General features: G+C 62.0%; 56 protein-coding genes (1 of these 56 running past the window's edge). 30 read left to right on the forward strand and 26 right to left on the reverse strand.

The features are described from left to right. Nucleotides 1–22: 22 nt before the first annotated feature. Entirely contained in the window at nucleotides 23–784 is a 762-nt protein-coding gene (locus GYK42_RS09780; RefSeq protein WP_166447349.1) for an alpha/beta fold hydrolase, read from the forward strand. 5 nt (nucleotides 785–789) lie between these two features. Here the strand turns inward: GYK42_RS09780 and GYK42_RS09785 are convergent, their stop codons facing one another. Together GYK42_RS09785 and GYK42_RS09790 are read right to left on the reverse strand one after the other, a co-directional pair. Next, nucleotides 790–1,431 carry a LysE family translocator gene (locus GYK42_RS09785; protein WP_034755914.1) on the reverse strand — a complete coding sequence of 214 codons (642 nt, stop codon included), beginning with the start codon at nucleotides 1,429–1,431 and terminating at the stop codon, nucleotides 790–792. A 105-nt stretch (nucleotides 1,432–1,536) separates the two neighbouring features. After that, nucleotides 1,537–2,613 (reverse strand): YeiH family protein, encoded by a 1,077-nt coding sequence (locus GYK42_RS09790; protein WP_240943533.1) that lies wholly within the window; start codon nucleotides 2,611–2,613, stop codon nucleotides 1,537–1,539. A gap of 107 nt (nucleotides 2,614–2,720) precedes the next feature. Here GYK42_RS09790 and GYK42_RS09795 point away from each other — a divergent pair, with 107 nt between their 5' ends. Next, a complete protein-coding gene (locus GYK42_RS09795) occupies nucleotides 2,721–3,623 on the forward strand; it encodes a LysR family transcriptional regulator (RefSeq protein ID WP_166447351.1) in 903 nt (300 codons plus the stop codon). A gap of 12 nt (nucleotides 3,624–3,635) precedes the next feature. Here GYK42_RS09795 and GYK42_RS09800 read toward each other — a convergent pair whose 3' ends face one another. Further along, nucleotides 3,636–4,724, reverse strand: coding sequence for a flavodoxin family protein (locus GYK42_RS09800; protein WP_166447352.1), 1,089 nt, complete (start codon nucleotides 4,722–4,724; stop codon nucleotides 3,636–3,638). A gap of 116 nt (nucleotides 4,725–4,840) precedes the next feature. Here GYK42_RS09800 and GYK42_RS09805 point away from each other — a divergent pair, with 116 nt between their 5' ends. The 4 genes from GYK42_RS09805 to GYK42_RS09820 all read left to right on the forward strand — a co-directional run bounded on the left by GYK42_RS09805 (nucleotide 4,841) and on the right by GYK42_RS09820 (nucleotide 6,748). After that, entirely contained in the window at nucleotides 4,841–5,413 is a 573-nt protein-coding gene (locus GYK42_RS09805) for a helix-turn-helix domain-containing protein (RefSeq protein ID WP_166447353.1), read from the forward strand. 7 nt (nucleotides 5,414–5,420) lie between these two features. Further along, nucleotides 5,421–5,951, forward strand: a complete 531-nt coding sequence (locus GYK42_RS09810; RefSeq protein ID WP_166447354.1) for a GNAT family N-acetyltransferase — start codon at nucleotides 5,421–5,423, stop codon at nucleotides 5,949–5,951. 170 nt (nucleotides 5,952–6,121) lie between these two features. Continuing rightward, on the forward strand, nucleotides 6,122–6,385 hold the full coding sequence (locus GYK42_RS09815; protein ID WP_051991725.1) for a DUF378 domain-containing protein: 264 nt from the start codon (nucleotides 6,122–6,124) through the stop codon (nucleotides 6,383–6,385). Nucleotides 6,386–6,397: 12 nt separating this feature from the next. Beyond that, entirely contained in the window at nucleotides 6,398–6,748 is a 351-nt protein-coding gene (locus tag GYK42_RS09820; RefSeq protein ID WP_046682818.1) for a hypothetical protein, read from the forward strand. Nucleotides 6,749–6,835: 87 nt separating this feature from the next. Here the strand turns inward: GYK42_RS09820 and GYK42_RS09825 are convergent, their stop codons facing one another. Beyond that, a complete protein-coding gene (locus GYK42_RS09825) occupies nucleotides 6,836–7,243 on the reverse strand; it encodes a c-type cytochrome (RefSeq protein ID WP_166447355.1) in 408 nt (135 codons plus the stop codon). Between the two features lie 130 nt (nucleotides 7,244–7,373). Then, nucleotides 7,374–8,252, reverse strand: coding sequence for an EamA family transporter (locus tag GYK42_RS09830; RefSeq protein WP_166447356.1), 879 nt, complete (start codon nucleotides 8,250–8,252; stop codon nucleotides 7,374–7,376). 213 nt (nucleotides 8,253–8,465) lie between these two features. Here GYK42_RS09830 and GYK42_RS09835 point away from each other — a divergent pair, with 213 nt between their 5' ends. Further along, nucleotides 8,466–8,951 (forward strand): hypothetical protein, encoded by a 486-nt coding sequence (locus tag GYK42_RS09835; protein ID WP_166447357.1) that lies wholly within the window; start codon nucleotides 8,466–8,468, stop codon nucleotides 8,949–8,951. 82 nt (nucleotides 8,952–9,033) lie between these two features. Next, nucleotides 9,034–9,450: a hypothetical protein gene (locus tag GYK42_RS09840; RefSeq protein WP_166447358.1), complete on the forward strand. Its 417-nt coding sequence runs from the start codon at nucleotides 9,034–9,036 to the stop codon at nucleotides 9,448–9,450. Nucleotides 9,451–9,510: 60 nt separating this feature from the next. Here GYK42_RS09840 and GYK42_RS09845 read toward each other — a convergent pair whose 3' ends face one another. Next, nucleotides 9,511–11,370 carry a phytase gene (locus GYK42_RS09845; protein WP_166447359.1) on the reverse strand — a complete coding sequence of 620 codons (1,860 nt, stop codon included), beginning with the start codon at nucleotides 11,368–11,370 and terminating at the stop codon, nucleotides 9,511–9,513. 17 nt (nucleotides 11,371–11,387) lie between these two features. Further along, complete coding sequence (locus GYK42_RS09850) at nucleotides 11,388–13,919, reverse strand: TonB-dependent receptor (RefSeq protein WP_166447360.1); 2,532 nt, start codon at nucleotides 13,917–13,919, stop codon at nucleotides 11,388–11,390. A 306-nt stretch (nucleotides 13,920–14,225) separates the two neighbouring features. Here GYK42_RS09850 and GYK42_RS09855 point away from each other — a divergent pair, with 306 nt between their 5' ends. The 7 genes from GYK42_RS09855 to GYK42_RS09885 all read left to right on the forward strand — a co-directional run bounded on the left by GYK42_RS09855 (nucleotide 14,226) and on the right by GYK42_RS09885 (nucleotide 21,752). After that, nucleotides 14,226–15,128: a GGDEF domain-containing protein gene (locus GYK42_RS09855; RefSeq protein WP_166447361.1), complete on the forward strand. Its 903-nt coding sequence runs from the start codon at nucleotides 14,226–14,228 to the stop codon at nucleotides 15,126–15,128. After that, entirely contained in the window at nucleotides 15,128–16,153 is a 1,026-nt protein-coding gene (locus GYK42_RS09860; RefSeq protein ID WP_166447362.1) for an AraC family transcriptional regulator, read from the forward strand. The genes GYK42_RS09855 and GYK42_RS09860 overlap by 1 nt, the downstream gene beginning before the upstream one ends. A 264-nt stretch (nucleotides 16,154–16,417) precedes the next feature. After that, nucleotides 16,418–17,812 carry a class I SAM-dependent methyltransferase gene (locus tag GYK42_RS09865; RefSeq protein ID WP_166447363.1) on the forward strand — a complete coding sequence of 465 codons (1,395 nt, stop codon included), beginning with the start codon at nucleotides 16,418–16,420 and terminating at the stop codon, nucleotides 17,810–17,812. After that, nucleotides 17,812–19,155 (forward strand): sensor histidine kinase, encoded by a 1,344-nt coding sequence (locus GYK42_RS09870; protein ID WP_166447364.1) that lies wholly within the window; start codon nucleotides 17,812–17,814, stop codon nucleotides 19,153–19,155. The genes GYK42_RS09865 and GYK42_RS09870 overlap by 1 nt, the downstream gene beginning before the upstream one ends. A gap of 1 nt (nucleotide 19,156) precedes the next feature. Beyond that, entirely contained in the window at nucleotides 19,157–20,254 is a 1,098-nt protein-coding gene (locus GYK42_RS09875; RefSeq protein WP_166447365.1) for a hybrid sensor histidine kinase/response regulator, read from the forward strand. Then, complete coding sequence (locus GYK42_RS09880; protein ID WP_166447366.1) at nucleotides 20,247–21,260, forward strand: response regulator; 1,014 nt, start codon at nucleotides 20,247–20,249, stop codon at nucleotides 21,258–21,260. The genes GYK42_RS09875 and GYK42_RS09880 overlap by 8 nt, the downstream gene beginning before the upstream one ends. Before the next feature lie 150 nt (nucleotides 21,261–21,410). Beyond that, the gene (locus tag GYK42_RS09885) at nucleotides 21,411–21,752 is read left to right on the forward strand and encodes a hypothetical protein (protein WP_166447367.1); all 342 of its coding nucleotides are present in this window, start codon (nucleotides 21,411–21,413) and stop codon (nucleotides 21,750–21,752) included. Between the two features lie 174 nt (nucleotides 21,753–21,926). Here GYK42_RS09885 and GYK42_RS09890 read toward each other — a convergent pair whose 3' ends face one another. After that, on the reverse strand, nucleotides 21,927–22,454 hold the full coding sequence (locus GYK42_RS09890; protein WP_166447368.1) for an SRPBCC family protein: 528 nt from the start codon (nucleotides 22,452–22,454) through the stop codon (nucleotides 21,927–21,929). Between the two features lie 204 nt (nucleotides 22,455–22,658). Here GYK42_RS09890 and GYK42_RS09895 point away from each other — a divergent pair, with 204 nt between their 5' ends. Further along, a complete protein-coding gene (locus GYK42_RS09895; protein ID WP_166447369.1) occupies nucleotides 22,659–23,444 on the forward strand; it encodes a DNA/RNA non-specific endonuclease in 786 nt (261 codons plus the stop codon). 20 nt (nucleotides 23,445–23,464) lie between these two features. Beyond that, a complete protein-coding gene (locus tag GYK42_RS09900; RefSeq protein WP_166447370.1) occupies nucleotides 23,465–23,719 on the forward strand; it encodes a hypothetical protein in 255 nt (84 codons plus the stop codon). A 52-nt stretch (nucleotides 23,720–23,771) separates the two neighbouring features. On the opposite strand, the gene GYK42_RS09905 is transcribed toward GYK42_RS09900, so the two are convergent. From GYK42_RS09905 to GYK42_RS09920, 4 genes are all read right to left on the reverse strand, one after another. Continuing rightward, a complete protein-coding gene (locus GYK42_RS09905) occupies nucleotides 23,772–26,621 on the reverse strand; it encodes a TonB-dependent receptor domain-containing protein (RefSeq protein ID WP_166447371.1) in 2,850 nt (949 codons plus the stop codon). Nucleotides 26,622–27,265: 644 nt separating this feature from the next. Further along, entirely contained in the window at nucleotides 27,266–30,142 is a 2,877-nt protein-coding gene (locus tag GYK42_RS09910; RefSeq protein ID WP_166447372.1) for an insulinase family protein, read from the reverse strand. A gap of 168 nt (nucleotides 30,143–30,310) precedes the next feature. After that, nucleotides 30,311–31,297 carry a sensor domain-containing diguanylate cyclase gene (locus GYK42_RS09915; RefSeq protein WP_240943535.1) on the reverse strand — a complete coding sequence of 329 codons (987 nt, stop codon included), beginning with the start codon at nucleotides 31,295–31,297 and terminating at the stop codon, nucleotides 30,311–30,313. Between the two features lie 90 nt (nucleotides 31,298–31,387). Next, a complete protein-coding gene (locus GYK42_RS09920) occupies nucleotides 31,388–32,287 on the reverse strand; it encodes a sensor histidine kinase (RefSeq protein WP_166447373.1) in 900 nt (299 codons plus the stop codon). 289 nt (nucleotides 32,288–32,576) lie between these two features. Between GYK42_RS09920 and queE the strand changes: the two genes are divergently transcribed. From queE to GYK42_RS09960, 8 genes are all read left to right on the forward strand, one after another. Then, the gene (gene queE / locus GYK42_RS09925; protein WP_034755996.1) at nucleotides 32,577–33,212 is read left to right on the forward strand and encodes a 7-carboxy-7-deazaguanine synthase; all 636 of its coding nucleotides are present in this window, start codon (nucleotides 32,577–32,579) and stop codon (nucleotides 33,210–33,212) included. 10 nt (nucleotides 33,213–33,222) lie between these two features. Beyond that, a complete protein-coding gene (gene queD, locus GYK42_RS09930) occupies nucleotides 33,223–33,669 on the forward strand; it encodes a 6-carboxytetrahydropterin synthase QueD (protein WP_034755997.1) in 447 nt (148 codons plus the stop codon). Beyond that, a complete protein-coding gene (gene tadA, locus GYK42_RS09935) occupies nucleotides 33,662–34,171 on the forward strand; it encodes a tRNA adenosine(34) deaminase TadA (protein ID WP_166447374.1) in 510 nt (169 codons plus the stop codon). The genes queD and tadA overlap by 8 nt, the downstream gene beginning before the upstream one ends. Before the next feature lie 202 nt (nucleotides 34,172–34,373). Beyond that, the gene (locus GYK42_RS09940; protein WP_166447375.1) at nucleotides 34,374–36,737 is read left to right on the forward strand and encodes a TonB-dependent hemoglobin/transferrin/lactoferrin family receptor; all 2,364 of its coding nucleotides are present in this window, start codon (nucleotides 34,374–34,376) and stop codon (nucleotides 36,735–36,737) included. A 61-nt stretch (nucleotides 36,738–36,798) separates the two neighbouring features. Then, complete coding sequence (locus GYK42_RS09945) at nucleotides 36,799–37,956, forward strand: hemin-degrading factor (RefSeq protein ID WP_166447376.1); 1,158 nt, start codon at nucleotides 36,799–36,801, stop codon at nucleotides 37,954–37,956. Between the two features lie 152 nt (nucleotides 37,957–38,108). Further along, nucleotides 38,109–39,026, forward strand: coding sequence for an alpha/beta fold hydrolase (locus GYK42_RS09950; RefSeq protein WP_166447377.1), 918 nt, complete (start codon nucleotides 38,109–38,111; stop codon nucleotides 39,024–39,026). A 32-nt stretch (nucleotides 39,027–39,058) separates the two neighbouring features. Next, entirely contained in the window at nucleotides 39,059–39,976 is a 918-nt protein-coding gene (ldcA, locus tag GYK42_RS09955; protein WP_166447378.1) for a muramoyltetrapeptide carboxypeptidase, read from the forward strand. 35 nt (nucleotides 39,977–40,011) lie between these two features. Next, the gene (locus tag GYK42_RS09960; protein WP_166447379.1) at nucleotides 40,012–41,169 is read left to right on the forward strand and encodes a DUF418 domain-containing protein; all 1,158 of its coding nucleotides are present in this window, start codon (nucleotides 40,012–40,014) and stop codon (nucleotides 41,167–41,169) included. Here GYK42_RS09960 and GYK42_RS09965 read toward each other — a convergent pair. Then, entirely contained in the window at nucleotides 41,166–41,879 is a 714-nt protein-coding gene (locus GYK42_RS09965) for an SOS response-associated peptidase (protein ID WP_166447380.1), read from the reverse strand. The genes GYK42_RS09960 and GYK42_RS09965 overlap by 4 nt on opposite strands. A gap of 142 nt (nucleotides 41,880–42,021) precedes the next feature. Between GYK42_RS09965 and GYK42_RS09970 the strand changes: the two genes are divergently transcribed. Beyond that, on the forward strand, nucleotides 42,022–42,243 hold the full coding sequence (locus GYK42_RS09970) for a hypothetical protein (protein ID WP_046682796.1): 222 nt from the start codon (nucleotides 42,022–42,024) through the stop codon (nucleotides 42,241–42,243). 7 nt (nucleotides 42,244–42,250) lie between these two features. On the opposite strand, the gene GYK42_RS09975 is transcribed toward GYK42_RS09970, so the two are convergent. The 10 genes from GYK42_RS09975 to GYK42_RS10020 form a co-directional block, all read right to left on the reverse strand. Beyond that, entirely contained in the window at nucleotides 42,251–42,496 is a 246-nt protein-coding gene (locus GYK42_RS09975) for a hypothetical protein (protein ID WP_166447381.1), read from the reverse strand. Nucleotides 42,497–42,569: 73 nt separating this feature from the next. Further along, a complete protein-coding gene (locus tag GYK42_RS09980) occupies nucleotides 42,570–42,875 on the reverse strand; it encodes a hypothetical protein (protein WP_166447382.1) in 306 nt (101 codons plus the stop codon). Between the two features lie 233 nt (nucleotides 42,876–43,108). Beyond that, on the reverse strand, nucleotides 43,109–43,315 hold the full coding sequence (locus GYK42_RS09985; protein ID WP_046682793.1) for a hypothetical protein: 207 nt from the start codon (nucleotides 43,313–43,315) through the stop codon (nucleotides 43,109–43,111). A 94-nt stretch (nucleotides 43,316–43,409) separates the two neighbouring features. After that, nucleotides 43,410–43,979 (reverse strand): manganese efflux pump MntP, encoded by a 570-nt coding sequence (mntP, locus tag GYK42_RS09990; RefSeq protein WP_166447383.1) that lies wholly within the window; start codon nucleotides 43,977–43,979, stop codon nucleotides 43,410–43,412. Nucleotides 43,980–44,039: 60 nt separating this feature from the next. Continuing rightward, nucleotides 44,040–44,894, reverse strand: coding sequence for an undecaprenyl-diphosphate phosphatase (locus GYK42_RS09995; protein WP_166447384.1), 855 nt, complete (start codon nucleotides 44,892–44,894; stop codon nucleotides 44,040–44,042). 94 nt (nucleotides 44,895–44,988) lie between these two features. Next, entirely contained in the window at nucleotides 44,989–45,840 is an 852-nt protein-coding gene (locus GYK42_RS10000) for an alpha/beta hydrolase (protein WP_166447385.1), read from the reverse strand. An 85-nt stretch (nucleotides 45,841–45,925) separates the two neighbouring features. Beyond that, nucleotides 45,926–46,567 carry a hypothetical protein gene (locus tag GYK42_RS10005; RefSeq protein WP_166447386.1) on the reverse strand — a complete coding sequence of 214 codons (642 nt, stop codon included), beginning with the start codon at nucleotides 46,565–46,567 and terminating at the stop codon, nucleotides 45,926–45,928. A gap of 90 nt (nucleotides 46,568–46,657) precedes the next feature. Next, nucleotides 46,658–46,984 carry a hypothetical protein gene (locus GYK42_RS10010; RefSeq protein ID WP_166447387.1) on the reverse strand — a complete coding sequence of 109 codons (327 nt, stop codon included), beginning with the start codon at nucleotides 46,982–46,984 and terminating at the stop codon, nucleotides 46,658–46,660. A 25-nt stretch (nucleotides 46,985–47,009) separates the two neighbouring features. Further along, the gene (locus tag GYK42_RS10015; protein ID WP_166447388.1) at nucleotides 47,010–47,690 is read right to left on the reverse strand and encodes a hypothetical protein; all 681 of its coding nucleotides are present in this window, start codon (nucleotides 47,688–47,690) and stop codon (nucleotides 47,010–47,012) included. Nucleotides 47,691–47,787: 97 nt separating this feature from the next. After that, a complete protein-coding gene (locus GYK42_RS10020) occupies nucleotides 47,788–49,458 on the reverse strand; it encodes a DUF6138 family protein (protein WP_166447389.1) in 1,671 nt (556 codons plus the stop codon). Between the two features lie 232 nt (nucleotides 49,459–49,690). On the opposite strand from GYK42_RS10020, the gene GYK42_RS10025 reads away from it, so the two are divergent. Then, nucleotides 49,691–49,948: a DUF1488 family protein gene (locus tag GYK42_RS10025; RefSeq protein ID WP_166447390.1), complete on the forward strand. Its 258-nt coding sequence runs from the start codon at nucleotides 49,691–49,693 to the stop codon at nucleotides 49,946–49,948. Between the two features lie 306 nt (nucleotides 49,949–50,254). Then, nucleotides 50,255–50,947, forward strand: a complete 693-nt coding sequence (locus GYK42_RS10030) for a DUF3334 family protein (RefSeq protein ID WP_034756036.1) — start codon at nucleotides 50,255–50,257, stop codon at nucleotides 50,945–50,947. Between the two features lie 59 nt (nucleotides 50,948–51,006). Here the strand turns inward: GYK42_RS10030 and GYK42_RS10035 are convergent, their stop codons facing one another. From GYK42_RS10035 to GYK42_RS10045, 3 genes are all read right to left on the reverse strand, one after another. Then, the gene (locus GYK42_RS10035) at nucleotides 51,007–51,453 is read right to left on the reverse strand and encodes a GNAT family N-acetyltransferase (protein WP_166447391.1); all 447 of its coding nucleotides are present in this window, start codon (nucleotides 51,451–51,453) and stop codon (nucleotides 51,007–51,009) included. 48 nt (nucleotides 51,454–51,501) lie between these two features. After that, the gene (locus tag GYK42_RS10040; RefSeq protein WP_166447392.1) at nucleotides 51,502–52,173 is read right to left on the reverse strand and encodes a hypothetical protein; all 672 of its coding nucleotides are present in this window, start codon (nucleotides 52,171–52,173) and stop codon (nucleotides 51,502–51,504) included. Between the two features lie 89 nt (nucleotides 52,174–52,262). Further along, nucleotides 52,263–52,811, reverse strand: coding sequence for a DUF2939 domain-containing protein (locus GYK42_RS10045; RefSeq protein WP_166447393.1), 549 nt, complete (start codon nucleotides 52,809–52,811; stop codon nucleotides 52,263–52,265). A gap of 209 nt (nucleotides 52,812–53,020) precedes the next feature. Between GYK42_RS10045 and GYK42_RS10050 the strand changes: the two genes are divergently transcribed. Both GYK42_RS10050 and nadA read left to right on the forward strand, forming a co-directional pair. Beyond that, nucleotides 53,021–54,619, forward strand: a complete 1,599-nt coding sequence (locus tag GYK42_RS10050) for an ABC-F family ATPase (RefSeq protein ID WP_034756044.1) — start codon at nucleotides 53,021–53,023, stop codon at nucleotides 54,617–54,619. 164 nt (nucleotides 54,620–54,783) lie between these two features. Further along, nucleotides 54,784–55,698 carry the 5' portion of a quinolinate synthase NadA gene (gene nadA, locus GYK42_RS10055; protein ID WP_034756048.1) on the forward strand. 219 nt of this gene lie beyond the right edge of the window, so only the first 915 of its 1,134 coding nucleotides appear in the window; it begins with the start codon at nucleotides 54,784–54,786; its stop codon lies beyond the right edge, outside the window.

A 55,698-nucleotide genomic window follows, 5' to 3' on the forward strand; every position in this document is an offset into this window, starting at 1 on the left:
ACACTCTTTTTCAGGAGTGAACATGCATAATACCTGTCATCGCGTGGGCCATGGTCCCCACGCCGTCATCGTCCTGCACGGCTGGTTTGGCGACGCGCACGCGTTCGCGCCGATGGAAGCGGCCCTTGATGGCGATGCTTTCACCTATGTCTTCATGGACAATCGCGGCTATGGCGGCATGCGCGGTGCGCAGGGCAGCTACTCGATGGACGAGGTTGCCCGCGACGCCCTGGCCCTGGCCGATGCGCTGGGCTTCGCCACCTTCAGCGTGGTGGGACACTCGATGGGCGGCATGGCGCTGGAACGGCTGGCCTTGCTGGCGCCCTTGCGTTTGCGCAAGCTCGTGGCCGTGGCGCCCGTGCCATGCTGTGGCGTGACGCTCGATGGGGCGGCGCGGCAACTGTTCCTCGACGCCAGCGGGAACGTCAATGCGCGGCGCGCCATCATCAACCGCAGCACGGGAGAACGCTTGCCTGCCGTCTGGCTGGACTGGAAGGCGCAATATTCGTGGGAAAGTGCGGATCCGGCCGCGTTCGCCGCCTATTTCCTCGCGTGGAGCGAAACGGATTTCAGCGAAGAAATCAAGGCAGCGCGTGTGGCACTGCCATTGCTGGCGCTGGTGGGGGAGCATGATCCCCGTTTCGATGCGGCGCTGATGCGCCGCACGTATCTGGCGTGGTACCCGCAAGCCCGGCTCGAGGTGCTGGGCAATACGGGACACTATCCGATGAATGAAACGCCGCTGGCCCTGGCGGCCAGCATCGAGGCGTTTTTATTGGCTTAGTGGCTTTACGCCGCCTTGCTGCGCAGGCGCAGCAGGCTCAGTCCCAGCAAGACGAAGGCGCCGCCCGTGATGCGGTTGAACAACTTGGCGCGGCCCGGCGTGGCCAGCTGGGTTTTCAGCAGGCGCGCCAGGTTGGCGTAGAACAAGTGGGCCAGCATGGCGCAGGCGACAAACGAGGTCGTCAGCACGGTGAACTGGATGGCCACGGGCTCGCCTGGCGTGATGAATTGCGGGAACAGTGCCGAGAAGAACAGGATGGCTTTCGGATTGGTCAGCGCCACCGTCAAGCCCTGGCGGAACAATTTCCAGAACGAATTCGGATTCGCCGCGCCGGCCACCACGGGCGCATCGGCCACGACGCTGGTCTTGCTGCGCCATTGCTTGATGCCCAGGTACACGAGGTACAGGGCGCCGGCCAGTTTCAGCAGCATGAAGGCCGTGGCCGAGGTGGCCAGCACGACGCCCATGCCGGCCATGGCCACGCCGGAAATGATGAACAGGCCAAAACCATTGCCCATGCTGCTGATCATCGCGCGGCGCGGGCCGACGGCGATGGCGTTCGAGATGGCCAGCAAGACGGCCGGGCCGGGAGAAAACGTGACGAGCAGGGCGACGCTGCAGAAAAGCAGCCAGTTCGAGAGGTGCATGGATGTTCCTGGGTGGGGCCGAAGCCGGTTTGAGAGTAAAAGCAGCTATATTGTACGAAGTTTTCGGCTCCCGCGTCAGCGGCCCCGGCGTAAAACTGCCCAGTTTCACGCAAACAGGCTGGCGACCACGTGGTTGATGGCGGCGCCACCGGCGATCAGCCAGCAGAACAGCAGGCCGGCCAGCAGCAGGGGCTTGATGCCGGCGCGGCGGATGGCCGACATGTGCGTCGTCAAGCCCAGGGCCGCCATGGCCATGGCCAGCAAGGCGGTGTCGAGTTCGGTAATGGTGGCCACGGTGCCCGCTGGCAGCAGGCCCAGCGAATTGAAGGCCACCACGGCAATGAAGATGAAGGCGAACCAGGGGATGGCCAGCTTGGCCGCCTTTTCCTTGCCACCGGCCTTCGCCTTGCCGTGCGCCAGCACGGCCGACAGGATGACGAGAAACGGCGCCAGCATCATCACGCGCACCATCTTGGCGATCACGGCCGCATTCGCCGCTTCCTGCCCGATCGACTTGCCGGCCGCCACCACTTGCGCCACTTCATGCACGGTCGAGCCGATATACACGCCAAAGGCGGCAGGCGTGGCGCCCAGCACATGCCAGCCCAGGTTCAGCCGATACAGCAAGGGATACAAAAAGATGGCGATGGTGCCGAACACAACAACGGTGGAGACGGCAACGGTCACATCCTCGCTGCGTCCCTTGACAACGGGTTCCGTCGCCATCACGGCCGCAGCGCCGCAGATCGAACTGCCCGCGCCGATCAGGATGGTGCTGTTGCGTTCCAGCTTGAACACTTTGGTGCCGAGGAACATAGCCAGGCCAAACGTTGACGCCAGCACCAGCGCGTCAATGGCGATGCCGGCCAGCCCGACTTGCCCGATATCCTGGAAGGTCAAACGGAAGCCGTACAGGATGATGCCGAGTCGCAATAAAGTCTGCTTGGAAAAGGCCACGCCCGCGCCGCAAGTGGGCGCGAGGCGGCCATACACGCTGTTGCCCAGCACGATGCCCAGCATGATGGCCAGGGTCAGTGCGCTCATGCCGTGGCTTTGCATCCATTCCAGCTTGCCCAACTGAATGGCGCCCCAGGCGATCAGGCCGCTCAGCAGCAGGCCTGGCAGAAGACGGCCATAGCGGTCGCTGAAACTTGTTGTGTTCGTTGTTGAGAGGGATGACATGCCGTACTCCATGGTTCTTGGTTCGTATGGCATGACTGTACAGTTCGCTGATTAAATGGTAAAACGGATTGTTTTTGTATGTTTAACCTATTCAGTGCGTATATGAGATGGCGTTGACCTTGCGGCAGTTGCAGATATTCCTCGCCGTGGCGGACACGGGCAGCACCAGCGCGGCTGGGGAGTTGATCGCTCTGTCGCAATCGGCCACCAGCGCGTCCCTGAACGAGCTGGAAGCCTTGCTGGGCGCGCAACTGTTTGACCGTGTGGGCAAGCGGTTGCTGCTCAACGACAATGGCCGCCTGCTGTTGCCGCAAGCGCGGCAGATGCGCGACGGGGCCGCCAGCATCGAACGCCAGTTCGCGGGCGCTGACCCGTCCGTGTCCGTCAGCCTGCAAATCGGCGCCAGCACCACCATCGGCATCTATTTGCTGCCGCAGATCCTGGCGCAGGCGGCGCAGCAATACGGGCGCAGCATTCCCCAGGTGACGATTGCCAACACGGCCGACATCGCGGCCGCCGTGGCCGAGTTCCGTGTCGATATCGGTCTGATCGAAGGGCCGTGCCATGAAGCGGGCTTGCTGGTCGAGCCATGGCTGACGGACCAGATGCTGATCGTGGCCGCGCCCACGCATCCGCTGGCGCAGCTGCGCCATCTGCTCAGTTTTACGGAGCTGAACCAGGCGGGCTGGCTGCTGCGTGAAGCGGGCTCGGGCACGCGCGAAGCCGTCGAGCAGGCGCTGGTGCCGTATCTGCACTATCTGCGCGCCGCAGGCGAATTCAGCAATTCGGAAGCCATCAAATATGGCGCGGCGGCGGGCCTAGGCATCGCCTGCCTGTCGCGCGTCGTCGTGGCCGATCTGCTGGCCAGCGGACAACTGGTGGAACTCGAGACCATGCTGCCACCGCTGGAGCGCAACTTTTATCTGATCCGCCAGTCCAAGAAGATACTCTCGCCGCGCCTGGCCGGTTTCCTGGAGCTGTGCCGTCACGCCTCGCGCATGGTGGGGTAGTAGTGCCGGGTTTCATTTTGGCCGGGGAGGCTGGAGTTCCGCATCCGGTGGCGCCAGCGTGCCTGCGCGCAGCCGCTTGACGGCCACGGCCACGGCGCGCGCCACGTTGCGCACTTCTTCCTGCAGATTGGTGTCATGGTCGAGGGCATCGTGGCTTTGCGCGTAACTGTCATAATAGCCGATGTAGCGGTCCAGCCGCGCCTTGGCGCCTGCGTCAACCAGGCCCATCCAGTCCAGCCAGTCGGACAGGCCCCGCCGCACGCCTTCGATGCCGGCCACATCACCGTGCACGACGAGGCCATACGCGCGCCCGGCCAGGTGTTTCGGGTAATTCCAGCCTTGCAATTCGAGTGCCTTCGCTTCCATGGCTTTCTTGCCGTGCGTGGACGTGGGATCGGGGTTGCCGCCATCGGCGCACACGAGCCGGTCTATCATCAGCTTGAGCACGCTGGGCGTCTGGTACCAGTACACGGGCGTGAGGAGGATGACGGCGTGCGCGGCCGTCCAGCGCTCGTAAATCTCCGCCATCCAGTCATTCGTCTGCCGTTCGCCATGGTTCGGGTAGCAACTGCATGGCCAGTGGCACAGGGGCATGGCCGTCGAGACACAGCCCTTGCACGGATGAATGTGCAAATCATACGAGGAGGTCAGCAGGCTCAGGTCCAGCACGTCCGTTTCGATTTTGTCGGCCTGCAGCACTTCCTTGGCCCATTGCGTCATGCGCCACGTTTTCGACATTTCGCCAGGGCAAGAACCGTCATTGCGCGCCGCACCGCAGACCAGCAGCACGCGCGACGCCGTGGCGGGGTCTTTCTGGCGCGCTTCGGCGGCCAGCAGACGGTCGCGCGTGGCTTTCCACTCCACGGACAAGTCGTAGTCGGGGTCTAGAAAACCGGGCCCAGCCTTCTGTGTCACGGGCGCCTTGCGGCCATCCTGGTAATTCTTCCACGCCACTTCCTCCACCTGCACCAGGGCGCCGCGCACGGCGTCGAACGCGGGATCGGCATACGAGCGAATGAACTGCAAATGGAATTCGACCCTGCCCAGCGGCGCGGGCGCCTGGCCCAGGCGTGGCTGGGGAGTCGCGGGAGTGGTAGCCATGGCTTCTCCTTGAAGTGATGGCGTATCGTGCCCGAGGTCCGGCCGCAGGTCCGTGCGCTGAGCAACTGTGCAGCAACTGCTTGCCAAGTTCTCTTATGTGGGATAAATTCCCGTATATGGAAAATTTAACATTGACTGATAACGACACGGAACAGCGGCTGGCGGCACGTTTAAAACAGTTGCGCGTGGAGCAGGGCTGGTCGCTGGACCAGCTTGCCAGCGCCAGCCAGGTCAGCCGCGCTACCCTGTCGCGCCTGGAAAATGGCGACGTCAGCCCGACGACTAGCGTGCTGGGCAAGCTGTGCGCCGCATACGGCCTGGCCATGTCGCGTCTGCTGCGCATGGTGGAAGACGATTTCCCGCCCCTGTTGCGGCGGGCCCAGCAAAGCATGTGGACGGACCCGGACACGGGTTTCCGGCGCCGTTCCGTCTCGCCGCCGTCGCGCGCGCTGGCTGGCGAAGCGCTCGAATGCGAACTCGATGCGGGCGTGACGATCACTTATGCCGCTTCGCCCCGGCCCGGCATGGAACACCATCTGTTGTTGCAGGAAGGCAAGCTGAACGTGACGGTCGATGGCCGCTCGCACAATTTGCTGGCCGGCGACTGCTTGCGCTATCAGCTGCATGGCGCCAGCGCGTTCGTGACGCCGCCAGACAGCGGCGCCCGCTATTTTCTTTTTCTTGTCTGAGGTCGCCATGCCCGCATCGCTACGCCATCTTTCCCCCGCCGATATTCGTGAACGCTTGCCGGAACTGGGTGCCTTGCTGCAAGACTGCGTGCACGACGGCGCCAGCATCGGTTTTATCTTGCCGTTTGATACGGCGGCCAGCCAGGCGTTCTGGACCGATAACGTGTTGCCGGCCGTGACGCGTGGCGTGCGCCTGTTGCTGGTGGCTGAAGTTGATGGCTGCGTGGCGGGCGCCGTGCAGCTGGACTGGGATACCAATCCCAACCAGGCGCACCGGGCCGAAGTGCGCAAGCTGTTGGTCGCCCCCGCTTTCCGTCGGCACGGCATCGCCCGCCAGCTGATGCAGGCGCTGGAAGCACAGGCGCGCCTCTTGCCACGCAGCCTGCTGACCCTGGACACGCGCAGCGGCGACCATGCGGAACCGTTGTACTTGTCGCTCGGCTATATGGTGGCGGGCAGCATCCCCGCCTATGCGCTGGCGCCGGACGGCAACCGCCTGGACGCCACCACCATCATGTACAAGCAACTGTGGCAATGAGTTTGCAGTTGTCCGATGCGCTTGGCGTTGTTGCCAGATAAAATCACCCGCTTGATTACAGAGTCTTCCTACTTCAATGCCCGGCATCGTCCGACTGGCGCGTGCCGGTGCCGCGCCTACACTGTTCCTTGATAGACCCGGCGGCGGGTCCTTTCTTACAGGAGGATGATATGGCGAATATCCAGGCAGGATCGGATGGTGCGGCAAAACAGGAAATGTCGGCAAAGCGCTTGAACGTAGTCGACTGGATCTCCATGATTCTGTTGATCGTGGGCGGCTTGAACTGGGCGCTGGTGGGCTTGTTCGATATCGATATTGTGGCCAGCATCCTCGGCGCCATGACGGCCGCTTCGCGCGGCGTGTATGTACTGGTGGGGCTGGCGGCGCTGTATTCCATTTATTTGTGCCTGCGCAAGTTGCCGGCCAAACCCTAGACGGGAGGACACATGCCTGTTGGTGCAAGCCCCAAGCGTGAACGCGAATTCAAGAAGCTGGAACGGGATTTCAAGCAGGAAGGACGCTATCCGGGCCGCGAGGAAGAAGTCGCGGCGCGCATCGTGAACAAGCAAAGGGCGCAATCAGGTGAAACGAAGGAAGCGCAGGGGCGGAAAAAAGCCGGCGGCGCTGCTTCGGATGCGTCACCGCCGGACTTGCCTATCGAAGGCTACCAGCAATTGACGGTGGCGCAGATCCGCGACAAGCTGGACGGCCTGTCCGCCGCTCAGCGCAAGCGGCTGCGTGCCTATGAAGCAGCGCACAAGAAGCGCAAGGGCGTGCTGCAAGCGCTGGAGGCTTGATCTGGCGTCATGAACTGGATGCGGTGCGAGTGCACGTCGGTAGTGGCGTGTTGTCTGCGCGGATGGCATGCGCAACCTAGGGCGCGTTTACTGCGTGCGCAGGTAGGCCAGCAAATCGGCCACCTGCTGCGCATTGCCGATGCCCCAGAAACGCATGTTATTGCCGGGAATGAAGTCGCTCGGTGCTTTCAGGAAGCTGGCCAGGTTTTGCTCGGTCCAGACGATATTCGCGTTTTTCATGGCCGCCGAATACTTGTAGTCGGTGGTGGCGCCGGCTTTGCGGCCGATCACGCCCGTCAGCTTGGGGCCGAAGCCGCCGCGCGCCGATGGCCCCACCTGGTGGCAGGAAGCGCACTTGCGAAACGCTGCCTTGCCCGCTTCGGCATTGCCTTTGAGGGCGGCCGGAGCGGCAGCCTGCGCGACGGCGGCTGGCGCCAACAGCAGGGTTGCCGTGGCCAGAGGAGAGAGCAAGCGAAAAAGAAATGTGGATGTCATCGGTGAGGCAGAGATGCATGATATGGCAAGCGATGACGCATTTTACAGGCGGGCATCGAAACCTGCCCGCCACTTGGGCAGCGATGCCAGGCAGTTATGCAGGAGCCGCTGCAGAATGCACTGAATACCGCTAGCGCTTGCCGCCTTGGGCACCCAGCGCCGCCATGGCCGACGCGAACACGATGCAGGCGATGGCCAGCCACTGGGTCAGGCTCAGCATTTCTCCCAGCACCACCATGGCGGCCAGCGCGCTGACGGCCGGCGCCGCGCTGCTGAACATGCCGAACACGCCTTGCGGCAAGCGGCGCAGGGCGAAGATTTCCAGCGAATATGGCAGGGCGCTGGACAGCATGGCGATGGCCAGGCCCATCAAGGCAATCGATGGCGCCAGCAGCGCCGTGCCCGAATATGCAACGCCGATGGGCACCGTCACCATGGCCGCCACCGTCATGCCCCAAGCCACGGCCTGGCCCCCCTGCAAGGTCGAGGCGCGCTTGCCGAAGATGATGTACAGCGCCCAGCACAGCGCCGCCCCCAGCGCGTACGCCACGCCGACGGGGTTCAGGCTGCCCGGACTGCCTTGCAGGGGCAGCAGCAGATATAAACCGAACACGGCGCAGGCGACGGCCAGCAAATCGCGCGGCCGGCGCGACGACAGCATGGCCACGGCCAGCGGCCCCGTTACTTCGATGGCGACCGCAATGCCGATCGGTATCAGTGCAAACGCCCGGTAAATCAGCAAGTTCATCAATCCCAGCACGGAACCATAGACCAGCAAATTGAGCACATCCTTGCGCGTCAGCCGGTAGCGCCACGGCCGGAAGATGGCCAGCAGGATCAGCGCTGAAAACCCCACCCTGTACGCCGTAATCCCCTCGACCCCGATGACAGGAAACAGATTCTTCGCAATCGCCGCCCCCAAATTGACGGAAATCTGCCCTCCCAATACGGCCAGGGAAGGGAGCAAGATGCTGTCGGGGAGGGAGGAGGTCGAGGCGGGGGAGGTCATGGGACGGTATTTTAATACGCCACAGGCCGCCAGTCGCTGGCAGATCAGCAAGCGACCGTAACTTATCCGTCTGCACGGGCATCGAATGTGAAGCGGATACAGTTGAGGCAGTGCAAGTATTTTCTGATAATGCTATTCTGCCTGCACACCCGGAACCGCCGGGTGCCACCCGATTCTTCGTCTCGATGGAGCCGTCCCATGAATTGCAGAAGCATGGCAGTGACAGTCGCTTTAGTGTTCGCCACCGGCATGGCGGGTGCGCAGGCCTTGCCGCCGCAGGCGCAATTGCCGGCCTGGGCGACGCAACAGCTCGATAGCCTGGCCAAACGCGAAGGCGTTGAAGTCAGCGCCCGTATTAATCCCTTCGTCTTGCGCGGCGACTTCGATGGCGATGGCAAGGGCGACCTGGCTGTCCTCGTCAAAAACAAGGACAGCAAGAAAGAGGGTATCGTCTTCCTGTTCAGACAGAAGACGGCGCCTCTGATCGTGGGTGCGGGACATGCCTTGTCCAACGGCGGTGATGATTTTGCCTGGCTGGAAATCTGGCAAGTGGAGGACAAGGGCTCGCTCCAGCACAGTTATCATGAAAAGTCGCTCAAGCTGAAAACGGACGGGATCGTGGTGGCGAAAGAGGGCTCTGCCAGTGCCTTGATCTATATCAAGGGTGGTAAGGCGGTTTGGCAACAGCAGGGCGATTGAGGCATGCCCGTGCAGTTCTGCTGGCTGACGCCAGCGGTCTGTCGGGCAGCAGATTCACGCGTCATTCAGGAGTAACAGCGTAATGCATGTATTCAATATCGGCGACACCAATTTCGAAGTGGATGTCGCGAAATCCCGGGTCAGCCTGGAGGCACGCGCCGATGGGATGCGGGAAATCAATATCAAGGTCGAAGCCGACGACGATGTGTTCATGCGGCTGACGGAAGACGACGATGCGCCCTGGTCATGGGCGCTGTATCCGCCGTCCTTCTCTTTGCAGGGCTTGCTCGTTGCGGGACCGGATGCCGCGCCCGTGCAAATGCTTGCCGTCGATGCAGGCAACACGCAGTGTGAATCCGCGCTCTACATGATGGAATACCGTGACGTAGCGGATCTGCGCCTGGTGGAATTGTCGGCGCAACGCCTGGCTGTGACAGGCAAGGTGGATTTTTTTGGCAAAAGCCTGCCTTTTGCCATCGATATGCCGCTTACAAGATAGCGGCAATTTTTAATATCGTTATCGGGCATGGGGCAGCCTTGACTGGCCGCCCCACGGTCATTACTCCAGCTTCAAGGCCTTCGCCACATCCCCCCACGCCACATACTTGAAGTTCTGCGGCCCATCGGGCAGGCGTTTGTAGCCGTCTTGTATCACCAGCATGCCTTGCGCATACGCGCCGCCCAGGTTGGCGGCCGTGACGTCCAGGCCATCCGTTTCCGAGGTGCCGTCGATGCCGGCCGCCAAGTTGAAGCCGACCTTGAAGCGCCCGCGCACCTTGTACGGTGCTTGTGCGTCGAGCACCACGTAGCTGCTGTCGCCCTGGCTGGAGACGACCAGGTAGCCAGAATCAGCCTTGCCGCCCGGTTTGCGGTAGATGGCCATGCCTTCCACGTCCGCCGTCAATTGCGCTCCCACGGGCAAGACCATGGTCAGGGCGTCCGGCTTGGCGGCGTTGGCCGAGGTGGTCCAGATGCCGCGTGTTTCCTCGCCGAGGAACAATCTGGCGTTGGCGTCGTCCGCCACGCAGCCTTCCGGTTGCGTGGCGACCTTGAAGCTGCGCAACAGAGTCGCGCTGAACTTGTTGCCGTTCATGCCGATGCTGTATTGCTGGAAGGTGCCATCCTTGTCGTTGATGAACGCTTGCACGCCGCCGCCGGCGGGCTGGTACAAGCACATGCCGTAGATGCTTTTCAGGCCCGTCGGGAAACGGCCCGCTTCCGCCACGACGCCATCGGCATCGATGGTGAACAGCATCATGCTGTTGTCGTCGCGCTGGGTGGCCACGGCCAGGTCGACCTTACCGCCGCCAAGGCTGATGTTTTGCCGCACGTCGATGTTGTTCAGGCGGCCCACTTCCAGCAGCTGGGTCTGCTTGCCTTGCAGGTTGTAGACGAGCAGCCCTTGCTTTTTGTTGGTGCCGAGGATGCGCGCGTCGGCAGGGTTGCTGGCCAGCCAGATGGCCGGGTCGTCGGCCGCGTCGCCCTGGCGCGCCATCGGTTCTGTCTGCGCTTGCGGGGCGATGATGGCGACAGGCGGCTGCGTTTCCGCCTTGCCATTCCATTTCAAGGGCCGCGCTTGCCAACCGTTCTTACCGCGCAGCATCAAGGAATGTCCGTCGAGCGCCAATTGGCTGTCACCCTTGCGCACGTTCAAGGCGATGGCTTGCGGCGGCTGGGCTGTCCACTGCCCGCCTTGATGGGCGTACAGGTGCAGCATGTCCGCCTTGCCGTCGAGCACGGCCACGCCGCCGGGCAGCACGGTCAGCGCGCCGGCGCCGCCGTCCAGCTGGCCGTAGGGCTTGCGCAGGGCCACCACTTCGCGCTTGCCCATGCCTTCCGAGTCGGCGTCATACGCCCACACGCCCATGTTAGCCTCGCTCACCAGCAGGCGCTGGGCGCCATCGTCGACCCGGCAATGCTTGGCATGCGGCGGCAAGGCGAGTTTGCGTACCAGGCTGCGCTGTTCGCCCTGCATTACCCACTGTTCCGCCTGCCCATCCTTGCCGATCAAAAACAGGTGATCGAGCTGCTGGGCGTCGCGGTACAGGCACGACGCTTCCACGGAAAACGTGGGAACGGGGAACGGTGCCAGGCGATTGAGCTTGCCGGCCTGCACGTCGACGGACACGGGCAGCGGGCGCTGCGTGTCCGCTTCCAGGAAGACGACCAGCACCTTGCCGCCATCGATGCGCGTGTCGAGCTGCTTGGCGCGCACGGCGATACGGTCCCGTTCCTGGCCGCTTGCGTCGAACAGGCGCAAGCCATGCTTGTCCAGGGTCAGCCAGCCGCCGCCGGGCAGGCGCGCCAGTTCATCCGCTTCCTGCGTTAAAGAAGGTAAAGCATTGGCAGGCGCGGCTTGCGCCGTGCCCGCGAGGTAAAAAGCAGCCAGCAAAGCGCTGCAGAGTAAGTTTTTTTTCATGTTAGTTGACATCATCATCAGAAGGCGCTGGCTTTCAGGCTCACCTTGAAAGTGCGGCCGTATTGTTCGTTCTGCACGTTGAATTGCTTCGTGCCCTGGTAAACATAGTATTTCTCGTTGTTCAGGTTGGCCGCTTCGAACACTACCTGGAACTGTTTGTTGATCTGGTACGACAGCGAGAAATCGAGCTGCTTCTGGCTGGCGACGATATGGTCCTGGCTTTGGTCGAGGATGTCGTTGCCCATTTCCAGCAGATACGGCGACTTGTAGTTGAGGGCCAGGCGTGCGCTCACCGGTCCCGTTTCATAGCCCAGCATCAAGTTCATCACCTGGTTTGACTGGCCCGGCAGCCGGATGTCGCGGTTGAGTTGCTTGTTCGTCGTCTTGTCGAAGCGGCCGATTTGCGCGCTTGACGTGCTCAGGGTGCCGTTCACGCCGACGAGGAATTTATTGAATGGCGCCGGCAGCATGCGCAGCGGCTGCATGTAGGCCAGTTCGATGCCTTTGACTTTGGCCGCGTCGCCATTCGCATACGAAGTTGCCGTCGTGTAGCCCGTCCATTGACCCGTGCCGGCCAAGTTGGTCGTGTACGTAAAATTCTTGATGTCCTTGTAGAAGCCGTACGCCGACATCACGCCGTCGTTTCCCAGCACCCGCTCGATGCCGAGGTCCAGGTTGTTCGCCTTCAGCGGTTTCAAGTCCGGGTTGCCGATCACGGCTTCCGTGTTGCTGGCCAGGCTGATGCCCGGTGCCAGCTGGCTGAAATTGGCGCGCACCACGGCCTGCGTCCAGGCGGCCCGCACGCTGGTCTTTTGGTCGACGTCATAACGGGTTTGCAGGTTCGGCAGCCAGTTGGTGTACGAACGTTCGCGTGTCAATGTCGTGGCAACGCCGGCGCTGTCCACTTGCGAGCCGGCCGCCTCGAAACTGGTACGTTCGGCGCGCACGCCGCCGAGGATGTGCCAGGCGTCGAAGTCATAGCTGTTCTGCACATACATGGCGTTGATGTCTTCATGCATGCGGTAATCGTTGATGATGGATTCCGTGGCCAGGCGCGCCTTGGCACGGTCCAGTCCCGCGACACGGGCGCGGATGAGGGCCGGGTCCAGCGCCACGCCGATGTTGCCCAGGTCGTAGTCGAGATTGTGGCCCTGCACGAAATTGCTCATTGACGTGGAGCCGGCGCCCCAGTAATTGCCGCTCGTGGCCTTGTTGCTGTTATACGCCCATTGATCCGTGTCATTGGTCTTTTCGCGGCGGCTGACTTTGGCGCCGAATTTCAGGGTGGCGATGTCGAACTTGCGCGCCAGATCGATGCGCGCATGGTGTTCATTGTCCTTCGAGTAGCGCTTTTGCAGGGTGATGGCGTTGAGCGCGTAGCTGGCCGGGTCGTACAGCGAGGCGGGGCCGCTCAGCTTGGGTTCTTGCGTATCCGTAAAGCTGATGCCGGCAAAATTGCCGAGGCCGCGGAAACGGCCGTCGTTCAGGGATTCCGGCGTGTCTTCCGTGGCGCGGCTTAGGCCGCCTTTCATGTCCAGGGTCCAGTCGCCCGATTTCTGTTGCGTGCCCAGGACTAGTGAGCGCACTTGCTGCGTGTATTTGCGCTGGCGGATGCGGCGCTCGGCGCGCGCGCTGGCAGTCTGGTCTTCGGCCAGGCTGCCGCCCGCGATATTGCTGATGGTCAGGCGGTCGCGCACCTCATTGTCGGAAAATTCGCTCACAAAAGAGCGCAAGAACCAGCTGTTGCCCGCTTCGGGACGGTAATCGAGGTTGATGGCCAGGGCGCCGCGCTTGCGCACGGGCAAGTAGTCGCGCAATTCCAGGCCCGACAATTTACCTTTGCTCCAGGCGCCGCCCGTTTCCACGTCGCTTGATCCAAACGAGCGCTTTTCCGCGCTCAGGCCCGCTGCCACGCCCAGCTTGCCGTCGAGGAAGCGCTGGGCCCACAGGGCGCCGCCGCTGGGGCTGGTCTTGCCCGTCTTTTCATCGTAGCTGGCGCCCACATTGGCCGACAGCAGCTTGCCCGGCAAGTCGAAGGCGGACAGCGATTTGACTTCGACCGTGGCGCCCAGCGAGTTGGCGTCCATTTCCGGCAGCAGGGTCTTCGAGACTTCCAAGGTGCGGATCAGGCCGGCAGGCAGGATGTCGAGCGCCACGGCGCGGCGGCCCGCTTCCGGCGACGGCACGAGGGCGCCGTTGATGGTGACGGCGTTCAGGTCCGGGCCCAGGCCGCGCACCGTGATGTAGCGGCCTTCGCCCTGGTCTCGCTGCACTGACACGCCCGGCAAGCGGGCCAGCGCCTCGGCCGCGTTTTTATCGGGCAAGCCGCCGATATCGTCGCTGCTGATGACGCTGATGATGTTGTCGGCTTTCTCTTGCGCGGCAATGGCGTTGCGCAGGCTGGCGCGCTGACCGCTGACGACCACGGTGGCGGCCGGCTGGCCGTCCGCATCTTGCGCATGGCTTTGACCGCTGAAGCCGGCCATGATGCCGAGGGCCAGGGCCGTGAGGCGCAGCGGGGAGGGGAACGAAGTGTGCATGGTTTTCATGAAGAGCTCGGTTAGAGGAAGGAACCGGGCGGATTCTAGGCAGCAAATATGACGGTTGCGTGACAGGCAAGGGCTTGCCACCTTGAAAACAACGGCCCATGACCGCTTTCCGGCCGGAAATGAACCGTGGTGAGCTGAAATGACCTGCCACGGCAGGGCGCATGGGCAATGGCTAGCCGGATTTGCATGGGAGGCCATGGTAATGCTGAGCCGTTTGCACCTGCCGCACGGGCGCGGGGCATGTCATCGTGCCGTCATGGGCGGGCGCTATCGTGGCGACAGCACCACTTTTAAAGGTTTTCCCACATGCTGCCATTGCACCGTAACAGCCTGATTGCCGCCGCACTGGCCTTGCCCCTGTTCTTGTTCCTGTACGCCACGTTAGGGCACCCTAAACCGATTGCTATCTGGAAGTGGATGGATATCGTCTGCGAAGGCGGCACGGCCGTCATGGCGGGCGTCTGGTTTTTGTTTACCCTCAGCAGCCGCCCGCGCGGGCTGGTGACGAGTCTGATCGCCGGCGGCCTGTGCGCCATCATGCTGGGCTCCTGGGCCGATTGCCTGGACGAATTCTTTGCCATCGACAAGAGCGCCGTGTGGGATAACTGGCTCGAAGGCTTGATTCCGTTTGGCATGCTGCTGGTGACGATTGGCATGTATTACTGGCGCCAGGAACAGTTTCGCCTGAACGAACACCTGCAAAAGCGCGAACGCCTGTTCCGCGACCACCGCGCCTTCGACCGCATCACGCAGCTGGCCGACGCCAGCTATCTGCGCACGCAGATGCGCCTGGAACAGGAACGTCGCCCCGGCCTTGATTGCGCGCTCGTCTTGCTCGATATCGACAGCTTTCACCTGATTAACCGCGAATACGGCCACCGCGAAGGCGACCGCGTGCTGCAAGCCGTGGGCCACATGCTGCTCTTGAACTTGCGCAATGACGATTTGTTGTGCCGCTATGCGGGTGACCGCTTCGCCGTGCTGATGCCGGGCGTGTCGCGCGAGGATGCGGCCGTGAAGGCGCGCCACCTGTGCGCGATGGTGGGACAGATGCGCCACCATGCCAACGACAACCGTGAAATCCGCTTGAGTCTGCGGCACGCGTGCTCGCTCACCGATGGCGTGCCGGAAGTGGTGTTGGCCGAGCTGAGCCGGGCCGTGGAGACGCCACGCTCCGGTGCCGGGATCAGTTCCGCTGCGCCTGCCTGATGCCGCTGAACCAGCAAGGCGACCCCAGCATCGCGGCCCATCACCAGCCGGCGCTGGTGCTCGATTACGCACGCAGCCGGGAGCTGGCCGTGACGCCGTTGCTCAAGGGCACGGGCCTCGATGGCGTCGCGCTGCCGTCCGCGGAAAGCCAGGTCAGCGCCGCGCAATACCTGCAATTGCTGGCCAACGTGGCGCGCGGCCTGGACAGCGCCGACACGAGCTTCATGCTGGGCCAGCAAATGCTGCCCGGCCATTACGGTGCCGCCAGCCATGCCTTGCTGCAGGCGCAGAATCTGCGCCAGGCCTTGACCATGCTATGCGACTTTCATACCTTGCTGTGTCCGCTGCTGCAACCGCGCTTGCGCGGGGCGGGCGACATGCACGTGCTGTACTGGGTCGACGCGTTCGGCGCGCCGAGCCAGCTGCCATTTCTCGTGGAAATGCACATGACGGCGCTGGCGGCCATGTGCCGCTGGCTGGCCGGAGAGTCCTTGCCTTGGCGCTTCTGCTTCAACCGCGCGCGGCCCCGCCACGTGGAGCAGCATGAGGTGCACCTGGGCCAGGCCCTGCGTTTTGATTGCCAGGTCGACGCCATGCTCATCGATTCCAGCTGGCTGGATAAACCCTGGCCGCGCGGCAATGCCACGGCGGCCGCGCTGGCCTTGCGCGCGGCGGCCCTGGCGCCCGTGCCGGCGGCCAGTCTGCTCGGCGCGCTGTACGACTATCTGCTGGCCAATATCCGCTGCGCGCCGACTCTGGAGCGCACGGCGCAGGAATTCGGCGTCAGTCCCGCCACCATGAAGCGTCACCTGGCGCGCCATGGCACGCATTTCCAGGCCGAGCTGGACCAGGTGCGCGCGCACAAGGCCATCTATCTGTTCCAGGCGCATGGCTACGACAACGACGCCGTGGCCGCCTACCTCGGCTTTCATGATGCCACCAACTTTCGCCGCTCGTTCAAGCGCTGGACGGGGCAAACGCCGCAGTTGCTGCGTCATGCGCTGGCCCTGTTCGTCGCGGGATGAGCGGCGGCGTTGCGCGCCAGCGCCACGGGCAGTTGTTCCTGAGGGAACAATTGCCCGTTCTGCTACATCCATAGTACACTCGATCAGAGAGCGAACAGACGCGCTTTGAGGCGCTCCGGCACGGCGTCGCGCGACGCCGCAATACCGCCATTGCGATGGCGGCGCCGGCGGCAAACGACTGGTGTGCCGTGCCTTAACCCAGCCTGGAATCTGGTGTCACCAGTGTGGTGCGCCGGAAACCGGGCAACTTGATAATGCTCAATCGTGTATTCACAATCGCAGATCGATCCAGTCGTCAGTTTCCGCAACACCCAAGGTGAGGCGGTGCGCGGCACGATTTTCAACTTGCAGCGCAATTCGCTCGTCATGGAAATCTACAATCCATACTCGATTGTGCAGGTCAGCGAGGTGCTCAATGACGTGACGGTGCGCATGGGGGCGAAGAACGCCTACGTGGGCAAGGCCGTCGTCATCAGCAGCGTCAACACGGGCCTGACCGCCATCGTTTCCGTGACCCTGATCGACGAGTGGCGCGAGCTGAGCGACGTGGTCGTCGTCAAGGGCGCCGTATTGAAAGAGTCCAGCGCTTTCGTCGCCGGCTGGGGCGAGCGCTTCCGCATCCGCCGCGACTACCAGATCGTCGTCAACGAAATGCGCGCCTTTCTGTCGGAAGTGGCGCGCTGGGTCGAGCAGGTCGACTTGTCCGATTCGCTGCCCAAGGAAAACGGCCGGTTGCGCCCCGATATCTTCGACGAGCTGGCCTTGCCGCTGATGGAGCAGACCCAGCTTTACTTGCGCCAGCTCGAGGTGGAAGCCTCGCTCGTCGAGGAAGAGCGGGCGCCGGCCCACCGCGCGTTCGCCCAGGCGGCCTTGCACCCCCTGATCCTGCGCGCACCGTTCGTCTTTCGCACGTTTACCAAGCCGCTCGGCTATGCGGGCGACTACCAGATGGTCAACCAGCTGCTCGACGATCCGCGCCAGGGTCCGAGCACGTATTTTCAGATCGTCAATGCCGCCTTCCTGCAGGCGGCCGTCGCCACGGCGCACCGCAACCGCATCGATATCCTGACGGAATTCCTGTCACAAAAGGCGGCCGCGGCGCGCGCCGCCGGGCGCATATATAAAGTGCTCAACGTGGGCTGCGGGCCGGCCATCGAGGTGCAACGTTTCCTCGAGACGTGCCCCGACGCGCAGTGGCTGGCGTTCGAGCTGGTCGACTTCAGCAGCGAAACCCTGGACTGGACGCGCGCGCGCCTGACGACGATCATGCAGCGCACGGGGCGCGTGGTGGAAATCGATTATGTGCATGACTCGGTGCACAACCTGCTCAAGCGCCGCCATGGCTCGGGCGCGACGGGTTTGCCCGGAAGTTTCGACGCCGTGTATTGCGCCGGCCTGTTCGACTACCTGTCCGATAAAGTGTGTGCGCGCCTGCTGATGCACTTCGCTTCGCGCGTGGGGCCAGGCGGGCGCCTGCTGGTGACGAATGTGCACGCGAACAATCCCGGCAAGTTCGGCATGGAGCATTTGCTGGAGTGGCATCTGATTTACCGCAATGAAGAGGGCCTGTCGGCCCTGCTGCCCGAACACGCGACCAACCCGCAGATCTATGTCGACGCCACGGGCGTGAATGTGTTTGCGGAAGTGAGCATACCTTGATGGATACGCCAGGCCTGCACGCCGGCTACACGGCCGTTCTGCGCGACTTCCGCCTTGAATTTAGCCGCGGCGGGGCCTACACGGGCATCGTGCTGATCCTGCTGGGCATGGGCCTCGATTCGGCCCTGTATCCGGACAAGCAGTCGGCGTTCACCAGTGCGCGCATCGTCGTGTCGGTGCTGATCTTTTGTGTCGTGCTGGCCATGCGCACGCGCTGGGCGCAGGACCGCATCCAGGGACTGACGTTCGTCTGGCTGATCCTGCCGCAAATCATGATCGCCTGGATGATTGCCGTCACGGAAGGCGCCACCTCGATCTATTACGTGGGCATGACCCTGGCCATCTATTCCTCGGGCATCGTGCTGGCCTTCGGCCTGTGGCAAAACATGGTCTTCGGCGCCATTTCCTGCCTGCTGTACGTGGGGGCCTGCGCCTGGCATGCGGGCGGCTTCGATCTGCCGGGCACGTTTGTCGTCAACTGCCTGTTCCTCATCATGTCGGCCAGCATCAGCGCCGTATTTACCTATTTCAATGAGCGCGCCCGTTTCATGCTGTTCCAGCTGAAGGCGGAAGTGGCGCAAAAGAACACGCAGCTGGAAGAAACCAACAAAAGCCTGGCCGATATCAAGGGCCAGATGCTGCAGCAGGAGAAAATGGCCGCCATCGGCACCCTGGCTGCCGGCATGCTGCATGAAGTGAACAATCCCGTCAATTTCTGCATGATGGCCATCGAGGTGGCCATCGAAGACCCGGCCGCCAAGCAAAGCGCGCTGGTCAGCGAATGCCTGGCTGACGCCAAGCAGGGCATGCTGCGCGTGCAGCACATCGTGTCCGACTTGAAGACTTTTGCCTACCGCAAGAGCGGCAATCAGCTCGAAACGGGGCACTTCCAGTTCCGCAGCGCGCTCGACGCGGCCATCCGCCTGGTGGGGCATGAGACGAAAAATGTCAGCATCAGCCACGACTTGCCGGTCGACACCCTGGTGCGCGGCGACGAAGCGGCCATCGTGGGCGTGCTGATCAATTTGCTGGGCAATGCCGTGCTGTCCATGCGCAAGGGCAATGCGCCGCCGTTCGAGATCCGCATCACGGCCCACTGGGATGACAACCGCTTGCGTATCAGCGTGCGCGACAACGGCCCCGGCATCGCGCCGGAAAACCTGGCGCGCGTGTTCGAACCGTTCTTCACGACGCGCGAAGTGGGACAGGGCCTGGGCCTGGGCCTGAGCATCAGCTATGGCGTGATCGAGCGCCACGGCGGCACCCTGAGCGCCGAAAGCGAGCTGGGCGTTTGGGCCAGCATGAATTTCGACCTGCAGCGCTCCGACTGGGAGGGCCGTTAGCATGGACAGCGATAGCCGCGCCAGCGTGCTGTATGTGGACGACGAGGCGCTTGCCTGCAAGTATTTCGAGCGCGCCGCCGGCCCCCGCTACCGGGTGCTGACGGCGTCCGGCGTCGATGCGGCGCTGGCCTTGCTGGCGGAAAACGGCGCCCACGTCGACGTGCTGGTCACCGATTACCGCATGCCGGACCGCCTGGGCAGCGAATTGCTGCAGGAAGTGGCGCAGCGCTATCCGCACATCGTCTGCATGCTCGTCACCGCCTATGCGGACAAGGACGTGCTGCTGGAACTGATCAACGGCGGCTCGCTGTTCCGCCTGCTGGAAAAGCCGCTCGACCTGAACGCCATGCATACGGCGCTGCAACTGGCCGTGCAGACAGGACGCGAGCGCGCCGCGCGCCGACAGGGGCTGGTGGCGATGGAAGAATCGCTGGCCTTCCTCGCGCATGAATTGAACACGCCGCTGGCGGCCATCGCCAATTTCGCGCGCGGCATCGAACGGCGCGCGCAGGACGGCTCGGCACCGCAGGCCGAGATCGGTGAAGCGGCGGCCCTGATGCACGATAATGCGCGCTATTGTTTGTCCGTGCTGGCCAGCTTTGTCGACACGGTGCGCCTGGCCAGTGCCGGCCCCGGCATGCAGGGCGGCCGCCGCGCGGGCAGCGCGCGCCAGTTGCTGGCAGCCTTGCTTGACAGCTATCCCCTGAGCGCGGCCCAGCGCGCCGCCATCACGGTCGAGCAGGGCGAGGATTTTGCCATTGCCGAGTCGCCCAACTGCGTCGCGCTGATCCTGTCGTCCGTGCTGGCGAATGCCTTGCGCTCGGCCGGCGAGCAAGCCCATCCAGCGATCGGCATCCGCATCGATGCCGGCCGCATCACGGTGCGCGACAACGGTCCCGGTATCGCCCCCGAGATTGTCGAGCAGCTGTTGATCGACCCCGTCAGTGCCGGCGGCGATGAAGGCAAGGGCTGGGGCATGGTGTTCTGCCACCGCATGATGCAGTCGTTCGGCGGCAACCTCGATATCGCCACCGAGTGTGGCAGTGCCACCACGGTAACCCTGAATTTTCCAGTACACATAAGGAACGAGCATGATTGACGCCAATCTGCGTTTGCCGGCTCAGCGTGAGCCGACGCAAGGCTTGCCGACGATACTCTATGTCGATGACGAGGCCAACGCCCTCAAATATTTCCAGCGCGCCATCGCGCCGCTGGCCGACGTGCTGACGGCCACCTCGGTCGAGGAAGGCAAGCGCATCCTCGACGAGCAGGCCGACCGCATCGCCGTGCTGGTGTCGGACCAGCGCATGCCCGGCGCGTATGGCAACGAGCTGCTGTCGTATTGCTGGGACCGCCATCCGCACATCGTGCGCATCCTGACTACCGCGTATTCCGAACTCGAGCACACGGTAGAAGCCGTCAACCAGGGGCAGATTCACCGCTACATCCAGAAGCCGTGGGATATCGCGGCGCTGCGCATGGAATTGAAACAGGCGCTGGAACTGGCGCGGCTGCGCAACGAACACGCGCAATTGCTGCGTGAAAAGCTGATGGTGCGCCAGCGGCAAGCCGTCGCCAACCGCATCGGCACCCTGTACGCTCTGTGCGCCAGCCTGGCTGGTCCGGAACAGCAATTGCCCGTGGAAGCGTATTTGTCGGCGGCACTGACGGCCGGCGTCACGCCACCCGAGCCGGACTGGCTGCTGATGGATTATGCCGACCTGGTCAGTTCGGAAGCCTTCCGCGGCACGGCGTTTGCCGCCGCCGTGCGCCTGCAGCTCGATACGCTCGAGCGCGAACATCCGGGACGCGGCGTGGAGCAGGCCATCGACATGCTGCTGCCCGTGTTTGGCGCGTCGCTGCAGAATCAGGGCGGCACGGCGCTGTTCCTCGACGCACGCCTGCTGACGGAATTCCTGGAAACGCCGACCACCACGCCCGTCTCGGCCATCCACGCCTTCTGGCTGGCCAGCCTGCTATGGCTGGCGCGGCGCGGATGGTCGCTGCAGCTGAGCAAGACGGAACAGGGCTTGCAGGGCAAGGTGGTGCAGGCGGAACCGGCGCTTACACCGGATCACCTAGCGGCCTGGATCGAGCAGTTTTAAGTGGGCGGCCCCCTTTTCACCAGCCTGAATGGTACGGGCGGCGTAAAGGGCGGTTTATTTCCATGCGGCTGATCGCCAATTTAACATTCAAATAACTTTATTTATTGCATTAGTCAATATAAAATAGCAATTTATTTTATTGCTATTCAAATGAAAACTATACTCTTAGGTGTTGCTTTTGCCTTGTCTTTTATCTCGTCCCAAGTCTATGCGGAGGGTGCGATTATTGGAAAAGTGGCAGAGGTACGCATCGATTCCGATGGTAAGGGGTTGGTAACTTTTGCCGATACGATCATCGGTACACCGCCGGTGTGTGCCGTTGCTGGCTATAACCATTCCATGTCATTTGATGCGGCTACGGCTGGTGGCAAGGCCATGTACGCCCTGGCTCTGCTGGCCAAATCCAGCGGTGCTACTGTTTATGGAATGGGGAAAGGAACATGCGTAATTTATGGTGTCGTTGAAGACGCCAGTATTCTTTTCCTGAAATAATGCTTGTTGAAGGCATTCGATTAAAATATTTTGCTGTGTATACTCAGGCGACGCGCTTTTTCTCGCAAGGATTTGTTAATGTGGCGTCGATGCGTTTCAATTGACCTACCAGAAACAGGGCGGTAAAAGAAAACAGGGCCACGCAGGCCCTGTCAGTGAGGCGATGGCGCGCGTCTAGCGCTCGGCCGCCGCCTTCAGGCTGTTCAAGCCCTTTTCAAAATCCTTGCCGATCATCTTGTCCATGCTGACAAACACCGTCATGACCTTGCTCACATAAGGGCTGGGACCCGTCATGGTCCAGTTCACCTTGGTACTGTCGCCCTCGGGCGTCATGGCAAAGGTGGTGGTGTTGTGGCTTTCGAACGGCTTGAGGAAATCCAGCTTGATGACGGTGCGTTCGGGCTGGGCCGCTTCCGTGATTTCCATGCGGCCGGCGCCTACCTTGTCATTGCCTTGCCACGCATATTGCGCGCCCAGGCCGCTGGCCGGTCCCGCAAACGTGCGGCGCATGCCAGGATCGAGCTTTTCCCACGGCGACCAGGCAGCCCAGTAGTGGAAATCCGTGATCAAACCGGCGATTTTCTCGGGCGGGGCCTTGATGGTGATTTCGCGCTGGACACTGAAGGTGTCGGGCTTGGTGGTGGCATAGCCGAGGATGGCGGCGACAACGACAACGATCAGCAGCAGGGTTTTTTTGATCATATGCTCTCCAAATCTAGAATGGTCGATGCGAACAAATCAAGGCAATCTTAGCAGATATGAATGGCTGTGCGCGGCTTGTTGGCCTTTATTTGCGTCAGCGCGCCGCCGGGCCGCGCGGCGCCTTGCCGTGGCGCGCACGCCTCGTTTGTATGGCGGCCCCATCGTCCGCTAGAATGCTGGCCTGCAAAGATTTCAGAGAGAAATATGATTCAACGATCGATCGCCAGGCTGACCCTGGCGTGCGGCGTGCTGGCTTCCGCCTTTGCCGCGAACCTGGCGCATGCCGATGCCTGTCCTGCCCATTATGTCGATGGCCGCAAGCCCGAAATCACCAACCCCAAGCTGGACGTGGCGACCAAAGAGCTGTGCTATAACGTGTTTGGCGTGATGCATTCGGGTATTACGCGCACGCCGCTGTGGTCGGCTGAACACTTGACGACGCATAACCTGGATGCGGCGCAGGACTTGTCGCGTGAAAATTCCTTCCATGCCGAACGCAAACTGCCCGCCGCCCAGCGCGCGGAGCTGGCCGATTATGCGCGCAGCGGCTTCGACCGTGGCCACATGGCACCGAACGGCGACATGCCGGACCGCCAGAGCCAGCGCGACAGCTTCACCCTGGCCAATATGGTGCCGCAGGACGCGCGCAACAACCGCTATGTATGGGCTGGCATCGAAGGGGCCGTGCGCAAGATGGCCAAGAAGGAGGGCGACCTGTACGTGATCACGGGCCCGGCTTTTATTGGCGGCAACCTGCGCAAGGTGGGGCGCGTCATTGTGCCCAGCCATCTGTACAAGGCCGTGTACAGCCCGCGCCAGCGCGCCGGCGCCGCCTACTTCATTGAAAACGTCGATACCAAGACATATGAAGTGTTGAGCATTGCGCAACTGGAAGACAGGATAGGCATCGATCTGTTACCGTCGCTGACGCGCCAGCAAAAGCTGCGCATGCTGAGTCTGCCTAAGGTGAAGAGCAAGTCCAAAAAATAATCTGCTTGAGAGGAAATCCCATGTGCGCAAAGAAATTCGTCCCGTATGCCAATGAAAGCGATGTGCTGGAAATTGGCGGACTGACCATTGAAAACCGTGTCGACCGCATCAGCATCAGCGGCGACATCGACCTGACCCAGGACAAGCCGGGCCTGGCCCTGGCCAAACAGCTGCAAAAACTGCTGGGCGACGTGGTGGCGCAGCTGGAAAAGCAGGAACTGCCCGACCAGCTGCCGCCGCCCGAGGTGACGTCGGTGGCCAATCCCTTCGAGTAGTGGTCAAAAAAAACGCCTCCCGAAGGAGGCGTTTGCCTTTGCATGGCGTTAATTAAAACGTGTAGCGCGCATTGAAGGTGAAGTAGCGGCCATAGGCGTTATGCAAGCCTTCGTTGTAGCCGACGGCTGGGTAGTCCGGATCATACGGTGCGGCGCGGTCGAACAGATTCTGGATGTTGATGCCCAGGCTCAGGTTCTTGAAGCCGGTGTACGTATAACCGAGGCCCACCGTGGTCCAGCTGGCGACTTTGCAGTCCGGGAAGGCCGTTTCGTAGCCAGGGATCGTGGTATTGCGATCCGGCGCCGCATCGGTAGGCTTCTTCGTGCCAAAGGAACAGAAAGGCTGGTCGTAGATCTCGGCGCCGTCGCGGCTACGCTTGAGCGATACGCTGCCAACGAAGTTCAGCGAAGCGTTGACGCTATGGTCGCCACGCGTCCAGTTGGTGGTCAGCGAAGCCTTGACCTTCGGCATGTCGGTGCCGGTGGACAATTGCCAGTCGTACAGGTTAGGACGGGTACCCGCGACGTTGTTGACCGTGTCTCCTTCGTGCTGCTCCAGCTTGTAGCTGTAGACATACGTGCCGCGCAAGGCGGTGCTGAGCGAACCCCATTCACCGAGCTTGTTACGCAGACGACCTTCGAAATCGACGCCGCGCAGTTCGGTCGAACCCTGGTTGGACCAAGGCGTCTTGACCGACAACAAGGTGCCCGTGCCGGGAATCGGATTGCCGTTCGCGTCCGTGATGAAGTTGGCCGGGTTCTGGTCGCGCAGGACGTTTTCCGGCGAGCGGTCTTCGTTCTTCAGCGCTTCGCTGGCCGTACCGAGCGCCACTTCTTTTTCCTTGCGCACGCGGTACACGTCGACGACCACGTCGATGTTGGAGGTTGGCGAGTAGATCAGGCCCAGCGAGTAGCTTTTCGACGTTTCCGGCTTCAGGTCCGGATTGGCGCCACCGACGCCGGAGATCGACTTGCTGCAGTCGGCTGTCACGCCGCCGGGACGCGGGGTGCTCTCATCTTCCTGGCAGCGTTTCGGATCCCACACGCCTTGCAGGAAGAATTGCGCGCCGCCTGGCGTCACTTGCGACAGTGCGGGAGCGCGGAAACCTTCGGCATACGTGCCGCGGAAGGCCAGCGTATCCGTGGCGGTCCACTTGGCGCCCACTTTCGGCACGAAGTTGGTTTTGATGCCAGGATATTTGTCTACCCGGCCGGCAAAGTCCATCTCGAAGCTCTTGGTGAATGGCGTGCGCAGTTCGATGAAGGCCGACTTGACGTTGCGCTGGCCGTCGATGATGGTATTGGACTGTCCGTAGATTTCGCCGTTGGCAACCTTGCTGTCCGGATCGATGCGGATTTTCTCCTGGCGCAGTTCGAAGCCGATAGCCAGGCCCATGGCCCCGCCGCCCAGCTTGCCGAATTCCGTGCTGGCCTTGCCGTCCAGCTGGACGATTTCCGCTACGCCCTCGCTTTTCGGATCGTAGCCGATGGTCGGATCGGCCGCCAGCTGCGCCAGCGAGGTGCCGGTATTGAGTTTGCGCAAGGTTGGCAGGTACAGGCGGCCATATTGCGTTTCATCGCGTTCCGAGCGGTTCCACAGCAGGCCGGTGTCCCAGCTCCAGCCGAAGTGATCGCCTTGCAGGCCCGTCAGCAGGCGCATGTTCTGGTTGATCGTTTCCGATCCGCCACGCAGGTTTTCAAAGCGGTAGGCAACCGATGCGCGGGCATTCGTCAGCGGGTTGTCCGGATGGCCAATCGGCAGGATGGCCTGGAATGGATCGGCCAGGCCCGTCGCCATGTAATTGGTGACGGAGGTCGTGCCGAGGGAGATCGGCGCGCCCGTGTACGAGCGTGAGGAGCGCGTGTAAGCCGCTTCCGCGTAGCCGGTGACGCTGCTGCTGAGCTTCAAGGTGCCGCGGCTCAACACGCTGGCATCGCGGCCGTCGCCCTGGCTTTCGAGGAATTGATCGAGGTCATAGTTACAGAAGGTGCGGCCAATGAGGATGCTCGTTGGCAGCAGGCCATCCTTGGTGCCGCCCGTAATGCGTTCCGACGGGTCGCAGCCCAGGTTGAAGGTTACGCGCGCAGGCGCAGTCGCTTGCGTCACGCCGAAGTTGCGCGAGCCTGGCGATGATTCGCGGTACACGGTCGCGTATTTCGAGATGGAACTCGAGTAGTTGGAGCGGAAGCGGCCGTTCAAATCCTGGTAGGTCGAGTAGGCGACATCCTTGGCGTCGCGTCGGGCAACGCGGTCGCGTTGCGAGAAGTCGGCTGCGACGAAGACGTTGTAGCCATCGACGTCCAGGTCGCCCGTGCCGAAGAAGCCATTTACGTTCTTGCGGCGGAACAAGCCATCGTCGTTGGCGCCCGCGTTGCCGGCGATTTGCGCACCGCGATAGTTCGATTTGGTGATGAAGTTGATGACCCCGCCGATGGCGTCCGAGCCGTAGACGGCCGATGCGCCGTCTTTCAGGATTTCGACGCGGTCCAGGGCGGACAGCGGGATGCTGTTCAAGTCATACAGGGTGGAGTTGCCGTTGTTCGGGTCGGCGTAGGCCGATGGCGTCATGCGCCGTCCGTTCAGCAGGATCAGTGTGGAGCTTGAGCCCAGTCCACGCAGCGAGGCCGTGGCGACGCCCTTGGCAAAACCGCTGCCGCTGGCCTGGTCCTGGTTGGTGTCGGAGCCCATGGATGGCACCAGTTTCATCAGTTCGGCAACGGTCGATACGCCGCTGTCCTTGATATCCTTGGCGGTAATCACATCGACAGGAGAGGTGCCTTCCTTGTCGGCCCGCTTCAGGTTCGAACCTGTAATGAGAATTTTTTGCAGTGCCGGCTCCTGCGGTGCCAGTTGCGCGTAGACCAGCTGCGAGGAAGACAAGGTCAGGGCGACTGCGATCACGCTTTGTTTCAAGACTATTTTTTTAAGCAAAATATTCTCCATCGAATTTCAACTGCTGAACACATGGCCGACCATCGTTGTGCGATGTGCGGCTTTCCCGGTCTAGTGGATCGCTTCAGCGATTTTTGTTGCAGAACCGTATAAACAGTTTTGCCTAGACCTTTATAAAAACATCTTCGGAAAAGTTGCGCCATGCTTTTTTTAATATTGTCACGTTGACACAACAGTTTATCCATAATATTTTTATGCTTACATATTCGGTAAAAAATTGATGGCAGGAAAAAGATTTTATGCTAAGAAATATCTTAAAATTAGTAAATAAACAATGAAAAAAATACACCGTAAATATGGTAACTTATTGTTTTGTAAGGAATAATTTATAATTATTCTTGTTTTAAATGGCATTTTTATATTTCACGGAAGTCCACTCAAGTTGCAAACTTTTACATTTGTAATATGTTGCAGATGCACCGTTCTGGTGCGGAGAAAGCGCCTCTATGGAGTCTCCGGTAAGGCGAGATAATATCTGCAGATAATCGCCAATGAATGCTGCGCCGCGCCATTTTCGTGCATAAAAAAGGCCGCCAGCTTTATGCTGGCGGCCTTGATTGCATTTAATTGGTGCGTTATTTTTTCTGCTGCGCTTACCTGGCGAATGCCTGCGCCGCCTGCGTCACCGTGACCGCTGCCGGTTCGATGCCCAGCTTCATCGCGCCGATGACCTTGTCTTCATCGAGCAGGGCCTGCGGCTTGTTGCCGTCGTACTTGATGGGAGAAAACGCGTCGCTGACGAGTTTTTCCTTCAAGCCGGCCGCATCCTTGGCGACGATCACCACGGACAGGTTCTTCGCCGACAGGTGCTGCTGGATGGCGCGGTTGACGTCCGCCAGCGTCAGTTTCGACAAGCCATCACGCATCAGCTTGGTGAACTCGGGCGTGCCATACCATTGCGAGTCGAGCGCATAGCCCAGTTGCTGGTCCTGCGTCGACGTCATGACGAAGACGTTCTTCATCAGGTAGTCGCGCGTGGTGGCGAAGTCGTCCTGCGTCAGGCCGTTGTCGATAAGTTTGCTCAATTCCGTCAGGGCCACGCGCAGCGCGAAGTGGGCGTTGTCGGGCGCCACGGGGCGGACCCAGATTTCGAACAGCTGCGCCTTGCGACCCAGGTTCGGGTTCGGGAAGAACTGGAACATGCCCCGCGGGAAGGCTTCGATGTACGCATAATCGCCATAATTCATGCCGCGGATTTCACGGATGCGCTGGTACAGGTAGGAATTCGAGGCGCGGTGTTCGCCCAGCCACGTCTTCGCCAGCCACAGGGCGGGAAAGTCCGGGTGCGTGCGCGTCACATCGAGCGGCAGGCCGAAGGAAATCGCCGTGGCGCGCGTGTTTTTCTCGATGATTTCCACTTGCAGGCCATTCACCTTGCGGCCCACGGGTTTGACGGTGGCGGGCAAGCCCGAACCGGCCGGCAGCTTGCCCAGCGCCTGCGTCAGCGATGCCGTCATGGCGTCCGATACATCGCCGGAAATGCCGACCTTGACGGCGCCTTGCGCATACGCGCTCTTCCAGAACTGTTTCACGTCGTCGAGGGTGATGGCGTCGATGCCGGCGACCGTGCCCAGCACGGGGTGGCCGTACGGCGTGCCCGCATACACATTGGTTTGCAGGCGTTCCTTGGCGAATTCCTCTTCGTTATTGTCCTTCAGGTCCAGCAGCAGCGCGTTCTTTTGCGCATCCTTCAGACGGCGGAAGTCGTCTTCGCGAAAACCCGGCGAGAGCAGCAGGGGCAAGGCGATGGCGTTGAACTGGGTCCAGTTATCCTTGTGGATGGAGCCCGTAAACGTTGTCATTTCCTTGTCCGTCTGCTGGGAAAAACTGCCGGCCAGCGGGAACAGGGCCTGATTGACTTCGTCGATCTTGCGCTCTGACGAGCCGCCCGACGCCACCATCGCGGCCGTCAGCGCGGCCAGGCCTTCCTTGCCTTGCGGGTCTTGCGCGGAACCTGCCATAAACAGCAGCTTGTAGCGGATTTGCGGCAGCGCGGACTTTTGCACCAGCACGTCGAACTTCGCGTTCGAGGCGGCCGGCAACAGGCTGGCCAGCTTCGGCGTGGTGGCGATGGCGGCCGCCATCGGCTGGTGCGACAGGGTCGTCACCACCAGGCCCTCGTCCGTCAGGTATTTGCGCGCGGCCGCCTGCAGGTCGGCCGGCGTGAGCGTATCGATCAGGCGGTAGTACTGGTTGATGGTGGCGTAGGAACGGTCGAAATGCACGAAGGACGCCAGGGTGCCGGCGATCTGCTCCGTGTTGTCGAGCGAGCGGATCAGGCCGTATTTTTCGGCCGACTTGGCGTCCGCCAGATCTTTGTCGCTCACTGGCGTGTCGCGCAGCTGCGCCACGGTAGCCAGGATGGCATCGCGCACGTAGACGGCGTCATCGATGTTTTTCACGCGCGCGCCCAGCACCGCCAGGGTCGGATCGACCCGCTCCGGCGTCATGTCGAACAATTGATCGACCTTTTGCTCGTTCTGCACCAGGCGTTTATACAGCGGCGAAGTGCGGCCGAACGACAGCGACAGCAGGGTCGCCAGTGCGGCCTGGTCCTTGTCCTTCACGGAAAACGCGGGCGCGTGGAAGCCCACGGCCACCCACGGCAGGGTCGGCGTGGGCCAGGCCACGTGCTTGTAGACGGGGCCTTGCGGCTTTGGCTCCACGGGCACGGCCGCCTGCTGCTTGCCGCGCTGCCAGCCGCTCCAGTATTTTTCCACCAGCGCAAAGGCTTGCTGCGGTTCCACGTCGCCGGCGATGATGATGGTGGTGCGCTCGGGACGGTACCAGCGGTCGAAGAAGATCTTCGAGTACGCGTACTGGTTCGGCATGTCTTCGATGTCCTGGATAAAACCCATCGTCGTGTGCTTGTAGGTATGCGTCGTGTAGGCGCTGTCGCGCATCACTTCAAACAGTTTCGAGACGGGATTGGCGCTGTTCTTGTTGTACTCGCCCAGCACGGCCCGCGATTCCGTCTTGAACGCGTCTTCCGCGTAGTCGAGGTGCTGGAAGCGGTCCGCTTCCACCTTCAGCACGGTTTCCAGGTCTTGCTTGGCAAACGTCGTGTGGTAATTGGTCAGGTCGTCGCTCGTATACGCGTTCTGGCGCGCGCCGGCGCGGGTGATGACTTCCTGGTATTTCTCGGGCGGATACGCTTTGGTGCCGCGGAACATCATGTGCTCGAAGAAATGGGCGAAGCCTGACTTGCCCGGTTCGACTTCATTGCGCGAACCCGTCTGCACGGGAATCTGCAGGGAGACGAGGTTCGGGAAGCCGGTCGGCACGATGATGATCTTCAAGCCATTGGGCAGGGTCTTTTCCGTTGCCTTGAATGGCAGCAGGTCGGCCTTGCTGGCGGCGGCGCTGTGGGCGGCGGCCGGCTTGACGGGTGCGGCGCCCAGGTTCGACGAGGCCATGGCCGACAGGGCCAGGGCGAAAGCGGGTAATAAAACGGGCATGATTCTTGACACGGGGGCTCCTTCTTTTTTTGGGAATGTGGAAAGTGCAACGCCGCAGCATAGAAGATTCTTGCCGCCCTGCATAGGGGCCGGCCGGGCTGGGCAGTGACGATTGAGTGGCCGGGCCGCAGCATGCGCGCCGCCATGCGGGCCGGGCCGGCGCACGGGGGCACGGACGCCTTACGCGAGTGTCGTTTCCGGCAAGCTGATGCGGTTGCGGCCCAGGTGCTTGGCGCGGTACAGGGCGCAGTCGGCCGTGTGGATCAGTTGCCCCAGTTCCGTGCCAATGCCGGGCAGGGCCGTGGCGGCGCCGATGCTGACGGTGACGCAGCCGCTGTCGGCACGCTTGCGTGGCAGTTGCAGCCGCTCGACGCGCTGGCGGATGCGCTCGGCCACGATGGCCGCTCCCTTGAGCGACTGGTTCGGCAGGATGACGGCAAACTCTTCGCCGCCGTAGCGGGCCACCAGGTCGTTGGCGCGCATTTCGCTGGCCACGGCGCCGGCCACCTTGCGCAGGCACAGGTCGCCGCCCTGGTGGCCGTGGTTGTCGTTGTATTCCTTGAAATTGTCGACGTCGACCATCAGCAGCGACAGGGGCTGCTCCTGCCGCTGGGCGCGCTGCCACTCGGCCAGGATGGTGTCGTCGAAGCAGCGCCGGTTGGCCAGCCCCGTCAGGCCATCGCGTGTGGCCAGGCGTTCCAGTTCCACGTGTGCGCGCTTTTCATCCGTCATGTCGCGCAGGGTTTCGACGACGGCGATCAGTTCGCCGTGATTGCCGTAGATGGGGCTGGCATCGACGGCCAGGTAGCGCCGCCGTCTCGTGCGCGGCATGTCGCACCAGTTTTCCGCGCACAGGTTGCTGCCCGTGCTGCTGCGGTATTGCTGCTGCGTATGCAGGACGCGCATGTCGCCACCGCGCCCGGCCAACAGCAGGTCGGCCAGGGTGGGGCGCTCGTCGTTGTAAAAGCAGCGGCCCGGCTCTCGCGCGCCCAGTACTTCGGCCGCCGGCACCCCCGTCAACTGCTCGCAGGCGCGGTTCCAGATCATCACCCTGCCATGCACGTCGAGTACAAAAGTGGGCACGACCAGTAATTCCATCATCTTGACGGCGAAACCCTGGGCTTCACCATACGGCGATGCGCTGGCATGTGCGTGGCTATCCGGCATGAAAGCATCCTTCTTGGGCGTGAATGGGGGCAGGCTCGTTGGCCATGATGCAGCGTCGAGCGTTGATGATGTTGATATCGAGCAATATTTTCAGTGATGGGGCATTGTCTCGTCGTGGCAGATTGGCAGGGGCAGCGATACGCGCAAGGTGGTGCCGGCGCCGCTGCGGCTGTCGATGTGCAGGCTGCCGCCGGCGGCCACCACGCGCTCATGCATGCCTGACAGGCCGCAACCGAGGCGGGGCGGCGAACCCGACAGCCCGATGCCATCGTCGCTGATGCGGCAAGCGACGGTGGCGCCCGTTTGCTGCAGGCACAGCTGGACATGCGTGGCGCGTGCATGGCGGGCGATGTTCGCCAGCGCTTCCTGCACCACGTGGTACAGCAAGGCGCCATGCGCGCGGCCGGCGGCGGCGTCGAGCCGGTAGTCGCAGCCGCAGCCGATGCCGGTGGTGCGCGCAAAGTCGGCCAGCAGTTGGTCGCAGGCCGCTTGCAGGCCGGCGTCGAGGGCCGGCGGGCGCAGGTCATGGATGACGCAGCGCAGCGCCGCGATGGTCAGGTCGACATTGCGCGCGATCACGGCCAGCTGTTGCGCCAGTTGGGGAGCCGCGCCATGCGTGCTCGTTTGCAGCATGGACAGGTCGATTTTCAGGGTCAGCAGATGCTGGCCCAGGTCGTCGTGGATGTCGCGCCCGATGCGCAGGCGTTCCTGTTCGCGCGCCTGTTGTTGGCCGCTGGTCAGGCGCACCTGCTCTGCCTCTTCTCGCAGCTGTTCCAGCGCCTCCAGGCGCAGCGCCAGGCGGTGTTGGCGCCACAGCAGCAGCGCCAGCGCGCCGAGCAGGATGGCGCAGGCCAGCATCAAGGGGGAGGGTGCGCCGGCCGGCAGCATCGGCCCGGCCGCGTATCCGGCGTGCAAGGAAGCGAGTGCAGCGGCCGCCAGGCAGGCCAGAATGCTCAGGCGGTACGGCAGGCGTAGCCAGCGTTGCATCATTTCCTCGCTCCCTAAATGTTTTCCAGCATGCAATGTTATTACAGAAAATATATTGACTCGAGGCTATTTATATTGTCTAAACGCAAAAGCTGCGCAGTTACGCCCGCCATTGTGGCTTTCTTGCTCCTGACTGCCGCGTCGGCAGGTGACGGGCACGGCATTTGCACGGGAAGTGTCATGGCGGCATATAATAGAGGGTTGTCAATCGGCTTTTGCGGTGACGGCGCTGTGCGCCGGCACCGGTGCGTACGCCCTGCGCGATGACGCCAGCCAGCTCTTAGGAAATACAGTGACTTATAGCATCAAAGAGATTTTTTATACCCTGCAGGGCGAAGGTGCGCACGCGGGCCGTCCGGCCGTGTTTTGCCGCTTTTCCGGCTGCAACCTGTGGACGGGCCGCGAAAGCGACCGCGCCACGGCCGTGTGCCAGTTCTGCGACACGGATTTCGTCGGCACGGACGGCGAACTGGGCGGCAAATTCAAGACGCCCGAGGAACTGGCCGCGCTGATCGACAGCCTGTGGCCAGCCAGCTACGCACCGAGCAAATACGTGGTGTTTACGGGCGGCGAGCCGCTGCTGCAACTGGATACGGCCCTGATCGACGCCATGCATGCGGTCGGCTTTACCATCGCCATCGAAACCAACGGTACCTTGCCCGTGCCGGCCGGCGTGGACTGGATCTGCGTCAGCCCGAAGATGGGCTCGACACTGGTCGTCCACAAAGGCAATGAAATCAAAGTGGTGATTCCCCAGTTCCAGCAAGACCTGGCTGCCTACGAACAACTGGACTTCGAGAACTTTTTTGTGCAGGCGATGGATGGTCCTTTGGCCGCGCACAACATGAAGCTGGCCATCGAAACGTGCAAAAGCAACCCGAAGTGGAAGCTGAGCCTGCAAACCCACAAACTCCTGCAAATACCTTAACAAGAAATATATGCTGACTATCACACGCAAGCTCGAATTCGACGCGGGCCACCGCATTCCCGACCACAAAAGCCAGTGCCGCAACCTGCACGGCCACCGCTACACGGTGGAAATCACCCTGGTCGGCAAGGTCATCGAAGCGGAAGGCAATTCCGACAATGGCATGATCATGGACTTTTCCGACGTGAAAACCCTGGCCAAGCAGCACCTGGTCGACGTATGGGACCACGCCTTCCTCGTCTACGAAAAAGACACGGCCGTGCGCGACTTCCTGGCCAGCCTGCCCGACCATAAGACTGTCGTCATCGACCGCATCCCCACCGTGGAAAACCTGGCGCGCATCGCCTTCGACATCTTGAAGGCCGCGTTTACCGACCATTTCGGCACGGGCTTGCACCTGCATAAACTGGTGCTGCATGAAACGCCAAATTGCTGGGCAGAAGTGACCGATGACTGAAACGCACGCTGGCGCGCAGGACGCGCGCTACATGCAGCTGGCCCTGGAGCAGGCCCAGTACGCGTGGGACCTGGGGGAAGTGCCCGTTGGCGCCGTCGTCGTCAAGGATGGCGAAGTCATCGCCGTCGGCTACAACCAGCCCATCGGCCGCCACGACCCGACGGCGCACGCGGAAGTGATGGCGCTGCGCGCGGCCGCCGAAAAGCTGGGCAACTACCGCTTGCCCGGCTGCGAGCTGTACGTGACCCTGGAACCGTGCGTGATGTGTTCGGGCGCCATGCTGCATGCGCGCCTGGCGCGCGTGGTGTATGGCGCGAGCGACCCGAAGACGGGCGCCTGCGGTTCCGTGCTGAACCTGTTCGAACAGCCGGCGCTGAACCACCAGACGACCATCGTCGGCGGGGTGCTGGCCGATGAGTGCGGCGCGTTTCTCAAGCGTTTCTTTGCCGAGCGCCGCCGCGCCCAGGCGGAAGCGCGCAAGCTGGCAAATCCGCCAGCCTGACATCAACCCAAGATGCCAGCCATGCCAGCCATCCCGGCTGGCATTTTTTATAATTGTTGCGAAATAACATCTGTCTAGACCATTTGCCATTCTCAAATGAGAATGATTCGTGTTACAGTATTGTTTTCGCCAGCAAACTTCCCTTGCGCATCGTTATCGATCCGGGTTCAAGAGCCAGCCTTTACTCTTAGACCGGATCATCATGACTACTGTGCTTCCGCAGCGCACCGCTGCAACTGTCGTATCCCCAGCTCATCTGCCTGCCCGCCGCCATAACCTGGTGCTGCGCGCCGCCTTGCTGGGCTTGTTCGCGGCGCCTTTGCTGCCTGCTACCGCGCAAACGGCCGCCATCAATGCGGGCGTGGCGGCGCAAGAGCCGGCCAAGCTGCCAGTCTTCCCGGAAATCGTCGTCAAGGCCCAGCAGGATTACGCGCGCCGAGCTGGCACCAGGACGGTTGTGACGGCGGAAGATCTGGAGCGCCGCAATGTCACCGAGATGGGTGGCATCGTGCGTTATTTACCATTGATCAGCGCGCCAGCGGCGGCCTCGGGCAGCGGCAGCGTGTGGGATGGCTCTGGGAATACGGGCTACAACATCCGCGGCCTGGAAGGCAACCGGGTCAGCCTCGATGTCGATGGTATTTCCTTGCCCGATGCGGCGCCGAAGCCCGACGCCAATACCCTCAACGCCTTCGGCACGGGCCGTGACTATTTCGATCCTGAAACCTTCCGCGAAGTGCGCATCGATTCGGGCACGACAGCCGTCAGCGGCGCCAGCCCTGGCCTGGGCGGCGGCGTGGCCTTCGTCACCAAGTCGCCCGAGGATTACCTGGGCGAGGGGCAAGACCATTACGTGGCCTATAAATACGGCCGCGCCACGGCCGACCGCAGCAATGCGCACACCTTGACGGGCGCCGCCAGGATCGGCGTCGCCTTGCAGGGCCTGGCCGTGTACGTGCACCGCGATGGCGAGCAGATGGACAGCCGCGGCACCACGCCGTCCAATCCCGACGACTGGCATTCGAACGCCTTGCTGTCCAAGCTGGTGTGGACCTTGCCTGGCGAACAGAAGCTGGACTTGACGGTCGACATGTTCGAGCGCAAGAACAAGCGCGATCTGCGCAGCAAGGTCAGCACGTATTATCCGACCGGCGTGCAGCAAGATTCCACCACCAAGCGCACGCGCGTCAGCCTGGGCCACGACGTGGTGCTCAAGGATTTCGCCCTGTTCGACCGCCTGACGTCGAAAGTGTATCTGCAGAATGCGAAAACCGAAGACCAGACGCAAGGCCTCTATACGTTTGGCAGCCCGGCCCGCCGCTCCATCGAGACCAACTTCAAGAACGACAGCATAGGCTTGAGCTCGGAAGCGTTCAAGCAGCTCAATGCGGACAACGCGCTGCTGTACGGCGTGCAACTGGAACAGCTGAAAACGCGCCGTCCTTGGCGCGAAGACCGTGTCATCGTTGCCACGGGCCAGCATCAGATCACCAACAAGAACCGCATGGCAGACATGGACACGATCAAGCTGGCCCTGTACGTGCGCGACGATCTCAGTTTCAATTTGGCCGGCAAGAAAGCCGTGCTGACGCCAGGCTTGCGTGCCGACTACCGCAAGAACGAGCCGAAAAACCTGCAAACCTATGCGATCGCCGTGCCGAACGCGGCCAGGGAAGTGCGCAAAGAAAGCGACACGTATTTCACGCCCAGCCTGAGCCTGTCCGTGGAAGTGCTGCCGCAGATGAACGCCTACGCCACTTTCACGCGCGGCACGCGCCTGCCGACGGCGGCCGAGCGCACGGGCACCTACGATTCCTTCAGCTATACGGGCACGGGGCAGGGCTATGCCGTACTCGGCAATGCCAACCTGCGCAAGGAAACCAGCAAGGCGTATGAGCTGGGCCTGAAGGGTGACGTCGTCAAGGGCTTGAGCATGCACGCCTCCGTGTACCAGACGGAATACACGGACATGGTCGACTATGTGATGCAAAAAGATGATCCGGTGAACTACCCGACCATCACGCGTGGTTTGTTCCGCCCGGAAAACATCGGCAATGCCCGCACCTGGGGCGCCGAGCTGACCCTGCGCGCGGAACTGGGCGCCTGGGCGCCTGCCATGCAGGGCTACCACGTGGACCTGGCGACGGGCGTGGCCAAGGGACGTTCCTTCAATACGCAGACGGGCGAGAGCGGCGGCCTGAACTCGGTGGCGCCGGCCAAGTCGGCCTTGACCTTCGGCTACGATCATGCGAACCAGCTGTTCGGCCTGGCGCTGACGGCCGTGCATGCGGGCGCCAAACAGGCGCCGGAAAACCTGCTGATCGGCGATGCCGGGCCTTTGTTTACCGTGCCGTCGTACACCATCTTCGACTTGTCGACCTATTGGAACGTGCACAAGAACGCGAAGATCGTCGTGGGCGTTTATAACTTGACAGATCGCAAGTACTGGGATTACGCCGCCTCGCGCAGCCTGGCCGCGGGCACCACGGCCGCCAGCCGCGCCGAGATCGAGCGCTACGCCAAGCCGGGCCGTAATGTGGCCGCCAGCCTCAGCGTCAATTTCTAGGTTTTACCGGGGAGGGGTGCTTGCCCCTCTTTTTTTCCATGTTTGATTGAATGGTCTCTCTATGAAGTTATCCAAACTCGTTCTATCCCTGCTAGGCAGCCTGCTGATCGCAAACGCAAGCGCGGCCCCAGCCACTTTGGCGGAACGCTGGTCCACCTTGCGCACGGAACAGCCGAAGCTGCAGATCCGCGACGCGGCGCGCGCGCTGGATGTGTCCGAAGCGCAATTGCTGGCAACCAATATCGGCAAGGGTGTCACGCGCCTGCAGGCCGATGGCAACCAGCCGCGCGAAATCATGCGCGCCGCGCTGGACCTGGGCATCGTGCAAGCGATCACGCGCAATGAAAACGGCGTCATCGAAACGACGGGCGTCGCCAGCAAGTTCAAGCAGGCGGGCGTCAAGTCGGAACAGGCCGACGCCAAGCAGGATCCGGAAACGGAGGCGCGCCAGCGCAATATCGCCGGCGGCTACCTGGGCGGCCAGATCGACCTGCGTTTCCACTTTGAAAACTGGAAATACGCGTTTGCCGTGGAACAGGCGGGCCGCGACGGCAAGCCGACGCGCAGCCTGCAATTTTTTGACGCCAACGGCACGGCCGTGCACAAGATCTACCTGCGCAACGAGCCTGGCGTGGCCGTCTACGATAAATTGGTGGCGACCTTCCGCCTGCCGCAGCAAAGCGCCGAACTGAACGTGCTGGCCGTGGCGCCCAAGGCCGCTGAAAAGCCCGATGCCGAGATCGACGTCAAGGAATTCCAGCTGGCCTGGAAAGACATGACGGACGTGCACCAGTTCGCGCAAATCATGCGCGAATTCCATCTGTCGCGCGAACAGGCCCTGCGCCTGGCGCCGGCCGGCGTGGTCGAGCGCGTGACGCCTGAAGCGCTGCGCACCCTGCTGGAAAACGCGGCCAAGGACAAGGTCGCCATTATGGTGTTTCTGGGCAACGAAGGCTTGACGCAGATCTACAGCGGCAAGATCGAGAAAACCATGGCCGCCGGCGGCTTCTTCAACGTGCTCGATCCGGACTTCAACCTGCATATCCGCGACACGGCCCTGCGCAGCGGCTGGGTCGTCAAGCGCGGCGGCGTGACTTCCGTCGAATTCTTCGACAAGGACGGCACCCAAGTGGTTTCCTTCTTCGGCGTGCGCGAACGGGGCAAACCGCAGCCGCAAGCGTGGGTGGATCTGGCCGATTCCTTGCCCAAGGCCAAGTAAGTTGCAGCACAGTTGCCGCGCGCCGTACCGGCGCGGCAACACTTCAGCTGAGTACCGCGTGCCGGTCTCATGTCTGAAGCACAATAGTGGTATGCTGATTGCAAGGCCGCAGCGATCGTGCCTGCGTGCTGGTTCCTGGAAAAGAGGCAATCATGGCAACCATCATGGCGAACGGCCTCAACATAGCTTATGAAAGCCACGGCGACCCCAACGATCCGTGCGTGCTGCTCGTCATGGGCCTGGGCATGCAACTGATTGCCTGGCCGGCGGACTTCGTCGAAGGCATCGTCGAACAAGGGTTTCGCGTGCTGCGTTTCGACAACCGCGACAGCGGCCTGTCGAGCAAGATGGCGCAGGCGGGCAAACCGTATCTGCCGCTGGCCTACGTGAAAAACCTGCTGGGCTGGCCCCTGAAAACTTCCTACACCCTCAATGACATGGCTGATGACGCGCTCGGCTTGCTGGCGGCCCTGCGCATTGCACAGGCGCACGTGATCGGCGTGTCGATGGGCGGCATGATCGCGCAAGTGATGGCGGCGCGCGCGCCGCTGCAGGTGCTAAGCTTGACGTCCATCATGTCGAGCAGCGGCCGGCGCGGCTTGCCCGGCCCCACGCGGGCCGCGCGCAATGCCTTGTTGCAACGCCCGAAACGCAACGCCAGCCGCGCCGAACTGATGGCGCACATGGCGGCTACCGTGCGCGTCATCGGCAGTCCCGCCTATCCCGTGTCGGAAAAACTGCTGTACCAGCGCATCGAAGCGGCGTTGCAGCGGGGCAGCTGCCCGGAAGGCGTGGCGCGGCAGATGGTGGCCATCGCCGCCTCGGGCGAGCGCACGGCCTTGTTGCCGAGCATCAGTTGCCCGGCGCTCGTGATCCATGGCGCGGCCGACCCTCTGATCCCCGTCGCCTGCGGCATCGATACGGCGGCGCTGATCCCGGGCGCCCGGCTCGAGGTGATCGAAGGCATGGGGCACGACATGCCGCCCCAGCTGATCGAGCGCCTGCTTGCCTTGATCGATGTGCATCTGCAAGGTAAGATGGCGCCCCAGATGCGCTCCCAGCCAGCCTAGGCGCGCCCACAACTTTTGAAGGCACGGGCATTTTGAAGACACCTGAGATTGGCATCGCCATCGTTGCACCGGGCGGTTATGCGCCCGACGCGGCGGCTTTGGAGCGCGGCATCGCCCGCTTGCAGGCGCAAGGCGCCACCGTCCACAATTACTACGACCCGGAACACACATTCCAGCGCTTCGGCGGCACGGATGCGGGCCGCCTGGCGCAGCTGAACGCGGCCGCTGCCGACCCGGACGTGCAGGTGGTGATCGCCTTGCGCGGCAGCTACGGCATCAGCCGCATCCTGCCCGAGATCGATTTCGAGGCCATGGCCGATAGCCGTAAACTGTTTGTCGGCTACAGCGACTTCACGGCCTTCCACATGGGCTTGATGGCGAAAACGGGCCGCGCCAGCTTTGCCGGCCCCATGATCTGCGACGATTTTACGCGTGACGAGCCCGAGCAATTTACGCTTGATCAGCTGTGGTCGTGCCTGGCCGGTCCCACGCACACGGTCACGGGCACGGCGGCGGGCAATCCGCAGGTCGAGCTGCAAGGCAAGCTGTGGGGCGGCAATCTGGCGATGCTGGTCCACTTGCTCGGCACGCCGTATTTCCCCGAAATCGATGGCGGCGTTTTGTTCCTGGAAGACGTCAACGAACACCCGTACCGGGTCGAGCGCATGCTGCTGCAATTGCTGCACGCGGGCGTGTTTCAGCGTCAGCAAGCCGTGGTGCTTGGTGATTTTTCCGCCTATAAATTGAGCCCCATGGATAACGGCTACGATTTTGACGCCATGCTGGCCTACGTGCGCGAACGCCTGCCCGTGCCCGTGCTGACGGGACTGGAATTCGGCCATATCCGCCGCCGTGTCACCTTGCCGTTCGGCGGTCATGCGCGGTTGCAATCGGATGCGTCCGGCTTCAGCCTGCAAGTGACCGGCTACCCGACCCTGGCGCGCCCCTGAACTCCCTGAACGCCATTAGCGCCAAGCCCGGCAGGTTGCTGCAGCTCGATGTGCTGCGCGGCCTTGCCGTGTTCGGCATTTTGCTGGTGAATATCTGGGGCTTTGCCTGGGGCACGATTTCCTTGCGCTACGGCACCTTGCCGGCGCAGCCGCCCGTGCTGGACCAGATGGTCATCTTTGGCGTGGCGGCGCTGGCGCAATTCAAGTTCTATCCCGTCTTCGCCTATTTGTTCGGCGCCGGCTTTGCCCTGCAGACACGTTCCCTGAAACGCCAGCTGGGCAGCTGGGAGCAGGCGCAAGCGGCATATCGGCGCCGGCTGCGCTGGCTGCTCGTGTTTGGTCTGCTGCATGGTTTCCTCATCTGGAACGGCGACGTGCTGACCTCGTATGCGGTGGCCGGCATGCTGATCCTGCCGCTGGCAGCGGCCAAACTGACCCGCATACGCAACCGCGCCTGGCTGGTGGCGGCCGGTTTCCTGCTGTTCATGTGTTTGCTCATTCCCGTGGGCCAGCAGGGCGGTGCGCCGGACATCGCGCGCGACCTGCAAGGCTTTGCGGAGCGCTACGCCATCTACACGCAAGGCAATGTATTGACCGTGGCCAGACTGCGCGCCAACGATTTTCTTGTCTCCTTGCTGTACGCCATCGTCATGCTGCCGCACATCATCGTGCTGTTCCTGCTGGGCATCCTCTCCGTACGCTTGGGCTGGCTGACGCAGCCGCGGCGCCACCAGCGTCTGTGGCTCCGCGTGCGTGCCGTGGGGCTGGGCGTGGGCTTGCCGTTCAATCTGCTGGCGGCGGGCGCCGTCGCGTGGCAGGTGGCCGATCCATATCAGACCGTGTTCGATACGGCCCTGTTCGAAGTGGGTCTGTTCGCTGGCGGGCCCGTGCTGGCAGCCGGCTATGTGGCGGCGCTGATGCTGGCCGGTCCTTTCATGCTGCGCTGGCTAGGCGCATGGCTGGCGCCCGTGGGACGCATGGCGCTGAGCAATTATCTGCTGCAATCGGTGATCGGCACGTGGCTGCTGCAGGGGCCTGGCCTGGGTTGGGGCGCAAGCCTGCGTCCGGCCGAGATGCTGGGCCTGGCCGTAGTGATCATGACAGGGCAGGTGCTGCTGAGCCGTTACTGGCTGCGGCACTTTCGCCAGGGGCCGATGGAAACGCTGTGGCGCCGGCTGGCTCGGTTGCCTTAATCGGTACCCCAGTCAAACGCGCCTTGCGCCGCGGCCGGTGGCGGCTTGGGTTTGGCGGACGGCACCAGTGGATTATCGACGGCATGCCATTCAAATAATTCCACGTCGAGCATGCAGGTGCGCGCCAGGTGCAGCGCCTGCTCGGGTGTCAATGCGGGGTCGATCCAGCGGTGCGCGTCTTCCAGGCTGACGGCCACGGGTCGGCGGTCGTGGATATCGACCATGCCACCGAGACTGTCGGCAGTCACCAGCACGAAACCTGCCTCTTCGCGGTTGTGCTTGTACGGCCCGAACTGGGCCAGCGCCAGCAGGAACAGGCGCGTGCGGTCCTTGCGGTGGATGTGCCACGGCTGTTTGCTGCCTTTCTCTCCCGTCCATTCATACCAGCCGGAAACGCTGACGATGCCGCGCCCCGCGCGCAACAAGGGCTTCCAGTAGGCGCCGGCGAGTTTTTCCAGGCGGGCATTGATGGCGATGGGGATTTTTTTCTTGCCGGGGGCGGGCACGGCTTGGGCGGCCCAGGCGGGGCGGTAGCCCCAGAAGACATCATCGACCCTGCGTACGCCATCCTGGATATGCAGCACGGGCCGGTAAGTGCCCGGCGACACGTTCAGGTGCGGCTCGGCCTCGCTGTCGAACACCGCGTCGGTCCAGCCAAACGATGACGCCAGCTCGGGCGCCGTGTCATTTTGATCGAGTCGTCCACACATGGCCAAATCATACCTGATCGCCGGGCGCCGCGAGGCAGGCGCGTGCGTGCTTTCTGTGTGTGATCAAACGTACAGACTGCTTACGCGCGCGGGCGCACAGTGAGGTCAGTCAGATCCCTGACGCTCTCGCCTCGGAGGAAATATGTCTTTTGAAAATCCCACCATCCACAAAGGTTTTATTATCAGCGCCACGGCCAGCCAGCGCCGTGATGGCCGCTGGGTCGGCTCGTACGTCAGCCAGAACCAGGCGTGCGGCGCGTATGCGGATACCTGCGACTATGACGATTGCAGCAATGAAAAAGAAGCGCAGCAACTGGCCTTGTCGGTCGGCTGGCGCCTGGCCGATGGCGTGCCGGCACGCTGAAACGGCCTTAGCGCTTGCCCCGCAGGGCCAGCACCAGGCCTGCAAATGGAAACAGCAGGGCGGCGCCCAGCCGTACGGAGGTCAGGGAAGCGGTCTCCACGCCCAGCACATGGGGCAAGGCCAGCAGTAACAAGGGCGCGGGCACGGCAAGCGCGAAGAAAAACAGATACCACGAGTAGCCATTTTTCTTCGCCAGCAAGGCGATCAGCGCGCAGCCGACGAGGAAGACCAGCGGTAAATTCACAAATTCCATGGTGTTGAGTTTTCATCCGGGAAAGCGCATGATTATACGCGCCACCCCGGGTGACCGGATGGGCTTGTCGGCCTCAGTTACCGACGAAATCCGGCGGCTGCGACGCCTGTTTTCCGGCCACCAGGCCATCGGCTGGCAGCAGCGCCTTGATGGCGCCGTTATAGATGAGTTCCTGGGCATACGCCGACGCCTCGATCAAGGCCGCATGCACGGACTTGAAACTGCTCGGCGTTTCAATCAAGACGGGCTTTGCATACACCTGCTGCGTATCGCCGCGCCTGCTGATCAAAATCATGCCCCGGTAGCGCCCATCCTTCTCCAGCGCCCCCGCCACATGAAATTCATACCCCCTGATCTGGTGCTTTTGTCCCTGATCCATGTCTCCCGCCTCCAGACCTGATTGTCATGGCTTTGGACTATCCATTCGATTGGAATAGCTGAGTGTTTGATCTGAATCAATACGTTCACAGAAAAGCTTTAACGAACGTATCGACGCTTGTCGCAAGCGTAGCGAGCGGAGGTGATTTGTGGCTGAGAAGCGCAACCGCACTTTGGTGCGGTGAGCATCGCCAGCCGCAAGGCGCCCTGCGGAGTAGCTTGCGGCAGCCGTCATCACCCAGCGCGAATGGCGCGGATCTGCTGGGCGGTTTCCTCGATCTCGCGATACGCTTCCTGGATATAACCATTGATCGGGTGTCCATCCATCCACTCGAAATAGGCGCGCTCGTCGTGTTTGATGGCAAAGGGAATGTGGTGGTCGCGTATCGATTCGGCCGTTTCGCGCACCAGCGAGGCAAAAAGCAGCTCAATAGTTTCCATGATGGTCACCTTGCAAGACAGGAATGCGGAGCATTTAATGTAGCACAAAGCAGGCCGGCGGCGGCGATGCTTGCCTGTCGTGCGTGCCCAGGCCTCAGGCAGGATGACCGATATGCTCGTACAGGATCACGCAGCCGATAACGATCAGCACGAGGCCGCCCACCAGCTCGGCGCGCCGGCCCGCCACCGTGCCCAGCACGCGGCCCAGCATCACGCCCAGGGTCACCATGACGAAGGTGGAAAAACCGATGGCGGCGGCAGTCACGACAATATTTGCGCCCAGCAAGGCCAGGCCCGCGCCCACCACCATGGCGTCGATGCTGGTGGCCAGGCCCGTCACGGCCAGCACCCAGAACGAGTGCGACTGGGCCGGCGCTTCTTCTTCGTCGCTATCGCCGAGGGCATTGCGTATCATCAGCAAGCCGATGACGCCCAGCAGGCTGAAGGCGATCCAGTGGTCCCATGCTTCCACGTAGGGCGCTGCCACGCTGCCCAGGGCCCAGCCGATGATGGGCGTGATGGCTTCGATGACGCCAAAGATCAGCCCCGTGCGCAGCGCCTCGCGCCATTGCGGCTTGTGCAGGGCGGCGCCCTTGCCCACGGCGGCCGCGAAGGCATCGGTGGACATGGCAAGCGAGAGGGCGGCGGTGGCGGCGAAATTCATCGTTGGCTTTCAGTAAAACTTGGCTGGGATGGTAAGTTGCAAACTATAAACCCGGCGATTTTACCCTACGTACAGCACGACCATGGAAGCGGCCAGGCAATACGCGCCAAAGAGATGCCAGCGACCCTGTTCCAGCCAGCGCGACAGCCAGCGCAGGGCCAGCAAGCCGGCCAGAAACGAGAGCAGCATGCCCAACAGGCTGGGACCGAGCAGGTGCAGCAGGCTGTTGCCGTGTTCGAGGTGGTCCAGGCTGCCGCTGGCCACGGCCTGGTAGAAGCGCCAGCCTTCCTTGACCAGCACGGCCGGCGTCAGCACGACGGCCAGGGCGAAGCTGAATTCCTCGGCGCGGCGCTGCGGCACACCCATGGCGATGCCGGCGGAAATCGTGGCGCCCGAGCGGGAAAAGCCCCGGAAGGGCAGGCACAGGCCTTGCACGGCGCCGATTACCATCGCCTTGCCGATGGACAAGCTGCCATGCTGGCGCGCTTGCTGGCGCGAGGACACAATGATCAGCACGCCGGCGGCAGCCAGCGCGGCGGCCATCAGTTTCGCGTTGCCGAACAGGTGTTCGATCTCGAATCCGGGGGCATCCTTGCTCATGAAATGGGTAATACCCTTCAGCAAGCCGAAGCCGACGATGCCCGTCAGGGCCGTGGCGGCCACGAGCAGCAGGACATTGCTGCGAAAGGCGCTGGCCGAACTGAAATACGTGGCGCGCCAGGATTTCCAGAAATACACGATGACGGCAAACATGGTGCCCGTGTGCAGCATCACCAGCAGCATGGTCAGTTCTGGCGACGTGGGGTCCAGGCCCATCAGCTTTTCCGCCATGATGACGTGGGCGGAGCTGGACACGGGCAGCAGTTCGGCGAAGCCCTGGACGATGGAAAGAATAAATAGTTGCAAGAAGCTCATGGGTATCTGTAATCGGGCTGGGAGAAGGGCCGCCGATTTTACCCGCCAGATGTGGCGAGCCAACCCCGCGCAAGATTACAGTTTGTCCATCTTGTTATTGGCCGGCCGTTCCTTGTGGATTGAACACGGCGCGAAAAGCCCGCAGAGCTGCCGGGTGATAGATGGTGCCATGGGTTTCTTCCGGCATCTTTTCCACATGCCATTGCAAGCCCGACGGCGCCTGTTTTGCCAGCACGTCGGCCAGGCGCTGTACTTCGATGGCGATGCCTGACTCGCTGCTGGACGCCAGATATAAGCTGTGTTTGCCTGGCTTGCCCTTGGCCATCAGCGCGGCCGCCTGGCGCGGCAGCGCGCCCTGATTCCACCACAGGCTGGGGTCGAACGCCAGGTAATGGTCGAACAGCTGCGGCTCCAGCAGATAGGTTTCCACGACGAACAGGCCCGCCAGCGATTCGCCGACGATGGCCGTTTCGCCCGTCGTGCGGTAGCGGCGCTTGATTTCCGGCATCATTTCATCGCGGATGAAGGCCCGGTAAGCGGACGCGCCGCCCACTGCGGGCGCGATCTTGCGGTCTTCGGCGCTGTCCGTCGGTCCCGTCAGGTCGCGCCGGCGCTGGGTGTTTTGCATGCCGACCAGCATGAAGGGGCGCATCGTGCCATTCGCTACCGACACTTGCAGCAAGCCGGCCACGTGCAGGAAATCTTCCGCCACGCCGCCGTCGGGCATGTACAGCACAGGCAGTGGTGCATCTGGCGCTGTATCCCAGGCGCGCGCCACGTACACATTGATGTGGCGCTTTTCCCGCAGCGCCTGCGAATCGATGCTGAAACTTTCGCCGATGACGAGCGGCGTGGCCGCGCTGGCGGCAGCGGTAGCGGTGAGGGGGAGGTAACTGGACAGCAGCAGGGCGGCGGTGAGGTGCAGTGCAAGGCAAGAGCGGCGCATGGTTTCCCGTGATAAGAGTTGGATCGATGGCATGTCCTCTTATAGGCATGCCATCGGGTGATTCTATCTTATCTTTGAAGCAGCATTACTTGATCGTCAAGAGTTGACGCTCGCGTACAATACCGGCCTTGTCGACCGTGTAGGCAACCAGCAGCGCGCCATCCTCGGCGCAGGCATGGCAGGTCATCATGGGCGTGGAAAACAGCAGGCGCTGGCCGCCATCGTCGGTGGCCGTGCTGCCGACGAAATCGGCGGGCGCAAACGGGACGGAGTCTGGATGGGCGGCGGCAAACGCGCGCCAGGCCGGTGTGGCGCGGTCTTCCTCGCGCACGGAACCTTCGTCGACGTCGATGGCCGCGCCATCGCTGCCGATCAGCAAGGTGCCTTCATTCGTGTTGGCGCGGAATGGATAGGTGACGGTGGCCAGGGCCGCCTTGCCCAGCGGGCGCCAGGCCGAGATGAAGCCGGCCTTGTCCGCCTTGACCAGCATCCTGGCGGCGGCGATGGCTTGCGGGTGCGCGCCGCTGCGCTGCATGGTGCGCAGCAGGCAGACGTCGGGCGCCGTGGGCGATTGTTCGCTGCGGCAAGCAGGCAGCGAACGTTCTTGCCAGACGGCACGCGCGTCGATGGGGCCGATGGGCGGGAGGCTGGCCGCCTGCGCGGCCGCCAGGTTGGACAAGGCCAGCACGGCGCAGCAAAATACGTGGCGGGAAAATCGTGTGAGCATGGGCGTCTTTCAATAGCGGAAACAAGAGTTGCCGATTATAGAAGGGCGCTGGCGTGCAAGCGCGCACGGAACGTCCGGCTTGCGCCTCGGTTAACATTTTTTTGCCGCCGCCTGGCGCAAGGCCTTGGCTTCCTGCTTGTTGGGGATGTGCGGACGCGTGGCCAGCTCCGCCTTGACGGCGGCGATGGCGGCGCCGAACAGCTGTTCGGCCTGCTCCACGCTGGCGCCCGCATAGTGGTGCTGGTTGGACTGGGCCGCGCGCAGCCGGCGCAGCAGCGCCAGCAGTTGCTTGCCGTGCATGCTGGCCAGGTCTTGCTCCAGCACTTGCTGGACCACCGCGCCTTCCACATGGTCGGGGTCGATCAGGCGCAGCAAGGCCAGGCCTTCGGGTTGTGGTGCCGGCGTCAATTTGTGCATCCGTCCATTCTAAACGAGGCCAGGATTACAGGTATTCCCAGATTTCATCGAAGGTTTCGCGTGCGAAATCGTTGCGCCAGGCTTCCGAATTCTTTTCACGGCTGACGGCAAACACGGCGCGCCACGTCTGCTTCGGCGAGCTGGTGTAGCTTGCGGCAATCTTTTGCAGGCCGGCCGTGCATTGCTCGACCTTGCAGCCGCTCTTCGCCAGTTGCTGGGCGGCGGTCGCCCATGTCACAGGCACCTTGACGACCTGGCATTCGAAGCTGACGGCGGCCGTCTGCATGCCGTTTTGCACCGTCACCGGGTCCGCCTTGGTGGCCTGGCAAACGGCGCCGTTCTTGGCGGCGATGACATTGGCGGCCAGCAGTTCGGCGGCCGGCGTGACGGCTGCGCGCATGTCGGCGGGGAACAGGTCGGCGATCAGCTTGCCCGTTTGCGTTGGGAACTGGGCGTCCGCTTCCTTCAGGGCGCTGTACGACGCGTATTCGGCGCTTTGCTGGCCCGCCAGGCGGGTGGGGCGCAGGTAGGCGTTGAGTTTGGCAACGCTGGCTTCATCCTGGTTGATGATGGTCCTGATGTACAGGTCGGCGACGGCCAGCGGCGCCAGTTCGACAGCGGTGGGTTCAGCCGCCACGGCGGGTTGCATCAGCGCGGCGGCGAAGGTGGCGGCCAGCAGTCTGGCGGCAGGGAATTGCTTGTGCATGTATTTTCTCCACGATTCAATGTCAGGCGCCAAAAGATGCTCCATAGCAACTCTGGCGCGCGCATTATAGATGGTGAAAGTCATAACGTTGCACACATTAGGCGTCCGCCTTGCTGGCCGCTTCAAGCAAGGACAGCAGCAGCTCCTTGCGCCGTCCTTCCGCCTTGCGCGCCAGGGCCGCCAGTTTTTCCAGTTTGCCCCAGACGGGATACAGCATGTGTTCCACCAGATAGCCGTCCAGTCCTTGCAGTTGCTGGCAGAACAGCTCCAATTTTTCCACCTCGTCCAGCTCCGCCTGGATCTTGACCTTTGCGTTGTCCGTGCATGCGCGCAGGCACGCCGCCAGCACGGGAGCGGAGTCGCGCGTGATGCCGTGTTGTTCGGCAAAGGCCGCCGTGAACTGGTCCTGCACGGACTGGTGTTCCTCGTCGACACTCTCCATGTAATGCTGCACCAGCGGGAAATAGCGGGCATCGAGCAAGCCCAGCCCAAACACGGCATAGCTGCCGGGCATGCAATTCTTTTCGCCTTCCGTGTCGGCATAGAATTCGAATTGCTCGATGGCCGCGCGCGCATACGCTTCCAGCTGCGGTTGCAGGGACGCATGGGCGAGGGCGTTGGCAAAGAAGCGGTGCGTGTCGGATTTCGCCAGTCCCTTGATCGGCAAATATGCCTTGGCCTTGGATTTGAGCTTGATCTGGTAGCTTTTCGGGAAACCGGCTTGCAGCAAATGCGTGATGAAGGCCAGCGCCTGCGCATACGCGCCTTCTTCTTCCTGTGTGATGGTAATGCTGATCGTGGCAAACACATCGTTGGCGCGGCATTCCAGCAGCGTATTTTTTACGTGGATGTCGGCATCGGGGAAAGTGCCGCTGCCTTCCTTGAGCATGCGCACGGCCCGTTCGCTGCCCAGTTCGCGCGCGATTTCCAGGAATGTGAGGCCTGTCGATTTGGCGTAGCTCGGTTCGTGGCGCAAGATCATCACGGCGCCATACAGCAGCAGGTCGATCGGCTGCAGTGTCTTTCCGTCGGGCAAGACGCCCTCCTTCAAGGTGTATTCGGTGGCGCTGTAGCTCGATTTCTGCACATCATAAAACTGCGGCAGGAACTGTTTTTCCGCCCACGCCGACACGGCCTGGATGATATCGCCGCGATGTTCGGCCAGTGCCTGCGGGCGTGACTTGTTCAACTGCTCGATGCGTTCAAATTGCGCGATCGTCCAGGCGATATCGGGCTGCGGAAACAGCTGGGGATCGAGCAGGTGGCGCGTCAGGAAGAAGGTTTCCAGTTTCTTCGTCGGCCTGCTGCCATGCGTGAGCTTTTGTTCGATATACGCGTGTATGTTTTTCAGCAAGGCCTGGCGCTTGCCGTCGTTGACGTATTCCAGCAAGGTCAGGTGCAGCTTGCCCTGCGCCGTCTGGAACTTGCCGCGCAAGGTGAAACGGTAGTCGATCATCGGCGTGTCGACCAGCGGCGCCAGGCGGGCTTGCACCAGCGCCGTCAGCCGCGGTGCGATCAAGTCACGCACTTGCGCATCATCAAGGCGCGCCGGCGTCCGGGGACGCACGTCGTCGTCGAAGCCCAGGTCGATTTCATCGGCAGTGGCGCGGCCCGGTTTGTAATCGAGCATGAAGTCGCTGAAGACGCCCGCTTGCAAGGTGGTCCGATTCACGGCCTCTTCCAGGTCCGTGCGCTGCAGGCGCTCATCGAACCAGGCGTGGATCGCCGTCGTCATTTCTTGTGTTGCCTGCTCTAACAGTGTGCTCATTGACTTCCTTGCCTGGCGCGTGACAGTGCCATGTTTAATATAAGGCACTATTTTAGGTGCACAGGGCCGGCTGCAACAAGGGCCACACACGAGCTACTACTGGTATGCGCTTATGTTCGGTGGCAGACGGTAGCTTGTGCGCCTTGTCGCTATTCTCGGCGTATTTCCAGCGGAAAATCGCGCCGAGCTTGCGCGCCATTGCCGCGACAACCTTGTCAGGAGCCGCCCGGCCATGCCCTATGAAATTCTCCGCGACAGCATCGCGCTCGAGCAGGCGGGTGACGCCATCCGCTTCCATTTGTCCGTCTTCGGGGCGGAAAAGACTTGCCGTATCACCGTCACGGCCTTGTACAGCCTGGATCAGGGACAGGGCGGCGACTTGTTGGCCATTTTCGACGCACATCGCCTGCGCATCGGCCAGCGCGCCTTCTCCTACCTGAGCCGCGATTTGCTGGTCAGCGGCGTGGTCTTGCGCGCCCTTGATTTCTAGTCACTTTTTCCTGCGCTGATGCGCGCGCCTTGGCCAGGTATGGTATTTCCGCACAGATCGTCAAGTAAATGCAGGTATGGCTGGACGGAAATGTTACATCTGGGTATTCTGCGCATCTGATACTTATTTCTATACAGAAAAAGTTAAGAGGGCGGTTCGGGTCGGCGGCAACGCGGCGCGCACTGCCAAGCAAGGTCAGGCATGCAAAGGTGAAGTCGTCCGCTTGCTGAGCGAAACGGTCGTGTTTCGGCTCGCGGCGGACAGGGAACAGTGCTGTCATCTTTAAAATAGTAGGAGAGGTTGCTCATGGATGCAGAAAAGGATGTTGTGTACGGTACAGAAGATTTGTTGATGAGTTTGTGCAACTCGGTGGTTCGGGTGCTCAACGTTGCAACGCAAAGCAAGGTCAATTACTCAGGCATGGTGCAGCGCATCACCAAGACGGGCCTGAAGCCGGACATCGGCTGCTTCGTGATGTTCGATGGCGGTTTCACGGGCCTGGTCGTGCTCAATTTTGCCGCCGATACGGCGATGGAAATCTACGAGCGCTACATGTTGCACATGGGTATGCCGAAGTCGGAGCTGGCCAGCTTCTACACGTCGGACGAAGTGTCGAACATCATGGGCGAGCTGATGAACCAGATCGTCGGCGACTTCACGGGCAAGGTGCGGCGCGAGCTGCAAACGAACATCACCCAGAGCCAGCCGAAGATGCTGGTGCTGAACAAGCAGGTGATGCTCAGCGTCGACACGCCGCTGGATCGCCCGGAAATGCGTCGCGTCACTTTCTACACGGAAAAGAACAATATTTTCTACCTGGAACTGGCGATCGACCGTACCGAGTTCATCAAGCTGCACGATTTCGATTCGCGCGAAGTCGACGCCGACTCGCTGATGGATGGCGAATTCGCGAACCGCGAACGTAACGCCGCCCCCGCGCCTGCGGCGGAACCGGAAGACGACGACAACGCCGACCTGCTCAAGTCGCTGGGCATGTAAGCAGCGGTATCGGAGAGCGGCCGGCGGCCGGTTTGCCGCCGGCCGCTGCCGTATACAGCTTACAAAGTCTTGCTCATGAAGATACGGCTCGTGCCTTCGGGACTGCAGGCGATGTCGCCGAAGCGGCGCCAGCCGCGACGCTCGTAGAATTCGGGCGCCTGGAAACTGATGGTGTACAGCACCGCCGAGGCGCAGCCGCGCCGGCGGCCTTCCTCTTCGAACTGCGCCAGTATCTGGCTGCCCAGTCCCAGCCCCCGCAAGGCGGCGGGCAAATAAAACAAATCGAGAAACAGCAGGCCCAGCGAGGTTCTACCCATGGCACCGCCCAGCACCCGCTGGCTGTCGCGGTCGCGCACGACCACGCTCAACACCTGCCTGTCCTGGTATCGCGTGATCGCATCGTTATAGGCGTTCAAGCCGTCGAGGATGGTTTGCTCGACCTCCGCATCGATCGTGGCGCTGACGGAAATGGTGTAGGGCAAGGCCTGGTGCTGGTTGGCGGGCATGGCGGGCAGGTGAATAGTCGATAACTGTATGAATATACAGTACCTTGACTATTTCTGTCCATTTTGTTGCGGCAATATCAATGTTTCCATGCGGCGCATGCCCACCATGCCGCTGTGCTGGCTGTCATCGAGCGACCAGTATTCGAGCGCATACGCATAGCTGCCATCGATGATGGTCAGCGATTCCTTCTGGCGGCCGTTGGGCATCTTGTAGTACAGGCGCCGCGCGGGCCTGCCATCGACCGTGTGCCTGAACGTCTGCGGGCTGAGGGAAGCGCGCTTGCCCGCCTTGCCCGCCATCGACATTGCCGTGATCGTCACGTAAGCGCGGTCCGGGCAGCGGGCCAGCAGGTGGGCGCCGCTCAGGACGGTGGGCTGCGTTTGATCGAGCGGCAAGCCGAATGGATGTACGCCGGCGATATCCTGGCACCCCATCTGCTGCGCCAAGGTACTTAGCACGGCCGGATCGAGCGCGCCGGTATAGTGTTTTTCGGCGGTTTGAGCCTGGCCCAGCGCCAGGCGGCGTTCCAGTTCGGCCAGCGAGATGTCGCTGGGCACGGGCAGCGGCGCGGGTGCGTCGGGATCGGCGGCCTTCGACGTTTCCGCCTGCATGCGCGAGGCAACGGAGTGGCTGCTCCCGGATGTGCCATCGAGGGCGTGGGCGAATGGCGCGGCGCTGGCAAGGGCCATGGCCAGCGATAAGGCCGTGTGTTTCAGCATGAAATTTCCTGCAATCTGATCCAAGTGGCACGCATTGTGTCTCAGATTGCCTGCGCATGCGCGTTCCTTGCTTCCTTGCTTGATTCCTTCTAACGTGCGGCCATCGCCGACGCAATTTCGATCGAACTCAGTTTCCAGTCCCACACGCCATGGCGCTGCAGGACCAGCGCGCCGTCCTGCGCAGTGCCGTCTTTCGCCCGCACCACGAAGGTGTTCAAGCCGGCATAGCCTGCCGAATACTCGGCCTTTTTCTGCGCGCCATCGGCGGGCGCGTCCGCGTTCGTATTCACATCCGCTTGCGGGCTGACGGCGCTCTTGTTGACCAGCGCGACGACGCCTGCTGGCGAGACCATCGTGTCGACCATCTTGCCCAGCATGGCGCCGGCGATCGACTGGCCCAGGGCGGCCAGCGGGTTGTCGCTGCCGGCGGTGGCCGCGATGCTGCGCGCCATGCTCGCCTCCAGTTGCGTCTTGATACTGGCGCGCAGGGCGGGAAAGTCCACGTGTTCGGCCAGGGCTTCGGCATTGCGTTCGGCCAGAGCGGTCTTGATCTGGTGCAGGGCATAGTAGGGCGAAGCATAGGCGGTGGCGACGACGGCAACGGCGACCACGGCCGCGGCGATGGTGATTTTTTTCAAGTGAAGCCTGTGAGGTGGAGGGTAGAAACGGATGGCACGCAGCGTATCTGCTAAATGGAAGTACGGCAATCATATTTTCTTGCCATTATTTCTCCGCATGCACCCCGGTGGCCCTTGGCGGACCACTATAGAGTGATGATGGTGGGTGCTGTATAATGGGAGAAAAGTACTTAACTAGCTGTTTTAACTGAATAAAGACCCGAAATCACATGCTTTCAACCGCAAATATTACGATGCAGTTTGGCGCCAAGCCATTGTTTGAGAATATCTCCGTCAAGTTCGGCGACGGCAACCGCTATGGCTTGATCGGCGCCAATGGCTGCGGCAAGTCGACGTTCATGAAGATCCTGGGCGGCGACCTGGACCCGTCGGGCGGCAACGTCATGCTCGATACCAACGAACGCCTGGGCAAGCTGCGCCAGGATCAGTTCGCCTTTGAAGACATGCGCGTCCTCGACGTCGTCATGATGGGTCACACGGAAATGTGGGCCGCCATCCAGCAACGCGACGCGATCTACGCGAACCCGGAAGCGACGGACGACGACTACATGCAGGCGGCCGAGCTGGAAGGCAAAGTGTCCGAATACGACGGCTACACGGCCGAATCGCGCGCCGGCGAACTGCTGCTGGGCGCCGGTGTCGCCATCGACCTGCATCAAGGTCCGATGAGCAATGTGTCGCCAGGCTGGAAGTTGCGCGTGCTGCTGGCGCAGGCGCTGTTCTCGAACCCGGACATCCTGCTGCTCGACGAACCGACGAATAACCTGGACATCAACACGATCCGCTGGCTGGAAGACGTGCTCAACGAGCGCAACTCGACCATGATCATCATTTCCCATGATCGCCACTTCCTGAACCAGGTGTGCACCCACGTGGCCGACATGGACTACGGCACGCTGAAGATTTATCCAGGCAACTACGACGAATACATGTTCGCCTCGACCCAGGCGCGCAATCAGCAGCTGGCCAACAACGCGAAAGCAAAAGACAAGGTTGCCGAGCTGCAGGAATTCGTGCGCCGCTTCGCCGCGAACAAGTCGAAGGCCCGCCAGGCGACTTCGCGCGCCAAGCAGATCGAAAAGATCAAGGTCGACGACATCAAGCCATCGTCGCGCGCCTATCCGTTCGTGCGTTTCGACGGCGAAAAGAAATTGCACCGCCTGGCAGTGGAAGTCGAGAATATCTCGAAAGGCTTCGACCGCCAGCTGTTCAAGAACTTCAGCATCATGGTTGAAGCGGGCGAGCGCATCGCCATCATCGGCGCCAACGGCGCCGGCAAGACCACCATGTTGCGCTGCATCGCGGGCGACATCGCCGGCTTGCAGCCTGATCAAGGCCGCGTGAAGTGGGCGGAAAACGCCAACGTCGGCTACATGCCGCAAGATCCGACGGAAGATTTCGCCAAGGACACGAACCTGACCGACTGGATCGGCCAGTGGACGAAAGAGGGCGACGACGACCAGGCCGTGCGTTCCATCCTGGGCCGCTTGCTGTTTGGCGGCGACGATGTCAAGAAGGCTGTCAAGGTGCTGTCCGGTGGTGAAAAAGGCCGCATGATGTACGGCAAGCTGATGCTGGGCCGCCACAACGTGCTGATGCTCGATGAGCCGACCAACCACATGGATATGGAATCGATCGAATCGCTGAACATCGCGCTGGAAAAATACGCGGGCACCTTGATCTTCGTATCGCATGACCGCGAATTCGTCTCCTCGCTGGCCAACCGCATCATCGAGATCAAGGAAGATGAAGTGGTCGACTACCGTGGCAACTATGAGGATTACCTCAAGAGCCAAGGTATTGATTAATTATGTAGGGTAACGTTGCGTCGGATTACGCGCTGTGCGCTAATCCGACAATTCCGGCCAGCGAGGCCACCCAGCACCACACCGACGCGCCGCGGTCCATTCGTTCCGGCGCACCTGCTTCATTGCAATCGTGCCGGTCTATCCCGTTTTTGTTTGACACAGCCATGCAAACTTTAGCCATCAAATCCGTCGAGTACGAACATCCACAAGACGGAGCCAGCTGCACTGCCCACGCCTGGGCACGCACGCCAGCGACGCCTTCCCCGGCTGAAAAAGCCGAACTGATCACGCGCATCAAGCGCCTGCTGATCGAGCGCGAAGCCGTGCTCGTTGCCCACTACTACGTTGATGCCGACCTGCAAGACCTGGCCGAAGCCACGGGCGGCTGCGTCTCCGATTCCCTGGAAATGGCTCGCTTCGGGCGCGACCATCCTGCCAAGACTCTGGTCGTGGCCGGCGTGCGTTTCATGGGTGAAACGGCAAAGATCCTCAGTCCCGAGAAAACCGTGCTGATGCCCGACCTCGACGCAACCTGTTCGCTCGACCTCGGCTGCCCGGTCGATGAATTCACGGCCTTCTGCGATGCGCATCCGGACCGCACGGTGGTGGTGTACGCCAACACCAGCGCGGCCGTCAAGGCGCGCGCGGACTGGATGGTGACCTCGTCCATCGGCCTCGACATCGTTGCTCACCTGCATGCGCAGGGAAAGAAAATCCTGTGGGCACCCGACAAGCACCTGGGTTCGTACATCCAGAAGCAGACGGGCGCCGACATGCTGCTGTGGCAGGGTAGCTGCCTCGTGCATGACGAATTCAAGGGCATCGAACTCGATCTGCTCAAGGAAGAGTATCCGCAAGCCAAGGTGCTCGTGCACCCGGAGTCGCCCGCGAACGTGGTGGCGCTGGCTGACATGGTCGGTTCCACGTCGCAAATGATTGCGGCAGCGCAAACCATGGATACGGACACTTTTATTGTTGCCACCGACAACGGCATCCTGCACAAGATGCGCGCCGCTGCGCCAGGGAAACGTTTCATCGAAGCGCCCACGGCCGGCAACAGCGCCACGTGCAAAAGCTGC

This window comes from Janthinobacterium lividum, assembly GCF_011601275.1.
GTDB lineage: Bacteria > Pseudomonadota > Gammaproteobacteria > Burkholderiales > Burkholderiaceae_D > Janthinobacterium > Janthinobacterium lividum_E.

What these genes read in the sequence shown, in the direction of transcription:
- GYK42_RS09860 (WP_166447362.1), top strand. Translation starts at nt 15,128, where the DNA reads ATGCCGCTGAACCAGCAAGGCGACCCCAGCATCGCGGCCCATCACCAG.
- GYK42_RS09900 (WP_166447370.1), top strand. Translation starts at nt 23,465, where the DNA reads ATGTGCGCAAAGAAATTCGTCCCGTATGCCAATGAAAGCGATGTGCTG.
- GYK42_RS09915 (WP_240943535.1), bottom strand. Translation starts at nt 31,297, where the DNA reads ATGCCGGATAGCCACGCACATGCCAGCGCATCGCCGTATGGTGAAGCC.
- GYK42_RS09815 (WP_051991725.1), top strand. Translation starts at nt 6,122, where the DNA reads ATGGCGAATATCCAGGCAGGATCGGATGGTGCGGCAAAACAGGAAATG.
- GYK42_RS10020 (WP_166447389.1), bottom strand. Translation starts at nt 49,458, where the DNA reads ATGAGCACACTGTTAGAGCAGGCAACACAAGAAATGACGACGGCGATC.
- GYK42_RS09985 (WP_046682793.1), bottom strand. Translation starts at nt 43,315, where the DNA reads ATGGAAACTATTGAGCTGCTTTTTGCCTCGCTGGTGCGCGAAACGGCC.
- GYK42_RS09850 (WP_166447360.1), bottom strand. Translation starts at nt 13,919, where the DNA reads ATGAAAACCATGCACACTTCGTTCCCCTCCCCGCTGCGCCTCACGGCC.
- GYK42_RS10000 (WP_166447385.1), bottom strand. Translation starts at nt 45,840, where the DNA reads ATGCGCCGCTCTTGCCTTGCACTGCACCTCACCGCCGCCCTGCTGCTG.
- GYK42_RS09950 (WP_166447377.1), top strand. Translation starts at nt 38,109, where the DNA reads ATGGCAACCATCATGGCGAACGGCCTCAACATAGCTTATGAAAGCCAC.
- GYK42_RS09790 (WP_240943533.1), bottom strand. Translation starts at nt 2,613, where the DNA reads ATGTCATCCCTCTCAACAACGAACACAACAAGTTTCAGCGACCGCTAT.
- GYK42_RS09845 (WP_166447359.1), bottom strand. Translation starts at nt 11,370, where the DNA reads ATGAAAAAAAACTTACTCTGCAGCGCTTTGCTGGCTGCTTTTTACCTC.
- GYK42_RS10050 (WP_034756044.1), top strand. Translation starts at nt 53,021, where the DNA reads ATGCTTTCAACCGCAAATATTACGATGCAGTTTGGCGCCAAGCCATTG.
- GYK42_RS10035 (WP_166447391.1), bottom strand. Translation starts at nt 51,453, where the DNA reads ATGCCCGCCAACCAGCACCAGGCCTTGCCCTACACCATTTCCGTCAGC.
- GYK42_RS09965 (WP_166447380.1), bottom strand. Translation starts at nt 41,879, where the DNA reads ATGTGTGGACGACTCGATCAAAATGACACGGCGCCCGAGCTGGCGTCA.
- GYK42_RS09785 (WP_034755914.1), bottom strand. Translation starts at nt 1,431, where the DNA reads ATGCACCTCTCGAACTGGCTGCTTTTCTGCAGCGTCGCCCTGCTCGTC.
- GYK42_RS09970 (WP_046682796.1), top strand. Translation starts at nt 42,022, where the DNA reads ATGTCTTTTGAAAATCCCACCATCCACAAAGGTTTTATTATCAGCGCC.
- GYK42_RS10030 (WP_034756036.1), top strand. Translation starts at nt 50,255, where the DNA reads ATGGATGCAGAAAAGGATGTTGTGTACGGTACAGAAGATTTGTTGATG.
- GYK42_RS09795 (WP_166447351.1), top strand. Translation starts at nt 2,721, where the DNA reads ATGGCGTTGACCTTGCGGCAGTTGCAGATATTCCTCGCCGTGGCGGAC.
- GYK42_RS09840 (WP_166447358.1), top strand. Translation starts at nt 9,034, where the DNA reads ATGCATGTATTCAATATCGGCGACACCAATTTCGAAGTGGATGTCGCG.
- queD (WP_034755997.1), top strand. Translation starts at nt 33,223, where the DNA reads ATGCTGACTATCACACGCAAGCTCGAATTCGACGCGGGCCACCGCATT.
- GYK42_RS09825 (WP_166447355.1), bottom strand. Translation starts at nt 7,243, where the DNA reads ATGACATCCACATTTCTTTTTCGCTTGCTCTCTCCTCTGGCCACGGCA.
- GYK42_RS09890 (WP_166447368.1), bottom strand. Translation starts at nt 22,454, where the DNA reads ATGATCAAAAAAACCCTGCTGCTGATCGTTGTCGTTGTCGCCGCCATC.
- GYK42_RS09980 (WP_166447382.1), bottom strand. Translation starts at nt 42,875, where the DNA reads ATGGATCAGGGACAAAAGCACCAGATCAGGGGGTATGAATTTCATGTG.
- GYK42_RS09780 (WP_166447349.1), top strand. Translation starts at nt 23, where the DNA reads ATGCATAATACCTGTCATCGCGTGGGCCATGGTCCCCACGCCGTCATC.
- GYK42_RS09885 (WP_166447367.1), top strand. Translation starts at nt 21,411, where the DNA reads ATGAAAACTATACTCTTAGGTGTTGCTTTTGCCTTGTCTTTTATCTCG.
- GYK42_RS09855 (WP_166447361.1), top strand. Translation starts at nt 14,226, where the DNA reads ATGCTGCCATTGCACCGTAACAGCCTGATTGCCGCCGCACTGGCCTTG.
- GYK42_RS09875 (WP_166447365.1), top strand. Translation starts at nt 19,157, where the DNA reads ATGGACAGCGATAGCCGCGCCAGCGTGCTGTATGTGGACGACGAGGCG.
- GYK42_RS09835 (WP_166447357.1), top strand. Translation starts at nt 8,466, where the DNA reads ATGGCAGTGACAGTCGCTTTAGTGTTCGCCACCGGCATGGCGGGTGCG.
- GYK42_RS09820 (WP_046682818.1), top strand. Translation starts at nt 6,398, where the DNA reads ATGCCTGTTGGTGCAAGCCCCAAGCGTGAACGCGAATTCAAGAAGCTG.
- mntP (WP_166447383.1), bottom strand. Translation starts at nt 43,979, where the DNA reads ATGAATTTCGCCGCCACCGCCGCCCTCTCGCTTGCCATGTCCACCGAT.
- GYK42_RS09895 (WP_166447369.1), top strand. Translation starts at nt 22,659, where the DNA reads ATGATTCAACGATCGATCGCCAGGCTGACCCTGGCGTGCGGCGTGCTG.
- GYK42_RS09995 (WP_166447384.1), bottom strand. Translation starts at nt 44,894, where the DNA reads ATGAGCTTCTTGCAACTATTTATTCTTTCCATCGTCCAGGGCTTCGCC.
- GYK42_RS09805 (WP_166447353.1), top strand. Translation starts at nt 4,841, where the DNA reads ATGGAAAATTTAACATTGACTGATAACGACACGGAACAGCGGCTGGCG.
- GYK42_RS09880 (WP_166447366.1), top strand. Translation starts at nt 20,247, where the DNA reads ATGATTGACGCCAATCTGCGTTTGCCGGCTCAGCGTGAGCCGACGCAA.
- GYK42_RS09800 (WP_166447352.1), bottom strand. Translation starts at nt 4,724, where the DNA reads ATGGCTACCACTCCCGCGACTCCCCAGCCACGCCTGGGCCAGGCGCCC.
- GYK42_RS09975 (WP_166447381.1), bottom strand. Translation starts at nt 42,496, where the DNA reads ATGGAATTTGTGAATTTACCGCTGGTCTTCCTCGTCGGCTGCGCGCTG.
- GYK42_RS10015 (WP_166447388.1), bottom strand. Translation starts at nt 47,690, where the DNA reads ATGCACAAGCAATTCCCTGCCGCCAGACTGCTGGCCGCCACCTTCGCC.
- GYK42_RS09830 (WP_166447356.1), bottom strand. Translation starts at nt 8,252, where the DNA reads ATGACCTCCCCCGCCTCGACCTCCTCCCTCCCCGACAGCATCTTGCTC.
- GYK42_RS10025 (WP_166447390.1), top strand. Translation starts at nt 49,691, where the DNA reads ATGCCCTATGAAATTCTCCGCGACAGCATCGCGCTCGAGCAGGCGGGT.
- tadA (WP_166447374.1), top strand. Translation starts at nt 33,662, where the DNA reads ATGACTGAAACGCACGCTGGCGCGCAGGACGCGCGCTACATGCAGCTG.
- GYK42_RS09810 (WP_166447354.1), top strand. Translation starts at nt 5,421, where the DNA reads ATGCCCGCATCGCTACGCCATCTTTCCCCCGCCGATATTCGTGAACGC.
- GYK42_RS09940 (WP_166447375.1), top strand. Translation starts at nt 34,374, where the DNA reads ATGACTACTGTGCTTCCGCAGCGCACCGCTGCAACTGTCGTATCCCCA.
- GYK42_RS09920 (WP_166447373.1), bottom strand. Translation starts at nt 32,287, where the DNA reads ATGATGCAACGCTGGCTACGCCTGCCGTACCGCCTGAGCATTCTGGCC.
- GYK42_RS10040 (WP_166447392.1), bottom strand. Translation starts at nt 52,173, where the DNA reads ATGCTGAAACACACGGCCTTATCGCTGGCCATGGCCCTTGCCAGCGCC.
- GYK42_RS09945 (WP_166447376.1), top strand. Translation starts at nt 36,799, where the DNA reads ATGAAGTTATCCAAACTCGTTCTATCCCTGCTAGGCAGCCTGCTGATC.
- GYK42_RS10010 (WP_166447387.1), bottom strand. Translation starts at nt 46,984, where the DNA reads ATGCACAAATTGACGCCGGCACCACAACCCGAAGGCCTGGCCTTGCTG.
- GYK42_RS10005 (WP_166447386.1), bottom strand. Translation starts at nt 46,567, where the DNA reads ATGCTCACACGATTTTCCCGCCACGTATTTTGCTGCGCCGTGCTGGCC.
- GYK42_RS09870 (WP_166447364.1), top strand. Translation starts at nt 17,812, where the DNA reads ATGGATACGCCAGGCCTGCACGCCGGCTACACGGCCGTTCTGCGCGAC.